The following is a 52,887-nucleotide window of genomic DNA, read 5'->3' as shown; positions in this document are numbered from 1 at the left end:
CGGTCGCCGCGATCGCGACCTCGAAACCTTCCTTGCGCAGCATGTAGGACAGGGCGTCGCTGAAGGATTCCTCATCCTCGACGACAAGCACTCGGGTCACGGAAGAGCCTCCGGGGCGGGGAAGGGGTCATAGGAGTCGGTCTCGAACGGGGGCTGGTCCTTGTCGCCGACGCCGTTGACGCCGTTGACGATAAGGGGTCCGCCGGTGGTGCGCTCCCTCACGGCGCCCGATTCGGGCAGCCGGAGGGTGAAGGTGGAGCCCTGTCCCTCGGAGCTCCAGACGGTGACCTCCCCGCCGTGCGAGGCGGCCACGTGTTTGACGATGGCGAGGCCGAGACCGGTGCCACCGGTGGCCCGTGAGCGGGCCGGGTCGACGCGGTAGAACCGCTCGAAGACCCGCTCGCGGTCCTTCTCCGAGATGCCGATGCCCTGGTCGGTCACGGCGATCTCGATCAGGTCCCCGCCCGGTCCGGTGGTGCGGCGGGCCGCGATACCGACCCGGGTGCGGGCGGGACTGTAGTTGACGGCGTTCTCGACGAGGTTGCCGAGCGCTCCGACGAGCTGGCCCCGGTTGCCCCAGACGGTGAGGCCCTCGGTGCCGCCGGAGGCCATGGTGATCTGCTTGGAGCCGGCCTGCTGGCGGCAGCGGTCGATCGCCTCGGCGACGAGCACCTCCACCTTGACCGGCTCGGCGTCCTCCAGCGGGTCGTCGTTCTGCACCCGCGAGAGGTCGATGAGCTCCTGGACCAGGTTGGTGAGCCGCGTCGCCTCGATCTGCATGCGTCCGGCGAACCGCTCCACCGCCTCCGGGTCGTCGGAGGCGTCCATGACCGCCTCGGAGAGCAGCGAGAGCGCTCCCGTGGGGGTCTTGAGCTCATGGCTGACGTTGGCGACGAAGTCGCGCCGGACCGCTTCGATCCGGCGGGCCTCGGTGAGGTCCTCGACGAGCAGCAGCACCAGCCGCGAGCCCAGCGGGGCGACCCGGGCGGAGACCGCGAGGGTGTCCCCCCGGCCGGTGCCGCGCCGGGGGAGGTCCAGCTCGCCCTGGCGTATCTCCCCGTCCCGCCGGGTGTCCCTGGCCATGTTGAGCATGGGCTCGACGGCCAGCCGGCCGCCCCTGACCAGGCCCAGGGCGTACGCCGCGGAGCTGGCCTTCACCACGCTGTCGCTCTCGTCGAGGACGACGGCGGAGGAGCTGAGAACGGAGAGGACGGTGTCCACTCCGGGGGGCAGGGCGGCGTTGCTGTCCGGCCGCAGCGACGTACGCGTGGGCCGTTTCAGGTCGCGCTCGCTCCAGCGGAACGCCAGCATGGCGATCACACCGGTCAACAGCCCGGCGATCGCTGCAGCTGCGGCGACCGCCGCGTTCACGTCCATGCTTCAAGGTTATGCGGGTGCGCCGACACTCTCCCAGCCGTCCGAGTGCCATCTCGAACACTCGTCGCCCAGAGTTCACCGAGGGGTAGGAGCCGGTTCACTTAGGGGGCCGGATACGGACGCGTTGCGGCCGCACCGTGTAACCGTGGGGGTCGGTCCGAGACCCCGGCCTCAGTTGGAACTGGAGAGGGACTTCCATGCGCGACGCTTACCACGAGGAACTCGACTCGATCGGAGAAGGCCTGGTCGAGATGGCCCGGCTGGTCGGATCGGCGATCGGCCGGGCGACCACGTCCATGCTCGACGCCGACCTGAAGCTCGCGGAGAGCGTGATCGCCGGCGACCAGAAGGTCGACGACCTCCAGCACGACCTGGAGGCGCGCGCGATCGCCCTCCTCGCCCGTCAGCAGCCGGTGGCGACCGATCTGCGGATCGTGGTGACCTCGCTGCGGATGAGCGCCGACCTGGAGCGCTCCGGCGACCTCGCCCAGCACGTGGCGAAGCTGGCCCGGCTGCGCTTCCCGCAGTCGGCGGTCCCGCACGACCTGCACGCCACCATCCTGGAGATGGGCCAGCTCGCCCAGCGGCTGATGGCCAAGGCCGCCGAGGTCATCATCACCAAGGACGTCGATCTGGCGCTCCAGCTGGAGCAGGACGACGACGAGATGGACCTGCTGCACCGCACGCTCTTCCAGCACCTGATGGACGACCGCTGGAAGCACGGCATCGAGACGGCCGTCGACGTGACGCTGCTGGGCCGCTACTACGAGCGTTTCGCGGACCACGCGGTGTCGGTGGCCAAGCGCGTCGTCTACCTGGTGACGGGTGAGCACGCGGACGAGATCCAGGCGGCGGCGACGCCGGCGGAGGGCTCGTAACGCTCATCAGGGGGCTCGTAACGCCCTTTACGGGAACGCGTACGCCATGGGGTCCCTGCCCGCGTGACGGGCGTACGCTCCCGGCGCACGCGAGTCGCACATGTGTTCCTGCACGTGTGCGCCGTTGATGCGCCGTGCGGGATGGGCATGCAATGGGGCGGGGACGGCGCCAGGGCCGTACGCGGTACGTACGGGCCCTGCCGTCACGTCCCCGGCGGCGGCGCAGCGGCGTCCGCCGCCCAGCCGTACGCCCTGAGGAGGGACCATGGCCGATTCCCCCACGACCGAACCCCAGCTGGAGACCCCGATCGAAGTGGTGCACCTGACCGTGCTCGGCGCCTGCGGCTGCGGCTCGGGCTGCGGGTGCGGCTGCCAGTCCGGTGCTCCGTGCCAGTGCGGCGGCTGCTCGGGCTGACGCGCGCCGCGCGTCCCGTACGGCGTTCGCACGTCCCGTACAGCGTGCACGGACGGCGGCGCCCGCCCGGAGAGTGATCCGGGCGGGCGCCGTCGTCCGTCGTTCTCGTCGTCGTTCTCACGGCCCGGGGCGGCTCAGCCCGCGCGCTCGATCACCGGCGCCGGGTCGGGCTCGGCCTGGTCCGGCCGGGCCTGGGCGGGTACGGGGGCGGGCTCGGGGACGGCCTCCTCCGCGACGATCTCCTCATGGGGCAGGTTGCGCATCAGCAGCCAGTAGCCGAGGCCGGCGACCGTGCCGATCACCGCACAGGCGCCCCAGAGCCAGGCGGCACCGTAGTGGTCGATCACGAAACCGGACATCAGGGGCGCGACGAGGGCCGCCACCGACCAGGACATCGTGTACATGCCCTGGTAGCGGCCCCGGCCCTGGGCCGGCGACAGCTGCACGACCAGACCCGTCTGGGTGGGCGCGTTGACGATCTCGGCGAGGGTCCAGACGCAGACCGTCAGGGCGTACACGGCGACGGACCCGGCGAAGGCGGTCAGCCCGAAGCCGTACCCGGCGAGCAGCGAGGAGATGATCAGCAGCCGGCGCGGGTCGCGGTGCTGGATGAAGCGGGTGACGGGGATCTGGAGGGCCACGATCAGGACGCCGTTGACGGCGATGGCGGTACCGAAGTCGGAGCTGGAGAGCCCGTCGGTTCCCATCGCCACCGGCAGTCCCACGTACCCCTGTTGGAAGATCAGTGCCACCAGGAACGACAGCCCCACGACCCCCATGAAGCGCCCGTCGCGCAGCACGGTGATGAGCCGCACCTCGTCCTTGGCCCGCTTGCCGCCGGCGGTCTTCACCGGGGCGGCCTGCTCGGGCCGCGACTCCGGCACCTTCAGGAAGACGACGACGGCGCAGGCCAGCACCATCGTCGCCTCGCCGAGGAAACCGGCGAGATAGCTGTACTCGGCGATGAACCCGGCCCCGGCGGAGGAGACGGCGAACCCGAGGTTGATGGCCCAGTAGTTCAAGGAGAAGGCCCGCACGCGGTCCTTCGGGGGCACGATGTCGGCCATCATCGCCTGGACGGCGGGCCGGGATGCGCTGCTCGCCGTGCCGACGAAGAACGCGACGGCGGCGATGGCGACCGGGTGCTCCATGAACCCGAGCACCGCCACGGAGACGGCCATCGACAGCTGCGCGATGAGCATGGTGGGCCGCCGCCCGAGGCGGTCGGTCATCACCCCGGCGCCGAGCGAGGAGATGACCCCGCCGAGCCCGTGGAGGGCGGCGACGAGACCGGCGTACGAGGCCGAGTAGCCCCGGTCCAGGGTCAGATACAGCGCCATGAAGGTGGCGACGAAGCCGCCGAGCCGGTTGACCAGCGTGCTGAGCCAGAGCCACCAGAACTCCCGGGGCAGCCCGGAGACGGTCTCACGGGCGGCGGTTCTGAGACCGGCGACGGACATGCGGTTCCCCCCACGGGACGTACGGACGAGGCGCACCGGGTAAGAGTCCCGATGGCAGTCCGAACATTACGAAGCCGGGCTTCCCGTCCGCCACCCGATTGACGCCGACCGTCAATCGTCCCCGCGCCGGGCGCTCCCGCGGGTGCCCCGTCCGGGTGCCCTGTCCGCTACGCGGGCGGGCGCGCGGAGGGTGTGCGGGTTCGATTACGCTCGGACTCATGGCCGACGCACCGTACAAGCTGATCCTCCTCCGCCACGGCGAGAGCGAATGGAACGCGAAGAACCTGTTCACCGGTTGGGTGGACGTCAACCTCACCGAAAAGGGCGAGAAGGAAGCAGTCCGCGGCGGTGAGCTGCTCAAGGACGCCGGTCTGCTCCCCGACGTCCTGCACACCTCCCTCCAGCGCCGCGCGATCCGCACCGCGCAGCTGGCCCTGGAGTCCGCCGACCGCCTCTGGATCCCGGTCCGCCGCTCCTGGCGCCTGAACGAGCGCCACTACGGCGCCCTCCAGGGCAAGGACAAGGCGCAGACCCTGGCCGAGTTCGGCGAGGAGCAGTTCATGCTCTGGCGCCGCTCGTACGACACCCCGCCGCCGCCGCTGGCCCGCGACGACGAGTACAGCCAGTTCGACGACGCGCGCTACGCGGACCTCCCGCCGGAGCTGCGCCCGGACACGGAGTGCCTGAAGGACGTCGTGGTCCGGATGCTCCCGTACTGGTTCGACAGCATCGTCCCCGACCTCCTCACCGGCCGCACGGTCCTGGTCGCCGCCCACGGCAACAGCCTCCGGGGCCTGGTGAAGCACCTGGACGGCATCTCGGACGAGGACATCTCGGGCCTCAACATCCCGACGGGCATCCCGCTCTCCTACGAGCTGGACGCCGACTTCAAGCCGCTGAAGCCGGGCGGCACGTACCTCGACCCGGACGCGGCGAAGGCGGCCATCGAGGCCGTGAAGAACCAGGGCAAGAAGAAGTAGCCCGTTCGATCATGCCCCCGAACTGCGCTTACGGCGCGGGGCGGGGGCATTTTCACGTGCGGGCGGGCTGGGAGGCCTGAGGTCGCCCTGGTCCGCGTGCGCGGCCGGCTCTGGCAGGTCATCCGCTGGCCATCGACAGAGCCCGACCGTCGGTTAGGTCCCGGACGATTCTCCGGGCCGCCCCCAGACAGGCCGGGGATGCAATCATTCCTTACAGAGCTGGAACCCCCGGGAAGCCGCCCGCGCGCTTGAGAGCCTAGAGGCAGGCACTGACAACGGAGCCGGTTCGTGGGCCAGGGCGATACCCGAGGGCGTGGATGCGGACGGGCGCATAAAGTTCCGGCATGGTGACAGCGACGGTTCGTGAGTGGAACGACGAGGAGGGGTGGGGCGTGCTCGACTCCGCCGAGACTCCCGGCGGTTGCTTCGGGCACTACTCCGACATCCGGGCGGCCGGCTTCCGTACGCTGTCGGCGGGGCAGCGGGTCGACCTCGCCTGGGAAGCCCCCGGGTTCCAGCAGGACGGGTACGACTACCGGGCCCTGAGCATCGTGCCCCGGGCTGCGTGACCTCGCTCGGTGTCCGGAGAGCAGGTGGGGCGGGCGCTACGTGGTCAGTTCGGGATCCTGGCGGCCACGAACCCCTCGCCGTCCTGGAACTCGATCAGTACGTGGCCGTCGGTGAAGTAGAGCCAGCACTCGTAGCAGCTGCCCACCACCATCTCCGCGTGAGCCGCCACGGCTTCGGCCTCCAGCGCGATCGAGGGCACTGCGTGGTTGCCCCAGAAGACGACGACGAGCTCGCCCTCGCCCCCGTAACGACGCACCATCTTGCGCAGCCCGTCCCCGTCGAACTCCTCGGAGCGTTCCAGGACTTCGGCGCCCCGCCAGTCCAGGCGCGTCGAGTTCACCGAGGCGAAGCGGTTGAGGCTGACGCCGGCGAAGGCCCGGTCCTCCGCGTACGTCAGCACCATGGCGGCCTCCCCCGCGGCGGCCAGCAGCGCGGCGATGGGCTCGGGGTGCAACCAGGAGCTGTTCGTCTTCACCGGGCGCCTTCCTCCGGACCGGGGCCGGAGTTCGGGACGAAGAGGCTCAGGCGGTACGTCGTCGGCTGCTTCAGGCGGCCGCAGAGCGTGTCCATCCGCACGGCGGACCAGTCGATCCGGGAGCCTTCCGCCCGCAAGCACCGGACGTAAGCGTGGCGTTCCGACGCGTCCTGTGTCTCGAAGAGCACGCTCCAACGGACCGCCTCGGGGGCGAAGCGCTCGGCGGACGGCCGTGGTTCGCCCGTCGGCTGTCGTCTTCTCTTTCGCTGACCTGGCATCGGACCAGCATCGTCACTTCGGGCCGGGGAGCCAAGCTCTGCCGGCACACGTGATGCCCCAGCGCGATCCGGTGGTGCACCCCTGGGCCGAACTCCGCGTCTCACGCACTACGGTGGCCCCAAGCGGCCCAGCGGCACCGGCATCAAGGGCAAGGAGATCGGGGAGAGCGATCATGGGCGAGTCTCTGAAGACCTTCGTCGGCGGCACCGAGGTGGAGGTGCCCAACAGCATCCCGGACATCCGCGCCGCCCTGCCCGAGGAGAGACGCGAGGAGTTCGACCTCGCCATCAACGAGGCCGGGGTCCACGAGATCTCCGCCGTCATGCGGCACTGGATGCTGGAGGCCGTTCCCGATCCCGAGGCCGAACGGATCCTGGACCGGCTGGCGCAGGACGAGGCCGAGAGGCGGAGCGTCGCTTGAGCTTCCGCATCTCCTACGCGCCGCCCGCCGACGACACCCTGGCCAAGATGCGCGACGGGCAGTCCTTCCGGGACGAGATGGCCCGCACGCTGGGCCGGGAGCCGTACGGGCACGCCTCCTCCGCCGTCAAGAGTGAGCGGGACCGGCGGGAGGCCACCGTCTCCGGGGCCATCGTCCTCTACTACGTCTCCCGGTCCGTGCTGACCGTCACCGTCGTCCGGCTCGTTCCCCTGCCCTGACGATGGGCCTGACGACGGCCCCGATGATGCCGGAGCCGCCGGGCAGGGGCACGTTCATCAGCCGAGCTTCTTCGCCTGCGCCGCCACGACCTCGGTCGGCACGGTGAACTTCGCGCCGCCGTCCTGGCCCGCCGCCAGGTTGAAGGAGAGGAACGTCGCCACGGTGCCCTCCTTGCGGAGCGCCACCAGCTTGAACGGGGCCTTCGCGCCCTCGTCCTCCTGGATGAGCGTCCAGGCCGCGGCCTCGTCGCCGCCGGTGACCTTCTCCTCGGTGATCGAGACGATCTTCTGCTTCGTGCCCGCGACCGTGGCGGTGAAGCCGCCCGCGCAGTCCACCGCGGCCTTCTTGAGCCCGGCGAACGCGTCCGGGCCCGCCGTCCCCTCGTACGCGTTCAGCGCGACGAGGGTGGACGTCAGGTCGAAGGCCGCCTTCAGGGCGCCCTCGGCCTCGCCGTCCGTCATGTCCTTGAGCGACTTCTTGGCGCCCGCCTTCGGGTCGGTGATCACCTTGCGCTTGGTGGTGGCCTTCGAACCGGCCTCCGCCGCGCCGTACATGGCGTGGACGACCGGCAGGCAGGTGGCCTTGTCGGCCTTCAGGCCGTCCGCCGGGACCTCGTCGTCCGGGCCCGCCTCGGCGACCTTGTGGCCCTCGACGTCACCCTGCTTCAGCGACGCGGTCTCCAGCTCGGCGGTGCTCAGCGCCTTGGCCGAGGTCTTCGGGGCCGAGCTGCTCCCGCTCGTGGCGGCGCCCTTGTCGTTCTTCCCGCCGCCCGCGTCTGTGTCGGCGTCGGACGAGCCGCCGCAGGCCGTGGCCAGCAGGGTCAGGGAGACCGCGCAGGCGGCGAGGGCGGTACGGCGTACGACAGTGGCGCGCATGGTTCTTCTCTCCGGTTCGGGGAGCAACCGCCCTTCCCCCGTGCGGCACTTCGCGGCCGTCTGGGACGGACCGTCGCAGTGATCCACACTTTACGATCGAACCTGTGAGCGATGATCGGTCCGGCGGCCCTCCGCCCGAGATCGTGATTCCGCTGTGATCATCCTGTGAACGCACGGTGCGGTGCCGACGTACCGCCGCACCACCCGGCCCCCGCCTCAGCGAGAAAGGGCGTCACCCGCGTGTCCCAGCAGACCCCCTCCGCACCCCTCCCCCTCCCCCTCATCCTGCGCGCTCTCGGAGTCGCCGACCGCGACCTCACCTCCTGCACGCCTCTCACCGGCGGCACGTACAACACCGTCACCCGCGTCACGCTCACCGACGGCCGCGACTGGGTGGTGAAGACGCCCCCGGCGCACTCCGCCGGCCTGCGGTACGAGCGTGACCTCCTCGTCAACGAGGTCGCCTTCTACACCGCGGCCGCGCGAGCGGGCGGCCCCGCCGTCCCCCGCGTCGTCCACAGCGAGCCGGACCCCACGGCCCCGACCGGCGCGTACGTCGTCATGACCGCCCGCCCCGGCCGCCCCTGGCACGAGGTGGACCGGTCGGAGGACCCGCACGCCGAGCCCCCGCTGCGTGCCGAACTCGGGCGCCTCGTCGGCCGGTTGCACACCGTGACCGGGCCCGGCGGCTTCGGCTACCCCGCCGCGCCGTTCGGGCCGCCCGCCGCCACCTGGCGTACCGCGTTCACGACGATGACCGAGGCCGTGCTCGCCGACGCCGAGACGTACCGGGCACCGCTTCCGTACCCCGTCGACCGCATCCGTACGGTGCTGGCGCGCGCCGCGCCCGTCCTGGACGACGTCACCCGGCCCGCGCTCGTCCACTTCGACCTGTGGGAGGGGAACCTGCTGGTGGCCGGGGAGCCCGGAGCCCGGTCAATCGGCGGGGTCATCGACGGGGAGCGGATGTTCTGGGGCGACCCGGTGGCCGACTTCGTCTCGCTCGCGCTCTTCGGGGAGCTGGAGGAGGACGGGGATTTTCTGGCCGGGCATGCCGAAGGGAGCGGGCAGACGCTGGAGTTCAGCGAGTCCGTGCGCCTTCGGCTTGCCCTGTACCGGAGTTACCTCTACCTCATCATGCTCGTCGAGACCGTGCCGCGGGGCCTCGGGCCCGAAGCGGCCGAGGAGACACGCCAGTTGGTGGCGCCCCACCTCGTCGCCGCGCTGGACGCCGTCAGTCGCCGGACGAGCGCTTGATCAGGTGGCTGAACGCGTCGAGGTTGCGCGTGGACTCTCCGCGCGAGACCCGCCAGGCGTACTCCTTGCGGATCGAGCTCGCGAAGCCCAGCTCCAGGAGGGTGTTGAACGAGTCGTCGGCCGCCTCCAGGACCGTGCCGAGCAGCCGGTCCAGCTCCTCGGGGGTGACCACGGCGAGCGGCAGCTTGCCGGCCAGGTAGACGTCACCGAGGGAGTCGATCGCGTAACTCAGTCCGAAGAGACGGAGGTTGCGCTCCAGGAGCCAGCGGTGGACCTCGGCCTCGTTCTCGTCCGGGTGGCGGACGACGAAGGCGTTGAGGGAGAGGGAGTGCTTGCCGACGATGAGCGAACACGTCGTCGACAGCTTGCGGGTGCCGGGCAGGGTCACCACGTAGTTGCCGGGGGCGGGGCTCTCCCATGCGAGCCCGGCCTCGTTCAGCGTCGCCTCGATGACCTGGGCCGCTGCTGTTTCATCGGGTACGTCAGCCATGCAGCGAGCGTACGACAGCCCCCTGCGCGGGGCAGGCGCGGGCAGCGCCTCAGCCGTGGTGTGTACGCGCCCGGCGGCGGTGGTCGGCCAGCGCCGCCGTATAGACGTCGGCCGTGCCGGAGGCCGCCGTGTCCCAGCCGAAGGACTGCGCGTGCGCCGCGGCCGCCGCCCCCATCCGCTCGACCAGCTCCGGCGCCTGAGCGAACCGCTCCAGCGCGCGGGCGTACGCCTCCGGGTCGTGGCCGGGTATGAGGAAGCCGCTGACCCCGTCCCGTACCGCCACCGGCAGCCCGCCCACCGCCGCCGCGACCACCGGCGTACCGGCCGCCTGGGCCTCGATGGCGACCAGGCCGAAGGACTCGCTGTACGACGGCATGACCAGCACGGACGCGGCCCGGAACCAGTCCGCCAGCCGGTCCTGGCCCACCGGCGGGTGGAACCGTACGACGTCGGCGATGCCGAGGCGAGCGGCCAGCTTCTGGAGCCCCTCGGGCTTCGCGAGACCGCTGCCGCTCGGGCCGCCGACGACGGGAACCACGATGCGGGAGCGCAGGGACGGGTCCCGGTCCAGGAGCACGGCGACCGCGCGCAGCAGCACGTCCGGGGCCTTCAGCGGCTGGATGCGGCCCGCGAAGAGCGGGATCAGGGCGTCCTGCGGCAGGCCGAGCCGGGCCCGCGCGGCGGCGCGGCCGTCGGCCGGGCGGAAGCGGTCCAGGTTGACGCCCGGGTGGACCACGGCGACGGAGGACGGGTCGGCGTCGTAGAAGCGGACCAGCTCGTCTGCCTCCTCGGCGGTGTTGGCGATCAGCCGGTCCGAGGCGTGGACGATCTGGGTCTCCCCGATGACGCGGGCGGCCGGCTCGGGGGTGTCGCCCTCGGCGAGCGCGGCGTTCTTGACCTTGGCCATGGTGTGCATGGCGTGCACGAGCGGGACGCCCCAGCGCTGGGCGGCGAGCCAGCCGACCTGGCCGGAGAGCCAGTAGTGGGAGTGGACCAGGTCGTAGTAGCCGGGGCGCTGGCCGGCCCAGGCCTGCATCACGCCGTGTGTGAAGGCGCAGAGCTGGGCGGGCAGGTCCTCCTTGGCGAGCCCCTCGTACGGCCCGGCGTCGACGTGCCGGACCAGGACGCCGGGGGCCAGCTCGACCTCGGGGGGCAGCGAGCCGGTGGTGGCCCGGGTGAAGATCTCGACCTCGATGTTGATCGCGGCGAGGCGCTTGGCCAGCTCGACGATGTAGACGTTCATCCCGCCCGCGTCGCCCGTGCCGGGCTGGTGCAGGGGCGAGGTGTGCACGGAGAGCATCGCGATGCGGCGCGGCTTGCGGGAGGAGCCGGGGAAGCTGCCGGGGAACCTGATGCGGGGGCCGGTCCGGGTGGAGCCGAGCCGGGAGACGTACTGGCTCACGTCGTCGGTCCTCCTCACTCAGGGCATGCCGCATCGGGGCGTGGGGCCCTCTGAAGGGCGAGAACAGCGGAATCCCGCCTTTCATTTCCGCTTTGCCAAATCATTACGGAGGTGAGGGGAGGCGGCATCCCCACCCGGGCCCCGCGCGCGCCATGGGCACCCGGGTACCCGCCCCTCCCCGTCGCATACGCTCACCGCATGCGCCAGCGCCCCATCGGCACCGCCACCCGCGGGACCACCAACCCGAACCGGCTGCGCCGCATGGACCGCTGGATCGCCGCCGCGCACGGCCCGGCCCTGCGCCGCGCGGAGACCCCCGTGGCCGTCGATCTGGGGTACGGGGCGGCGCCCTGGACCGCCGTGGAGCTCCTGGCCCGGCTGCGTACCGCCGAGCCCCGCACCGCCGTCGCGGGCATCGAGATCGATCCGGAGCGGGTCGCCGCCGCGAAGCCGTACGAGCGCGAGGGGCTCACCTTCGTCCACGGCGGCTTCGAGATCCCGCTGGCGGCGCGGCCCGTGCTCATCCGGGCGGCGAACGTGCTGCGCCAGTACGACGAGGACCAGGTCGCCGAGGTGTGGGCGCGGCTCCGCTCGCGGCTCGCCCCCGACGGGCTCCTGGTGGAGGGGACCTGCGACGAGATCGGGCGCCGGCATGTGTGGGTGGCGCTGGGGCCGGAGGGGCCGCGCACGGTCACCTTCGCGACCCGGCTCGGCTCGCTGGAGCGCCCCTCCGACCTCGCCGAGCGCCTGCCGAAGGCGCTGATCCACCGCAACGTTCCGGGGGAGCCGGTCCACGCGTTCCTGCGCGACTTCGACCGGGCGTGGGCCGCGGCCTCCCCGTACGCGTCGCTCGGCGCCCGGCAGCGCTGGATCGCGGCGGTGCGGGCGCTGTCGGCGGACTGGCCGGTGACGGACGGCGTACGGCGGTGGCGGCAGGGCGAGGTCACGGTGGCGTGGGACGCGCTGCGGCCCGACGACCACTGAACGACGACCTTTGAACGACGACTGCTGAACGACGGCCGGTGAACGACGACCGCTGAACGATCACCCGACCGGGCGAAAGTATGCTCTTCCGGGGAACGACGGGAACGCCGACCGCGTGTCGTTCGTCCTGGGGGTGGGGATCACGAGGCACCGGACACCGACTGCCTCTGTTGCTTTACGGGACGACATGGCACGATCGCGACGTCGCCTGAACGTTACTGATGGTAAGTCAGATGCACGCTATCCGGCTTCTGTTGCTTTTGTCTTGATTTCGTTCTTGCTGGGGGAGCTCGTGAACCGACGCCACTGCGCCGCCGCGGCCATCACACTGGTCTGCGCGATGGGCCTGCTGACCGTTCCGGTCCAGGCGATGGCCGCACCGACGCCGGACTCGTCGCCGTCCCCTTCCGCCTCCGCCTCCGCGCCCGACGTGCCCTCGCCCGCCGCGCCGTCGTCCGAGAAGGACCTCGAAAAGATCCGCGAGCAGATCGAGACGCTCTACCGGCAGGCCGGGGCGGCGACGGACGCGTACAACCTGGCCGAGGAACAGACCAAGAAGCAGTCCGGCGAGATCGTGAAACTGGCCAAGGCGATCGTCGACGGCCAGGCCCGGATAGCCGAGCTGAAGGACCGCGCCGGCGCCCAGGCGCGCGAGCAGTACCGCAACGGCGGTCTGCCGCCCGGTGCCCAGCTGGTCCTCAGCGACGACCCGCAGCTCTTCCTGGACGGCGTCAACAAGGTCCGCACCAGCCAGCAGGCGAGCAAGACGGTCCTGGCCGAGCTGACCCGGACCCAGGAGGACCTGGAGACGTATACCCAGGACGCCAGCAGCAACTGGCACAAGCTGGAGACGAACCGGGTCAAGCAGGCCGAGGCCAAGAAGAAGATCAACGCGCAGATAGCCGCGGCGGAGAAGCTCGAATCGCGGCTGGAGAAGAAGGAGCTGGCCCGGCTCCGCCAGCTGGAGCAGGACGCCGCGAACCGGGCGCAGTCCGCCTGGCTCGCCACCCGGCCCACGCCGAACATCGCCGTCAGCGGCGCGACGACCGCGGCCGGCAAGGCGGCGGTGGCCTTCGCGACCGCGCAGATCGGCAAGCCGTACGTCTGGGGGGCCACGGGCCCCGGCTCGTACGACTGCTCCGGGCTGACCTCGAAGGCCTGGGCCGCGGCGGGCCGGCCGATCCCGCGCACCTCGCAGGAGCAGTGGCGGCTGCTCCCGCGCATCGACATCCAGGACATGCGCCCCGGCGACCTGATCATCTACCACGCCGACGCCAGCCACGTCGGGATGTACGTCGGCGACGGCGCGATCGTCCACTCCCCGCGCCCCGGCCGCCACGTCACGCTGGCGGGCGCGGGCTCGATGAAGATCCTCGGAGTGGTCCGCCCGGACCGGTAGGAGCCTCCCCCTCCCCCGCCTTCTCCTCCCCCGCCTCCCCGCCCGCCGGCCACGCACACCTCAGGCCGTGTCGCGTCCGCGCACCGCCGCCTCGACGGTCTGGGCCAGGAGCACGGCGATGGTCATGGGCCCCACACCGCCCGGCACCGGGGTGATCAGCCCGGCCCGTTCGGCGGCGGACGCGAAGTCCACGTCGCCGACGTTGCCCGGGTTGTACCCCGCGTCGATCACCACCGCCCCGGGCTTGATGTCCTCACCGGTGATGAAGCGCGGCCGTCCGACGGCCGCGACCAGGACGTCGGCCTGCCGCACGATCGCGGACAGGTCGGACGTACGGGAGTGGCAGTAGGTGACCGTGGCGTTCCGTTCCAGGAGCAGCATGCCCGCGGGCTTGCCGAGGATGGGGCTGCGTCCCACCACGACCGCGTGCTTGCCGGTGAGCTCCACGTCGTACTCCGCCAGCAGCCGCATGATCCCGCCCGGGGTGCACGACACGAAGCCGGGCAGGCCGAAGCTCATCGCCGCGAAGGAGTGCGTGGTCACCCCGTCGACGTCCTTGTGCGGAGCGATCGCCTCGAAGGCGGCGCGTTCGTCGATGTGCGGGCCGACGGGGTGCTGGAGCAGGATGCCGTGCACGCCGGGGTCTTCCGAGAGCTCGGTGATCTTCTCGACCAGGCCGCCGGTGCTGATCGAGGCGGGCAGCGCCACATGCCGCGACTCGATGCCCGCCTTCGCGCACCGGGCCTGCTTCATCCGGACGTACGTCACCGACGCAGGATCCTCGCCGACGAGGACGGTCGCCAGGCACGGGGCCGCGCCCGTACGCCGGTGGAAGTCCGCGGCGGTCGCGGCAGCGCTCTCGATGATGCGGCGGGCGGGGCCGGTGCCGTCCATCAGCCGGGCCGTCTGTGCGCCGGACGCCGTATGTGTGCTGGATGCCGCCTGTGTGCCGGACGCCGTATGTGTGCTGGACATGGGGTGCTCCTGAGCCTCAGGTGAGTTGCCCAGGCGCACGGCGTCGACAGGAGTCAGGCCGCTCCCCGGTGGTACTCCACCTCAGCGCCAGTCACGGCCCACCGTCACTCTAGGGGAGCGGCGCGCCTTTCCACCGCCCTCGGGGCACGTGAGCGGCGCCACGCGTACGGAAGGGGGGACGGGCGTGCGCGGGTGATGTTTGTCATGGCCTCTCCGCCGCCCTCGCGCGCCCCATAGCGCCGGATCCGTGCCGGGAAGCGGCTTATGACGGCGCATATGACAGGGTCTGGTCCCCGCGCGCCATTCCGTTCCCCCGCCGGAGACCGCTATCGTCCCCGACTGGCGTTCGTCGATCGGCGTACCGCCGTGCCCTCGGGGGGAGGGGAGGACCCGAACCGATGCCCGTACCCGTACCCGTACCCGTACCGCAGCAACGTGGCGTTCCCGCTGCCGAGACCCCCCATGGCGCCGACCTCACCGTCCTGGTGATCGAGGACGACCCGGCGGGCAGCATCACGGGACCCGAGCTCTCGGCAGCGGCCGGCACCCGGGTCCGTATCCGTACCGCCCGCAACCTCACCGAGGCCGGGCGGCTGCTCACCGACGACGTCGACTGCATCCTGCTGGACCTCGCGCTTCCCGTACCGACCACCACCGCCACAGCGACCACAGCGACCACCACCGCGCCCGCAGCCCCCGACCACCGGCCCGAGCCCGCCCCCGGCCGCGCCGACGAACTGGCGGTCCTCACCCACGTACTGCGGATCGCCCCGCTCCACGCGGTCCTCGTGCTCACCGCGCAGGACGACACGGAGCTGGCGGCCGAGGCGGTACGGGTCGGGGCGCAGGACTACCTCTTCCGCGGCGAGCTGGACGCCCGGGTGCTGAGCCGCGCGATCCGGTACGCCGTCGAGCGGAAGCGCGCCGACCTCGCCCAGCACCAGCTGACCGAGTCCGGGCTGCGCGCCCAGGAGAACGCCCGCCTGGAACGCGGCCTGCTGCCCACCCCGCTCCTGGAGGGCTCCGACCTGAGCTTCGCGGCCCGCTACCGGCCGGGCCGCAGCCGCGCCCTCCTCGGCGGCGACTTCTACGACACCGTGCGCACCCCGGACGGCACGGTCCACGCGATGATCGGCGACGTCTGCGGGCACGGCCCGGACGAGGCGGCGCTCGGCGTGGAGCTGCGGATCGCGTGGCGGGCGCTGACCCTGGCCGGGCTCTGCGGGGACCAGCTGCTCTCCACGCTCCAGCAGGTGCTGGAGCACGAGCGGCAGAGCGAGGAGATCTTCGCGACGCTCTGCACCGTCGACATCGCCCCCGACGGCCGCCGCGCCGGTCTCTGCCTGGCCGGCCACCCCGCACCGCTACTGGCCCGCCACGGCCGGCCGGCGCGGCTGCTCCCGTACGAGGACGGCGGCCCGGCGCTCGGGCTGCTGCCGCGCGCCCGGTGGCCGCGCCGCCAGGTGGAGCTGGGCGCGGAGTGGAGCCTGATGATGTACACGGACGGGCTGATCGAGGGCCGCGTCGGGGCGGGCAGCAGCCAGCGGCTCGGCCAGGACGGCATGGTCGCGATGGTCAACAGCCGGCTGGAGCAGGGGCTGGCGGGCGAGGAACTGCTGGAGGCGGCGGTCGCCGAGGTGCGCGAGCTGAACGGCGGCGAGCTGACGGACGACGTGGCGGTGCTGCTGCTGGGCCGCGCCCCGGAGCGGGTACGCCGACGGGGCCGGAGCGCCTCGCGCCCCGGCCCCGTATCGACCGCTCCTCCGGCTACCGCTCCCGCTGCCGCGAGCGCTCAGCGGCCGCCGTTGTACGGCCCGTAGGGCCCGTCACTGCTGGAACCGCCGCGGCGCCCACCGCCGCTGCCACCCGAGACCTCCTTGAGCGCGGGCCGGACGTCGACCATGAACACGATCGACGCGACCACACCCGCGAGCTGAAGGAAGAGGAACGGGATGAGCAGGTTCACGGCGACGGCGACGCCGAGAATGATCAGCCAGAAGGACTTCTTCTTCTTGTCGGCGGCCCGGTAGGCGTCCTCCCGGGCGGTCGCCGCGAAGACGAAGGCGACCACGGCCAGCACCAGCATGCCCAGGTAGAGCAGCTGGAGGAGTGAGCCGAATGCGGAGAGCAACATGGTGTGAACCGCCTAGTGAGTCGATGAGCGCCCTGCGGCCGAGAAGGCCAAGGTACCGGGACAACGAACCGGCCACCGGTAAAGGTGCCCGCCCCGCGCCCCGGTCACTCTTCGTCCGTACGGAGGGGAGCCGTCGGGGTCACTTCCCGGCGGGCGGGGTGTTCTTCCGGGCGGCGGGCTTGCGCGGGGCGGGAGCCTTCTTGGCGGGCGCGGCCTTGGCCTCGGCGGGGGCGGCGCTCTTCGCGGCGGGGGTGGCGGGCTTCGCAGCCGGGGTGGCGGGCTTCACGGCAGCCGGCTTGGGCGCGCTCCTGGTCGTCGCGGCGGCCTTCGGCTCGCTCTGGGCAGCGGGCGCCGGAGCCGGAGCGGGCTTCGGGTCGGCCTCCACGACGGCGGCGATCTCGACGATCTCGTCGGCCGTCTCGCCGCGCCAGGTCCGCACGGCCTGCTCGCCGTGGACGGCGACCTTCTCGTACGTCTCCCGGGCCCGCACCGCGTACTCGGCGGCGATGCCCACGCCGCGCAGCGCCAGGTCCTGAGCGCTCTCGCCCAGCTTCTTCAGGTCGGCGGCGTCGAGCGCCCCGAACACCTCGGTGACCTTCGCCTGCACGGTGGCCTGGGCCTCCTTGGCCTGCGTGGTCACCATCTCCTGCACGACCTTGGGGTCGGTGTTGCGTACAGCCTCGAACCGCTCGGGCGCCTCGGCCCGCAGCTGCTCGATCAGCGCCGGGACCTTGAGCGCCTGCTGCACGGCCAGGTCGGCCGTACCGGCGGCGAAGTAGAGGGGGGTGCGGTCGGTGAGGGTCTTGCGCAGGTCATCGGTGATGGCCATGACTGTGGTCCTCCCGGATCATCAGAAGCAGCTGGTCACTGTGGCTAGCTGTGAGGGTTGTCGTCTTTAGCGGCATCGTCCTTGAGCGCGTCGTCCGCCTCGGGCGTCGCATCCGCCCCAGGCGTGTCGTCCGCCTCAGGCGTCTGCTCCGCTTTGTCGGTCTCCGGCACGAACCCGTTCTCGCGGCGGAAGGAGTCGTAGATCTGCAGCAGGACGTTCTTCTGCCGCTCGTTGATCGACGGATCGGCGAGAATCACCGCCCGCGTCTCCAGCTCCTCCCGCTCCCGCTCGTCGAGGATTCCCGCCCGTACGTAGAGGGTCTCGGCCGAGATCCGCAGCGCCTTGGCGACCTGCTGCAGCACTTCCGCACTGGGCTTGCGCAGGCCACGCTCGATCTGGCTGAGATACGGGTTCGACACCCCGGCGGCATCGGCGAGCTGCCGCAACGAGAGCTGCGCGGCGTTGCGCTGCTCCCGGAGGTACTCACCCAGATTGCCGACGTTGAGTGATGCCATGACTCGATACTGCAACACTCATGCTAACTATTGCAAGCAGGCGCTTGCAAAAGTGTCGCGCGCCACGTGTGGCTGAGCACGACACACGACAGGTGTCTGTCCGTTCCCCGGGCTTGTGAGAGTTCCCGCTCGATCTGCTCGGCGAAGTGATCGAGTCCCGCATCAATCTGCGCGGCGAGGTCTCTCGTGGGCTGAGCTACGGACGTCGCGCGACGAAGACGAACTCCTTGCCCGGCCTGTCGGGCGCATCGCGTACGTCCTCCACCACGTACCCCTGCGCGATCAGCTCCGTCTCGACCTCCTGCCGCTCGCGGAAGCGCAGGGTGGAGTCCGACGTCATTACCTTCCCATCGGCAGCGAACACATAGGTCCAGCGGAACGTCACCAGCGGCTCGCTCACCTCGATCACTTGGACCCAGCTTTCGACTGAGCCGACATCCGGGATCTCCGTCACGCGATATGAGGCTTCGCGGTTCCACTCCTCCCAGGCGCGTCTGGCCGGGTCCCGGGTCTCGAACACCAGACGGCCGCCGGGTCGTAGTGCTTCGTACGCACCACGCAGGGTCTCGCGCCATGCCTGCGGATCGAGGATCTGCTGGGCGGCATTCGCGGTCATGGTTGCCAGGTCGACCCGCATCGGCGGAAGTGTCGTGGCATCGCCACAGATCCAGCGCACTCGCTCGCCGCCCCGCTTGGCTCGGGCCACGTCGATGGACGCTTGAGCGGGATCGACACCCACGACTTCGATCTCGCGTTCAGCCAGCAGAAGCGCGAACACGCCTGTTCCACAGCCGATGTCCAGCACATGACGCGCACCGAACTCCTCCGTCATCTGGACGTACGCGTCGAGATCGCCGCGATCTGGGTCGAGTGGGTCGTAGATCGCGGCGAGCTGTGGATGACCAAAACATTCGTCTGTCATGCGGCCGAACGTAAGGGCCGCTGACGTCGGGCGCCTACTCAATTTCGTTACGTGCCAGCGGTGTTGCCTCCTGCCGCGAGAGATCTTCGGCCGATCACTCGGATGGGGGATTTGGTCCCCTTCCTTCTTCTGGTTCCCGCCGCTTCTGCACAGTGGGTCGCAGGGGCCCAAGGAACAGCACAGCAGGCGTTGCCAGCCGTGGACCAGTTTGAGGTCAGATGGCGGGATGCCGAGGGTGAGCACCGGCGACCGTTGACGGATGTGCTCTCCTCTTCAGGAAGTCCTCGCTGCAGTCAGGCGTCGGGGCCTTGGTCGTGGCGAGCGCCGCGGATGGGGGCGTTGAGGCGCTCAGGTCGCCCTTCGGTGACGACATGGCATTGGTTGGGATGAAGATCCTCGTTCTCTTGGAAGGGGGATCCGGCGTCCGCCCAGGTCCGGGCACTGCGTCCCGTACCTTTTCGGGCTGTGTGCTCTCTGCTGGACGACCCCGACTCCGCAGTCCGAGAAGCTGCCATCGCTGCGGCTGTCTCGCTTCTGGACGCCCCGGAGCTGGTCCGGCATCGGGCAACTCTTGTTCCGCTGGTGCGCGAAGTGCTGGGCGCCAGTGCCGAGCGGTCGTATCGCCGCGTCGCAGCCCGAGGACTGTGGGCCTGGTGAGAAGACACGGGATCCCTGCCAGCCGTGGCGAGCGAGGGTTCGCGGGCTGATGGCTGCCCGGCCTGCCCGCCTTCGCGTACAGTGCGCAGGCACCGTCCGGAGGCACGTGCGTACACGGGGAGAACGAGGTCGGCATTCCGATGCGGAGAGCGATCGCGCAAGCCGGTGTGCCGGACAGCGCACGCTTGACCGCCTACAGTGCCGTCTCCACCTTCCTCGCCCTGCACAGTGACCGCCGGCTGAGCGAGCTCGTCGACTCCGCCCTGCCCCTTGGCTCCGGTATCGGCGGCACGTCCGCGCTGCTGAAGGTCGACGGGAAGCCGGTCTTCGTGAAGCGGGTGCCGCTCACCGGGAGGGAGCGGCTGCCGGAGCACGCGCGGTCCACGGCCAACCTGTTCGGGATTCCTGCCTACTGCCAGTACGGCGTCGGTGGCGGGCCCGGTTTCGGGGCGTGGCGGGAGCTCGCCGTGCACACCATGACGACGAACTGGGTGCTCGGAGGGGAGTACCAGGGGTTCCCGCTGATGTACCACTGGCGCGTGCTGCCGGACACGGCCGCGCTTCCCGAGGAACTCGCCGACGTGGAGCGGGTCGTGGCCTATTGGGGAGGCAGCCCGGAGGTGCGCCGTCGGATCGAGGCCCTTCAGCGGTCCACTGCGAGCCTCGCGCTGTTCCTGGAGTACATCCCTCAGACGCTCGACGAGTGGCTCACCGAGCAGATAGAGGCTGGTGAGGAGGGAGCCGACCGGGCCTGTTCTCTGGTGGAGCGGGAGTTGGAGGCCGGCACGTCCTTCATGAACGCTCGCGGGCTTCTGCACTTCGACGCCCATTTTCAGAACGTCCTCGTCGACGGCCGACGCCTCTACTTCGCCGACTACGGCCTCGCCGTCTCGTCCCGGTTCGATCTGTCACCGTCCGAGACCAGTTTCTTCGAGCTGCACCGGACCTACGACCGCTGCTACACCCGCAGTTGGCTGGTGAACAGGCTGATCACGAAGGTCTACGGATACGAGCGGGAAGAGCGCGAGGCGCTCATCCGCGCCTGTGCGGAAGGGGAGGAGCCGCCGGACGGGCCGCAGGAGGCCAGGGCGACCCTCTCCCGCCATGCGCCGCTCGCCGCGGTGATGACGGACTTCTACGTCAAGGTCCAGGACGAGGACAGGGAGACCCCTTACCCGGCGGAGGCGCTCCGCCGGGCCCTGCGTGCGGACAGGTCACGGCGCAGCTGAGCAGACGCCTTGTTCTGAAGATCGTTCTGTTGGACGCTGAGGCATGCAGAATCTGCCGACCTTCGTTCTTGTTCATGGAGCCTTCGCGAACTCGTTCTCGTTCGCGCCGCTGCAGGCCGAACTCGCCCTGCTCGGGCACCGCTCGGCCGCGGTCGACCTTCCGGGGCACGGGTTCGAGGCGACCTTCCCCGCGGCCTACCAGGCACCCCAGGACCTGGCCGCCCTCGCCGCGGAACCCGGGAGCATCAAGGGAGTCACGCTCGCCGACAACGCCGCCCGCGTGATCGAGGTCCTCGAACGGGCCAAGCGGAACGGGCCCACCGTCCTCGTCTCGCACAGCAGGGGCGGCGCCACGGCCACCGCTGTCGCGAATGCCCGGCCCGAGCTGATCGACCGGATCGTCTACGTCTCCGCCTGGTGCCCCGTCGATCTGACCGTGGGCGACTACTACGCCGAGCCGGAGATGGCCGACGTCGACCCGGCGGCCTTCGTCGCCACGCTCGTCGGGAACCCGGCCGAACTCGGACTGCTCCGGACCAACTTCCGTACCGCCGATCCGACAGCGCTCGCCGCGTTCCAGCAGGCGTTCGCCGCCGATCTCACCGATGACGAGTTCCGGACCTTCCTCAACACCTTCCAGCCCGATGAGAACCTCGACGCCGGTACGTCCGCCGACCGGGCGCAGGCCGCGACCTGGGGCCGGATTCCCCGGACCTATGTGCGCCTGGCCGCCGATGCCAGCCTGCCGCTCGCGGTGCAGGACCGCATGATCCGCGAGGCGGACGCGCTCACCCCCGACAACCCCTTCGACGTCCGGACCCTGGAGGGAAGCCACCTGCGCTGGCTCGTCCACCCGAAGCCCGCCGCCGAGGTGCTCGCCAGCCTCGCGGGGAGCTGATCGCGGGCAGACCGTCGGCAGTACCGCAGGGGGAGGGTTCGGACTGTTGGTCAGTGCCTGTCCCGCCAAGCCGTGAGAGCGGCGAAGTCCGCGTCCGTCAGGCCGTGGCGGGGATCGACCCGGTGGAGAAGCGCTCGCCCCCTGTGGTGCCTCTCCACCCAGGCCCGGTCGGTCTCGGTGATCTCGTCGTCCACCCAGGCGAAGGCGCGGCCGGCCGCCCGGTCGACGAGGGTGCGGGTCTTCCAGTGGAGGCCGTCCCGCTCGGGCTCGGCGGGCGGCTCGTCCGGCCAGGACACCACGGGCAGGGGCGGCAGCCCCAGCCAGGGGGCGATGCACGCGTTGGCGTCGGCCATCCAGGTCGTCGCCCACACCAACTCGTAGCCCAGCGAGGCCAGTCGCGGCCCGTGTGCCGGATTGATCCTGGTCAGCAGGGGGTTCGCCTCTGCCGACCGGGGCCCGGAGGGTGAGCGGTATCTCGGGTATCCCTCCGGGTACTGCTGCGGCGTCCCTCCGAACGGGATGAGGGGGCCGTCGACGTCGAGAAAGAGCAGCGGACGCTGCCCGGTGCTGGTCACGGCCGCACGATAGCGGCCGAGGAACGGGCAGCCCTTCCCGTAGCCACCTTTTTGTGGGTACTGGGCAACGGGCGACGGCCGGACGATCCTGGTGGGGAGCGGTCGGAGGGGCGCCCGACCCGAGGAGCGAAGGGCGGGGAGGGAAGGTGTGGTGCCTCAGGAGGCCGACTGGAGTTCGGTGAGTCTCGCCAGGCGGCGCCGGCCCCAGTCGGAGAAGGTGTCGAGGAGTTCGGCGAGTTCTTGCCCGTCCTCGGTCAGCGAGTACGTCGTCTTCAGCGGCCGGACGTCGTGCACCTCCCGGCGCACCAGCCCGTCGGCCTCCATCTCGCGGAGCGCCTGAGTCAGTACCTTCTCGCTGAGTCCGGGCAGTTCGCGGCGTAGCTCGCCCGGGCGGCGGGGGCCGGATTCCAGGAGCCAGATCAGGCCCGACTTCCACTTTCCGTCGACCACGGCGATCGCGGCGGTCACTCCGCACACGTCCGGGTCCTGGGCACGGCCGCGCGTCATCTTCGCTCCGTTCGTCAAGAGAACATCCATTATTTCAGGGAGTTGAGCCATGTCTCCGCAGAGTGAGCCACGTGAACAGTCCGCCGTCACCGTGATCGGTCTGGGGCCGATGGGGCGGGCCCTCGCGGGTGCGTTCCTCGATGCCGGGCTGCGGACCACGGTCTGGAACCGGACTCCGGGGCGGGACCGGGAGCTGGTCGAGCGGGGTGCGGTCAGCGCCCCTTCGGCCGAGGAAGCCGTCGCCGCGAGCGCGTTGACCGTGGTCTGCGTCGTGAACTACGACGCGGTGGACGCGGTCCTGCGGCGCGACGCGGTCGCCGGTGCGCTCAAGGGGCGCACCGTGGTCAACCTGACGGCCGACACCCCGGGCCGGGCCCGGGACACGGCGGCGTGGGCGGCCGAGCACGGCGTCCGGTACCTGGACGGGGCGATCATGACGCCCACCGTGACCATCGGGACCCCGGGCGCGGTCCTCATCTACAGCGGGCCCGAGGATCTCTACCGCGAACACCGGCCCGCCCTCGCTGCGTTGGGCGGCACCCACACCCACCTCGGAGACAAGATCTGCCGGGCGGCGGCCTACGACATCGCGCTCCTCGACATCTTCTGGACCGCGATGGCCGGCTTCAACCACGCCCTCGCCGTGGCACGGGCGGAAGGCATCACCGCCCGGGAGCTGGCCCCCTTCGCCGCCGGGATCGGCGCCATCCTCCCGGCCATCTTCACCGAGGTCGCGGAGGAGGTCGACCAGGAGACGTTCTCCGCCGAGGGCACCCCGCTCACCTCGACGGCGTCGACCATGGCCCACGTCATCCACACCTCCGAGGCCCACGGCATCGACGCGGGCGTCATGCGCGCCGCCGAGGGCCTCGCCCGGCAGGCCATCGGGCTCGGGCACGGGGAGGAGGGCTTCCACCGGGTCGCCGAGCTGCTGGGGCGGCGGAGTTGAGCAAGCCCTCCCAGAGATAGATAAGTTGGTGCCCGGGTTTGGTAAGGCCCGTGCGGTGTAGCCGGGTTGATGCCGGTGCGAGGCCGTGGATCCGTTCATACGAATGACAAGCAGCCTTCACACCCGTACGGAATGCGGGTCCCGCCGAAGCCCGTTGGTATCCGTATGGCTATTGGAGTAGCACTCAACGCGCGCGAGGCCGACAACGAGATCGACTCCACCGTGGAGCTGGCCCGCGAGGCGGCGGCCGCCGGGCTGCGGTCGGCGTGGTTCGGGCAGCGCTTCGGCGTGGACTCGCCCGCGCTCGCGGGGATCGTCGGGCGGGAGGTGCCCGGCCTCCAGGTGGGGACGTCCGCCATCCCCATCTTCGGCCGCCACCCCCTGCTCGTGTCCAGCCAGGCCCAGACCGCGCAGGCCGCCACCCACGGCCGCTACCACCTCGGGCTCGCCCTCGGCGCCCGGCACCTGGTCGAGGGCGGCTTCGGGATCCCCTTCGAGCGGCCTATCGCCCGGCTGCGCGAATTCCTCACCGCGCTCAGGCAGTTGACCGAGACCGGCGCCGCCGACTTCCACGGCGAACTGCTCACCGCCACCACCCCGATCCCCGCGCGCGTCCCGGGCGCCGAGGCCGGGGTGCCGCTGCTCGTCGCCGCGATGGGGCCCCAGGCGCTCCGGGTCAGCGGCGAGCTGGCCGACGGGATCCTGCCCTACCTGGCCGGGCCCCGCGCCCTGGCCGAACACATCGTCCCGGCCGTCAACGCGGCGGCCGAGGCGGCCGGGCGGCCCGCGCCCCGGATCGTCGCGCTGGTGAACGGCGTGGTGACCGACGATGTCGACGCCGTACGGGAACGGGTCGCCGAGCAGCTCGCGTTCTACGAGAAGATCCCGTCCTATATCCGCGCCATCGAGCTCTCCGGCGGCAGGCAGGCCGTCGACGTGGCGGTGATCGGCGACGAGAAGGCCGTGGCCGCCGAGGTGCGGCGCTACCGGGATGCCGGGGCGACCGAGGTGGTCTTCGCGGGGACGGAGATCGCCGGGGACGCCGACCGGCGCCGTACCTGGGCGCTCCTCGGGGAGCTGGCCGGCTGACCCGTCACGGGTGACGGGGCGGCGTCGCCGCTGCCGCGTACCGGGCCGCCAACTGCGCGAAGGCCAACCTGAGTTCGGGAGGGCCGATCACCTCGATGTCCGCGTCGAACCTGCCGATCGCGGCGACCAGGCCGGGCCACGACCACGAACCCAGCACGAGGCGGCAGCGGTCCGGGCCGATCTCCTCGACGATCCCCTCGCGGGTGTGGCGCAGGACCTCGGCGGCGGGGAGGGAGAGGATCACCTCCCCTCGGCAGGGCCATCCGCCGACGCCGTCCCCGGTGGCGGTGGCGCCCCGGAACCGGGCGGTGATGAACTCCGCCACGCTCCCGCCGGGCAGCTCACGCGGGGTGAAGCGGGGGCCGGTCGGGGCGCGTGGGGCGATCCGGTCGGCCCGGAAGGTCCGCCAGTCACCGCGTTCGAGGTCCCAGGCGACGAGATACCAGCGCCGGCCCCAGGTGACGAGGTGGTGCGGCTCCACCCGGCGGGGCGGCGGCAGCACATCACGGCCGCCCTTCCCCTCGGCCGCCGCCTCCGGCCGTACGGGCCCGGGTGCGGACACCGGGCTGTAGTCGAAGCGCAGCACCTCGCGCGCGTGCACCGCGGCCCCGATCGCCATCAGCACCCCGCTGTCCACCTGAGGCCCCGGCCGGCTCTCCGGGCGGTCCACAGCGGTCACCCGGAGCGTGTCGACGCGGTGGCGCAGCCGGGCGGGCAGGACCTGGCGGACCGTGTTCAGCGCACGGGCAGCCGCCTCCTCGATGCCCGCACCGGAGGCAGTCGCGATCTGCAGGGCGACCGCCAGGGCCACGGCCTGCTCGTCGTCGAAGAGCAGCGGCGGCAGCTCCGTACCCGCGTCGAGGCGGTAGCCGCCGTCCGGGCCCTTCATCGCCGCGACCGGGTAGCCGAGCTCCCGCAGCCGGTCCACATCGCGGCGTACGGTACGCGGGCTGACGTCCAGCCGTTCGGCCAGCAGCGCCCCGGGCCAGTCCCGGCGCGCCTGGAGCAGGGAGAGCAGCGACAGCAGCCGCGCTGAAGTTTTCGGCATGACATCCATGGTGCACGCAGTAGCGGACACAACCTGACCGCTTCTCTTGGGATGGTGGATCCATGCCCGAGAACGCGGGAACGCGTACAAAGCGGGAACCCGTACAAAGCACTATGAAGCGGAAGGCCCGATGACCATGACCTCCTCCCCGTCCCCCATCCCCTCCCCCTCCCTCGACGGCGAGCGCGCCGACCTCCTCGCCGAGCTGGCCGACGCACGATCCGCACTGATCCGTACGGCACAGGGGTTGGACGACGAGCAGATCGCCGAGCGGCCGACCGTCAGCGCGCTCTGCCTGGGCGGGCTGATCAAGCACGTCACCTCCACCGAGGAGGGCTGGCTGAACTTCGTGGTCGAGGGCCCCTCCGCGATGGCCTTCGACCTGCCCGAGGGCGTGACCTGGGAGGACTTCGCGGCCGGGACCGCCCACACCTACCCGCAGTGGGCCATCGACCGGCAGAACGACTTCCAGGTGCTGCCCGGTGAGACCCTGGCCGGCATCCTCGCCCGGTACGAGGAGGTCGCCGCCCGCACCGAGAAGGTCGTCGCCGGCCTGCCGGACCTGTCCGTCACGCACCCGCTGCCCGACGTGCCGTGGAACGAGCCCGGAGCCGTACGCAGCGCCCGCCGCGTGCTGATCCACGTCATCGCCGAGACCACCCAGCACGCCGGGCACGCGGACATCCTGCGCGAGGCGATCGACGGGCAGACCTCGACGTGACCCGTACGCCCGCCAGCCGTAAGTCCACCAGCCGTGGGCCCGTACTCGACGGCCGCGCGCTCAACCGGGCCACCCTGGCACGGCAGTTGCTGCTCGACCGGGCCGACGTACCGCCCCTCGACGCCGTCGCGCACCTCTGCGGGTTGCAGGCCCAGGAGCCGCAGGAGCCGTTCACCGGGCTCTGGTCGCGGCTGCGCGGCTTCCGACCAGGGGCGCTGGACGACCTGTTGACCGGGCGGCAGGTCGTACGCACCCACCTCATGCGCCGCACCGTGCACCTCGTCACGGCAGAGGATGTCCTCGGTTGGCGGGCCCGGCACAACGCCATGCTGCGGCAGCGCGTGCTCGGCGTCTACCGCCGCGAGCTCGCCGGGGTCGACCTCGACGAACTGGCGGCGGCGGGGCGGGAGGTGCTGGCCGACGGCGAGCCCCGCTCCATGGCCCAGCTCGCCCACGCGGTCGCCGACCGCTGGCCGGAGCCGGGGACGCGGCCGCTCGGCGAGATGCTCGTCGCCGGTGTCCTGGCGATGGTGCAGCTGCCGCCGCGCGGGGTCTGGCGGACGAAGGCGGGGGTGCGCAACGCGCTGGTGTCGTCCTGGCTGGGGCGCGAGATCGACCCGCTGCCCACGGACGACGGCTCGGACCCGGTGGGGCAGGAGCTGGTACGCCGCTACCTCGCCGCGTACGGGCCCGCCGCCACCGCCGACGTACGCGCCTGGTCCGGTCTCGCCGGGCTGCCGGGCGCGGTCGCCGCCCTGCGCGGGGAGCTGGTCACCTTCCGCGACGAGCGCGGCCGGGAGCTGCTGGACCTGCCCGACGCACCGCGCCCGGACCCCGGGACCCCGGCGCCCGTACGGTTCCTGCCGGCCTTCGACAACGCGATCCTCGGGTACGACGACCGCACCCGGATCATCGACGACGCCGACCGGGGCCTCTCGGTCGCCGGGGCCCGGGTCGTCCTGGTCGACGGCCGGGTCTCCGCGACCTGGGACGTGGAGGCGGACACGGGTGCCGTCGTGGTCACGCCGCTGCGGGCGCTCTCCCGGGCCGAGCGGGACGAAGTCGGTGAGGAGGGGCGGGAGTTGGCGGGATTCCTCTCCGACGGGGAGAGCCGGCGGGTACGGGTCGCCTCGTCGGCGTGAGGAGGCGCGAGTGAGGCCGTCCGGTCCTCAGTCGCGCCTCGCGGTCGCGGTCGCCTCGGCGGCCCCCGGGTGCGCCGGTTCGAGGAGCCGGCCGAGCAGGGCACGCAGTTCGTCCTCGCCACCGGGGCCGAGCAGCTCCGCTGTCTCCGCCGCCAGCAGGCCCACGGCATGCGCGACCCTCTTCAGCTGGGTGTGCCCGAGCTCGGTGAGCTCCAGGGCGTGCCGGCGCCGGTCGTGCGGGTCGCGCCCCCGGTGGACCATCCCGCCCGCGACGAGCTCGTCCACCAGCTGGGAGGTCGCGGGGCCGGAGATGGCCAGCTCCTGGGCGAGGCGCTGCTGCGGGCAGGGGCCGGAGGTGGCGAGGAGGGAGAGCGGCCCGTAGTGGCGGACCCGCAGGCCGGTCCCGGCCAGCTTCTCGTCGCCCAGCCTGCGCAGCCGGTGGTGGGCCTGCGCCACCAGGTGTCCGGTGCCCCGCACGAGGTCCTGGGCGCCCGGGGGGAGCAGCCGCGCGAGCAGGGTGTTGAGGCGGGGTACCTGCTCGGGGGTGAGGGCGGCGGTGAGCCGCGCGTCCCGCTCGGCGACCGCGCGGCGGCCGGCCTCCACGGCGGAGCGGCCCTCGTCGGTGAGGGAGAGGATGTACTGGCGGCGGTTGTCCGGATTACGGGTGCGGAGCACCTGGCCGCGCCCCTCCAGGCGGTCGACGACACCGACCATGAGGGTCCGGTTGATGCCGAGGCGTTCGGCCAGGTCCAGCTGGGAGGCCCAGTCGCCCCCCGTGAGGGCGTCGAGGACGAGGAAGTCCCGGGAGCCGTCCTCCGGGCCGTCCGAGCAGGCGGCGAACCGGGCGAACACCCGGCGCAGGAGATAGCCGACGAAGCCGGTGAGCGCTTCCGGCAGCGCGCCGGGGACCTCGGCCGTCTCCTCGGCCTGGGTCTGGGGCCCGGTCTCCACGTGAGGGCCCCGCGTCCAGCCGCCGGGTTCGACTCGCACGATCGTCATCTCCCCTTCGGAACCGGAAGGCCGATTCTACGGGGGGGGACAGGCCCGGTGGATCAGGCGGTCAGGGCCGCGAGCTCCGCGTCGGCACGCTCGGTGACCAGCGCGAGGACGCGGCCGGCGGCGGCCAGATCCTCCGCCGGAATCCCGCCCCAGACGCGGGCGGAGATGGGGGCGGTCTCCGCGGCGACGGCTGCGAAGAGCTCGCGCCCCGCCTCCGTGGGCCGAAGGTGCTCACCGTCGGCGACGAGCAGCTCCTTGGCCAGGAGCTCATCGAGTACGGCGCGGATACCGGCCGGATCCGCCTTGAGGGCCCCCTGGACCTGGGCGACGAGTTCGTCCGGCGTCTGCGGGGCGTCGGCGTTGATGGCGGCGCGCAGGGCGATCTGCTGTGCGAACGTGGCACCGTGCCGGGCCAGGACGTACTCCAGGACGCCGCGGGCGGCGTAGTGGGCCAGGCCGAGTTCGCGGGCGGTGGCCGCGGGTGCGGGCGCGGGCGCGGGCGCGGCGGTTGATGCGGCCTTGGTGGATCCGGTGGTGGTCATGGTTGTCTCCCTCTCCCAGCACACGTCCGGCCGTCTGCACGCGACCGGCTCCGGAGAAAGCTATCGTCAACTTGCTTAACCATCAAGAAGATAACCATCAACATTCCAAGCATGACCGTTTATTTGCGGATGATCCATCACGGATCGAACCGTTACGCTGGCTGCCATGACCGCCATGGCACCCGCCCGCACCGCACCCGACCTGTCCTTCCTCCTGGACCACACCAGCCACGTCCTGCGCACCCGGATGTCGGCCGCACTCGGCGAGATCGGGCTGACCGCCCGGATGCACTGCGTGCTGGTCCACGCCCTGGAGGAGGAGCGCACCCAGATCCAGCTCGCCGAGATCGGCGACATGGACAAGACCACGATGGTGGTGACGGTGGACGCCCTGGAGAGCGCCGGGCTCGCCGAGCGCCGCCCCTCCAGCCGGGACCGGCGGGCACGGATCATCTCGGTCACCGAGAAGGGCGCGGCGCTCGCCGGGCAGAGCCAGGAGATCGTCGACCGGGTCCACGAGGAGGCCCTGGGATCGCTGCCCGCGCGCGACCGCGAGGCGCTGCTCCGGGCGCTGACCTCCCTGGCCGGGGGGCACCTGGCCACGCCCGTGGAGAGCGCCGGGCCGGTCCGCCGGGCGCGCCAGTCCAAGAAGTAGCGGCAGGGAGGAGCCGGGACTACGGAGGAAAGAAGGACCGAAAGAAATAGTCCGCAACAAAACCATCTGCTACGGTCACTCCTGTCGCATCGACCGACAGGAGAAGGCCCATGCCCAGCACCGTGCCGCACACCCCCTCCAGCCCCGGAGCACTCCACCCCCCGTCGCCTCAACTCACCTCCCGGGCAAGGCTGTCGGCCCTCGGAGTGATCGCCACGAGCATGCTGATGATCGTGCTCGACGGCTCGATCGTGACCGTCGCGATGCCGGCGATCCAGGACGACCTCGGCTTCACCCCCGCCGGGCTCAGCTGGGTGGTCAACGCCTACCTGATCGCCTTCGGCAGCCTGCTCCTGCTCGCCGGGCGCCTCGGCGACCTGGTCGGCCGTAGGCCGGTGTTCCTGTCCGGGATCGGCCTGTTCACCGCGGCCTCACTGGTGGCCGGGGCGGCCGGCTCGCCCGCCGTGCTGATCGCCGCCCGGTTCGTGCAGGGCGTCGGCAGCGCGATGAGCGCCGCCGTGGCCCTCGGCATCCTGGTCACCCTGTTCACCGAGCCGGCCGAACGCGCCCGCGCCATCGCCGTGTTCTCCTTCACGGGCGCGGCCGGGGCCTCGATCGGCCAGGTCCTCGGCGGCGTCCTCACCGACGCCCTGAGCTGGCACTGGATCTTCTTCATCAACCTGCCGATCGGCCTCGCCGTCCTGCTGGTCGCCGTACGCGTGCTGCCCGCCGACCGGGGCCAGGGGCTCGCCGGAGCGGACGTGGCGGGCGCCCTGCTCGTCACCGCCGGTCTGATGCTCGGGATCTCCACCGTCGTCGGGGTGGAGACGTCACGCTGGGCCTCGGCGCGCACGCTGGGTCTCGGCGCGCTCGCGCTTGCCCTGCTGGCCGGGTTCGTCCTGCGCCAGGCCACCGCCCGGACCCCGCTGATGCCGCTGCGCATCCTGCGCTCGCGCAACGTGTCCGGGGCCAACGTGGTCCAGATGCTGATGGTGGCCGCGCTGTTCTCGTTCCAGGTCATCGTCGCCCTGCACCTGCAGAAGGTCCTCGGTTACGGGGCCGCCGCGACCGGTCTCGCGATGCTTCCGGCCGCCGTCGTCATCGGAGCCGTATCGCTCGGCCTCTCGGCCCGGCTCGTCGCCCGCTTCGGTGAGCGGGTCGTCCTGCTGACCGGGATCGGGCTGCTGATCGCGGCCCTCGGCCTCCTCGCCCGGGTGCCGGTGCGGCCGGAGTACGTGACCGACCTGCTGCCGGTGATGCTGCTGGCCTCCGGGTTCGGGCTCGCGCTCCCGGCGCTGACCTCGCTCGGTATGTCGGGCGCGGGCGAGGACGATGCCGGACTGGCGTCGGGGCTCTTCAACACCACCCAGCAGATCGGCATGGCGCTCGGCGTCGCCGTCCTATCCACCCTGGCCGCCGGACGGACGGAGGCACTCACCGCCGCCGGCCACCCCTCCGCCGAGGCGCTGACGGGCGGCTACCGGCTGGCGTTCACCGTCGGCGCGGCGCTCCTCGTCGCGGCCTTCGCCGTCGCGTTCCTGGTGCTGCGCCGGAAGCCGGCCGACGCGCAGGGCCCGGCCGACGCGCAGGGCCCGCCCAACACGCAGGGCCCGGCCGACACGCAGGGCCCGGCCGACGCGGTAGCCACGTAACCCGGCCACCCGGCTCACCCCGCGACGCGACGGCTACGGGGTACCTCGCCCCTCCGCCTCCAGCCCCCTCCGCAGCTGGACGAACGCCTCCTCGGCCGCCTGCACCGCGCCCGCGTACACCGCGTCCGCGCTCTCCCCCGCGTCGATCCGGCGCCAGTTCTCCTCGGCCAGGATGCGCAGGACAGCGACCACCTGCCCGGCCGCGAGCCGCGCGGTCACCCCGCCGCCGAGGGCGCGGGCGAGGGCGGCCTCGGAGCGGCCCTGGTAGGCGTAGAGACGGGCCACCAGCGCCGGGGTCCCATACAACAGGCGGTGGAACGCCAGCACTTGGGGCGCGTCACAGAGGCCGGTCACCGGGTCGCGGCGGTCGAGTCCGGCCAGGAAGTGGCGGCGCAGCGCGTCCAGCGGGCTCTCGCCGGGTTCCCGGCCGCCGACCACCCGGGCCGCCTCGTCCTCGTGGTCGGCGAACCGGTGCAGCGCGAGGTCCTCCTTGGCGGGGAAGTACCGGAACAGCGTCGGCTTGGAGATGTCCGCCGCGGCCGCCACCTCCGCCACGGAGACCTTGTCGAAGCCGCGCTCCAGGAACATCGCGATCGCGGCGTCGGAGATCGCCCGGTACGTCAGCTGCTTCTTCCGCTCCCGCAGGCTGACCCGGGGCGGAGCCGCCGGTTCCCCCTGCCCCGACTCCTGCCCCCGCACCCCTTCTCCCACCGCCCCGGCGACGCTTCCGCTTCCGTTCCCGCCGCCGGCCTTCTCTCCGCTCATGACCATGAAGCGTACGCCCTTGACCTCGGCCGGACTTGATGCCGTGAGCACGACAGCACGACCCCGTCAGCCCTCTGCGGCCGTGCTCCGGATCAGCGCCTCGACCCCGTCCAGCAGGGTCGCCAGACCGAAGGTGAACTCGTAGTCGGGGTCGTCCGGTTCACTCATCACGCCGGAGTCCAGCAGGCGGTGGATCGCGGGGTGGCGCACCGGGTCGACCAGCCGCCGCAGGGTGCGCTCATGGCCCGCGACCACCTCCTCGGGGGAGACGCCGCGCGCGGTGACGGCGGCGGCGAGGTCGCTCATCAACAGCGCCTCGCTCCGTACGAAGTTGGAGATCAGCAGGATCACCGAGATCTTGTCGCCCTCGCTGAGCCCGCTGCCCTCCAGTGCCTGGAGCCCCTGCTCCCACCAGGCGAGCGAGTTCGGGGTGGCGGGCGGGCCGCCGATCGGGATGCGGAGCACCCAGAGGTTGGCGAGGAACTGCTCGCGCTGCCCGGCCGCCCACTCGGTGAGCGCCTCGCGCCAGCCCGCCCCGGCCGCCAGGGCGGCGAGCGGGTCCGGCGGTCCGATGGCCGCCTCCTGCATCAGGACGTAGAGCTCGTCCTTGGCGGAGACGTACCGGTAGAGCGACATCGTGGAGGCGCCGACCTCCTTGGCGACCCGGCCCATCGACACGGCGGCGATCCCCTCGGACGCGGCCACGGCCACCGCCGCCGCGACGATCCGCTCCAGGCTCAGGCCGGGTTTCGGGCCCTTGACCGGGCGCTCCCGCAGCCCCCAGGCGGCCTCGATGGAGGGCGGGAGGTCGCCTGCGCCCGCACTGTCCTTCTCGGCCATCGCATCCCCTTGCCCGCGTTCCGCGCCCCCGTGCGCCTTGACCCCATCCTAGGTATGCGTAATGCTCACGCAATAACGCGTATGCCATACGCAGAAGGGGGCCGCACAGCCATGCCCAGTCCGAGCACGCAGGAGAAACCTCCGTACGCCATCGAGGCGCACGGCCTCACCAAGTCCTACGGAAACCACGGGAAGCCCGCCGTACGCGTCCTGGACCACCTCGACCTCCGCGTCGCCCACGGCAGCGTCTTCGCCCTGCTCGGCCCCAACGGAGCGGGCAAGACCACCGCCGTCCGCATCCTCGCCACGCTCACCACCGCCGACTCGGGCACCGCCCGCGTCGCCGGGTACGACGTGGTCGCCGACCGGAGCGCGGTGCGCCGGGCGATCAGCCTCACCGGCCAGTTCGCCGCCGTCGACGAGACCCAGACCGGCGAGGAGAACCTGCGGATGATGGCCCGGCTCACCGGGCTCTCCCGCCCCGCCGCCCGCCGCCGGGCCGAGGAGCTGCTGGAGCGCTTCCGGCTCACCGACGCCGCCCGGCGGCCCGCCCGTACGTACTCCGGGGGCATGCGCCGCCGCCTGGACCTGGCCGCCGGGCTCACCGGCTCACCGGAGCCCGGCGTCTTCTTCCTGGACGAGCCGACGACCGGCCTCGACCCGCGCAGCCGCCAGGAGCTGTGGGAGGTGGTCCGGGGGCTGGCCGAGCGCGGGGCGAGCGTCCTGCTCACCACGCAGTACCTGGAGGAGGCCGACCGCCTCGCCGACCGGATCGCCCTGCTGGACAAGGGGAGCATCGCCGCCGAGGGCAGCGCCGCCGACCTCAAGGGCCGGGTCGCCGGACACCGCCTCGACCTGGTCCTCACCAGCCGCGACGCCTACCTCCGGCTCACCGGGCGGGCCGTCCACCACTCCCCCGAGACGTTGACCGTCGGCCTGCCCACGGACGGCAGCGCCGCCCACGTACGGGCCCTGCTCGACGAGATCGACCCGGCGGGCACCGAGATCGACCGCTTCACCCTGCACAGCGCGACCCTCGACGACGTCTTCCTGGCCCTCACCTCGGAGGTACCCGCCCATGCCTGAGACCGCCGCCCCCCTGGTCCCCCTGGGGAGAGCACCGGGGCCCCTCACCCACGCGAGCGTCATGGCGGGCCGGAGCCTGCGCGTCAGCCTCCGCAACTCCGACGCCCTGATCATGTCGCTGGCCCTGCCGATCATGCTGATGCTGATCTTCGTCTACTTCTTCGGCGGCGCGATCGAGACCGGGGCGGGCTACGACTCGTACGTCATGTACGTCGTCCCGGGCGTCCTGCTCCTGTGCGCCGGGTTCGGCGCCGCGACCACCGCCACCGCCGTCAGCGAGGACATGAAGGGCGGCATCATCGACCGCTTCCGCTCTCTGGACGTCGGCGGTACGCCGGTGCTCGCCGGCCATGTGGCGGCGAGCACCGTCCGCAACCTCTTCGCCACCGTCCTGGTCTTCGGCGTCGCCGTGCTGATCGGCTTCCGCCCCGCGGCCTCCTGGAGCGGCTGGCTCCTGGTCGCCACCGTGCTGATCGCCTACATCGTGGCGCTGTCCTGGATCTCGGCGGCGATCGGACTGCTGGCCCGCTCCCCGGAGGCGGCGAGCGGGTTCACGTTCTTCATGTCGTTCCTGCCCTACCCGAGCAGCGCGTTCGCCCCGATCGAGAAGATGCCCGACTGGCTGCACGGCTTCGCCGAGAACCAGCCGATCACCCCGGCCATCGAGTCCCTGCGGGGGCTGCTGCTGGGCGAGCCGGTGGGCAACGCGCCCTGGATCGCGCTCGCCTGGGCCGGGGGGATGCTGGCGGTGGCGATCGCCGCGTCAGGAGTGCTGTTCCGGATCAGGACGCGCTGACCACCGCCGTAAAAGGGCCGGGCAGGGAAAGCCCGGGCTCAGAAGATGTCCGGGCACCAAGGGCGCCGCCCCGTACGGAAGACGGCGTCCGCCGTGCCCGACGCCCCGGTCCGCAGCTCCTCGGCCCGCCCCAGGTCCGCCAGCCGCCGCGCCGACTCGTCGCCCAGATACAGCGCCGCCAACTCCCCGGCCCCCAGGGCCAGATCGGCGCTCCGGGTGGTCGGGGTGCAACGCGCCCCGTCGGGTGAGACGTCCAGCAGGAAGCGCCCCTGCGCCACGCCCCCGCCGTCCCGGACGTCCAGCACGAGCGACGCCTCACGCTCGTACGTACGGGCCTCCAGCGCGCGCTCCACGTCCAGCAGCCGCAGCCAGAGCCAGTCCGCGTGCGAGACCGTCCGGGCCGCCCGGGGGTCCGGGAGCAGCAGGGGGAGCAGGTCGTCGGGGGCCCGGTAGCCCGAGCGGACGGTGGTGACCCAGTCGACCGAGCAGAGGAAGAGCCACAGCGCCCGCTCGGCCGCCGGGTTCAGCGCGATCAGGTCCCGTACGGTCGCGGTGTTCAGGGGCTGCTTGGCGTCGCCCCACTTGTCGTCGGTGCCGTAGACCATCAGGCCGTCGACCTCGCCGGACGCGTCGCGGTGGATGACGTAGAACGGCTCGGTCCACTTCTCGTGGGCCGGGAGGGCGACCGCGCCCGTGTGCCGCTTCCACCAGCGCTCGCTGCGGCTGACGACACCGGGCCGGAGTTCCGCCAGCCGGGTGTGCAGCTCGGGGCCGTACTTGCGGACGTCGGCGCCGTCCACCATCTCGATCCGGCCGCCGTCCGCCGGCTGCCCCGAGCGGCGCGGGTCGAGGCCGGCGCGGTGGACGGAGACCTCCCACTCGGTGGTCCAGGTGGCCGGGCCGAAGCCGAACCGCCCGTAGATCGGGTACTCGGCGGCGATCAGCGTGGCGACCACCTCGCCGCGCTCCCGGGCCGCCGCCAGGTCGGTCGCCATCATCCGGCTGAGCAGCCCGCGCCGGCGGTGCGTCGGCGCCACCGTCACCCCGCTGATCGCGTCGGCCGGGACGGTGGCGCCGCCCACCACGGTGAGCCGCTGGGCGAACGAGCGGAACGTCGCCACGCACCGCCCGGCCTCGAACGCGCCCTGGAGACGGGAGAGATCGGTGTCCGCCAGCCGCTCCGCAACATCGTCCTCGCTCGGTGAACCGGCCGTCAGGAAACCGTTCTGCACCGCCCGCAGCCAGTCGGGGTAGTCGGACGCGGTGACGGTACGGACATCGAGGCTCATCCCCCCACGCTAGGCAGGCGTGCCTCAGAATGTCGCGCGAATTTCCCCGACCTCCGCCGCCCCGCCGAGCAGCGGCGAACGCCCGATCCGGGCGACCACCGGGGCGTCCACGCCGAGCAGTTCCAGGGCGCGGGCCAGCACCGGGCCGAGCGCCCGGGTGGCCCCGTCGTCGATCTTGAAGGCGAGGGCCCGCCCGTCGGCCAGCGCGACCGCCTGCACGGCCTCGGCGCCCATCTTGGAGAGCGTCCCCGGGACCTCGCTCATCAGCCAGGTGTCGGGGCGCCGGGTGCCCGCGACGTACTCCGGGTGGGCGCGCATGGCGTCCGCGACCCGGCGCTCGGCGCTGCCCGGCTCCGCCAGCACGAACGACCGGAAGGCGCGGGCCAGACCGGTCAGCCCGATCGCCATCAGCGGGGCCCCGCAGCCGTCGGTGCCGAGCGAGGCGACCGGCTCGCCCGCCGCCTCGGCCACGACCTGGCCGACGAGGAGCTGGAGCGGGTGGGCGGGGTCGAGGTAGCTCGCGGTGTCCCAGCCGTTGCGGACGCAGGCGGCGAGCATGGCGGCGTGCTTGCCGGAGCAGTTCATGGTGATCCGCTCGCGTACGTTCCCGGCGGCGAGGTAGGCCTCGGCGGCGACCGGGTCCAGCGGCAGGTCGGGCGGGGTCTGGAGGTCGTCGGCGCTCAGCCCGTGCTCGGCGAGCATCTTCGCCACGAGCTCCAGGTGGAACGGCTCCCCCGAGTGGCTCGCGGCCGCCAGCGCCAGCCGCTCCCCCGACAGCTCCAGGCCCGCCCGGAGGATCGCGGCGGCCTGCATCGGCTTGTTGGAGGACCGGGGGAAGACCGGGGCGGCCGGGTCGCCGAGCGCGTACTCCACGCTCCCGTCGGCGGCGAGCAGGACCAGCGAACCGCGGTGGTGGCCCTCGGTGAACCCGGACCGCACGACCTCGGCCAGCACGGGCGGGGCGGGGGCTATCGCGGCAGGGGCGTCGGTGGACGTCATGGTGGCCTTCCGGAGACGGTCGGGACGGGTCGGTACGGTCGGTACAGACAGTGTGCGGAGACCCGGCGCCCGGAAAAACCCGGAGAGATCGGAAGGATCGGCCGGACGGGCGGGGTGCGGGACCCGCCGTCCGGAAGGGTCGCTTCAGGCGAGCAGGTCGTCCACTTGGGCTTCCCCGTCACGGTACCTGCGGGCGATCTCCGCGCTGCAATCGTCGGTCGTGCGCTGGAGCTCGTGACGGCGCCGGGAGACCTGCCGCTCGTAGCGGACCAGGCGGCCCATCGCGTCGTGCAGCTCCTCGTCCGTCCGGGCGGCCAGGTCCGAGAGCTCGACCTCCGCCAGGTTCTCGGCGGCGAGCCGCCGGAACTCGTCCCCGCGCGGCGTCGTCAGCGTGACGTGCCGGGCGGAGGTGCGGTGCCGGGACGGGGCGTCGGCCAGGATCTCCGAGAGCCGGTCCACCACCGGGGCCTCGGGCACCGGCGCCTGCGGGTCCCGCCTGCGGGCCAGCTCGGCGCGGAGGATGTCGATCCGGCCCTGGACCAGCCGGCGTACGTAACTGAGATCGGCCTCGTCCCGCTGCGCGTCCCGGCGCAGCGTCCGCAGCTCCGGCAGCCGCAGCCCGCCGACCCCGACTCCGGCCCCGGCCTCGCCGCCGCCCTGCTCCGGCACGGACGCGAGCCCGGGCAGCAGAGGCCGTACGGATGGGTGCAGGGTGCTGGTCCTCGTACGGGCGCCCGGTACGGGCCCGGGAGATTGTCCGGCTCCATAGGTACTCATGCTGTTCCGTCCCCTCGACCGGTGCGTCGGCACACCGACATCGTGCATCGTGCCACCCTGCAAGGTGCCCCCGCCCACACTCTGTACCCGTTCAGCCCAAGATAGGTTGGTCTGTATGCGTGCAGTGGTACAGCGAGTGGACGGCGCGAGCGTCTCGGTGGCCGGGACGGGCGACGATCCGTCGGCGGCCGGGGTGGTCGGCGAGATCATCGGCGAAGGCCTGTGTGTACTGGTCGGAGTCACCCATGGGGACACCCCGGAGAAGGCGGCCCAGCTGGCCCGCAAGCTCTGGTCCGTCCGCATTCTGGAGGGCGAGAAGTCCTGTTCGGATGTGAATGCCCCCCTCCTGGTGATTTCGCAGTTCACTCTCTACGGGGACGCCCGCAAGGGCCGCCGCCCCACCTGGAACGCCGCGGCACCCGGCGAGGTCGCCGAGCCGCTGGTGGACGAGGTGGTGGCGCAGCTGCGAGCGCTGGGCGCGGAGGTGGCGACGGGCCGGTTCGGAGCGGACATGCGGGTCTCGCTCACGAACCACGGCCCGTTCACGGTGATCATCGAGGTGTGAAACCTCAGGGGCTCCGCGGACCCCTACGGCTCCACGACCGTCTCCTGGGCCGCCGCCGTGTCCCCGGCGATCAGCTCCGCGTCCACCGCCACGTTCCGCTTGACCAGCGCCAGGGCGATCGGGCCCAGCTCGTGGTGGCGGGCCGAGGTGGTGATGAAGCCGAGCTGCCGGCCCTCCTCGCCGTCGGCGGCCAGCCGTACGGGCGTGCCGTGGCCGGGCAGGTGCACCTCGCTGCCGTCCAGGTGCAGGAAGACCAGCCGGCGCGGCGGCTTCCCCAGGTTGTGGACGCGGGCGACGGTCTCCTGGCCCCGGTAGCACCCCTTCTGGAGGTGGACGGCGGTGCCGATCCAGCCCAGCTCGTGCGGGATGGTGCGGTGGTCGGTCTCGAAGCCGACGCGCGGCCGGTGCGCCTCGATGCGCAGCGCCTCGTACGCCAGGATCCCGACGGCCGGGCCGTTGGCGGCCGCGTACGTCTCCAGGTCGGCGCGGGGCAGGAACAGGTCCCGGCCCTGCGCGGTCTCGCGTACGGCGACCCCGTCCGGGGCCTCCGCGATGGAACCGGCGGGGAGGTGGACGACCGCGGTGTCCTCGGTGCGGTCGGCGACCTCGACCCGGTAGAAGAACTTCATCGACTCCAGGTAGGCGATGAGATCGCCCTGGGTGTCGGGTTCGACGTGCATCCACACCGTCGTCCCGTCGTCGACGAGATACATGGCGTGCTCGATGTGACCGTTGGCGGAGAGGATCAGGGCCTCGGTGGCCTGGTGCGGGGCGAGGTCGCTGACGTGCTGGGTGAGCAGCAGGTGCAGCCAGCTCAGCCGGTCGTCGCCGGTGACGGTGACGACACCGCGGTGGGAGAGGTCGACGAGGCCGTTGCCGTCGGCGAGGGCGCGTTGCTCGCGGAACAGGTCGCCGTAGTGTCCGGCGACTCCTTCGTCGCGGCCCTCGGCGGCGACGGCGCCGGGCAGGGACAGCAGGGGGCTCTTCATGAGCCCAGCCTACGACTTGGGCTCGCCGGGGCCCGCGCCGTCCCTCGCGGCCGTGCACGCCGCGCACCGGCCGAAGATCGCGAAGTGCTTCATATCGGTCGCGAAGCCGAAGTCGGCGCGGAGCTTCTCGGTGAACTCGGTGACGACGGAGACGTCCGCCTCGATGACGCCCTCGCAGTCCCGGCAGACCAGGTGGATGTGGTGGTGCCGGTCGGCGAGGTGGTAGGTCGGAGCGCCGTGCCCGAGGTGCGCGTGGCTGACCAGCCCGAGCTCCTCCAGGAGCTCCAGGGTCCGGTAGACGGTGGAGATGTTCACGCCGGAGGCGGTTTTGCGCACCTCGCAGAGGATGGAGTCCGGGGTCGCGTGCTCCAGGGCGTCCACGGCCTCCAGCACGAGCTGGCGCTGGGGCGTCAGCCGGTAGCCACGCTGCCGAAGATCGGTCTTCCAGTCGGTGCTCACCACAGGCCCAGTGTAGGCGGGGTGAGCACCGGCCAGCAGGCCTCGCTCCGTGCGGGCTTCCCTACCTGAAGAACGCGATGCCGTCGTCGGGCATGTCCTCGAGGTTCCGCGCCATCTCGGCGACCTCTTCCGGGGTGACGACCTTCTTCAGGTGCGCCGACATGTAGGGGCGCAGCTCGACCTCGGGGGTCGCCTTCTCGCCGACCCACATGAGGTCGCTCTTCACATACCCGTAGAGGCGCTTCCCGCCGGTGTACGGGCCGGAGGCCGCGGTGCGGGCCACGGCGTCGGTGACCAGGTCGATCTGCGGCTTCTGGTCGGCCAGCTCGCCGTACCAGATCTCGACGACGCCCTGGTCGCGGACCATGACGACCTCGACCTTGCGGTCCTTGTCGATGCGCCAGTAGCCGGACTCCGACTCCAGCGGGCGGACCTGGTCGCCGTCGGCGTCCAGGACCCAGGTGTGGGAGACGTACTCCAGGAAGTCACGGCCGTCGTGGCTGAACGTGACCTCCTGTCCGAAGTTGCACTTCTCGGCGCCGGGGAAGTCGGAAACGCCCGCGCCCGCCCACTTGCCGATGAGGAAGGCCAGCGGGACGAGGTCCGGGTGGAGGTCGGACGGAATCTCGATCATGAGCGCTCAGACGATCTGTGAGGGAGGGGCGGAACGATCGGGTGCGCCGAGGGTCAGCGCTGGCCCTGGTACAGCTTCTTCACGGCGACGACCGTGAAGGCGAGCACGCCGACGCAGACCAGGATGAGCAGGGCGGAGAAGAATGCCTCAAGCACGAAGGGCTCCTCGGTATGAGCGGTATGGCGGCAGTACAGGGCCGGGTCCCAGCCTAATGGGTGGGGGCCCGGCCTTCTCGTCCAGGTGGCGGCCACGGGGGCGGGCGGGGGGCGGGCGGGGGCGGGCGGGGAGGGCCGGGGCAGGAGGAGCGGGACGCGAAGCTCGGCCATGAGGCCGAGGCCGCCGTGGGCGCGACCGCCGACGGGCCGGAGCTCGGAACCGGGGCGGGACGTCTCGCCGAGGGCATCCACACCCAGCCGCTGCTGACGCCGGGAGAGTCGTACAAGGTGAGCTTCGCCTGTGCGGGCAGCGGCGCGGCCGAGGCGACCGTGCAGAGCAAGGGCGCCACAGAGGTGAAGAAAGTGGAATGCGGCGGGGCGCCCGTCCATATGCGCGTCCATGACGCACCGAGCAGGGTCACGATCGATGTGACCGCCGTCGGCGAGGCTTCCGGGATGGCCGCCTATCGCATCGCCGAGTTCACCCCGTAAGAGAATCCGGTGCGGACCGGGCCCTGCGGAGCCGATTACAGTTCGGCCCATGCCGAAGAAGCTCGTGATCAAGGTGACCGCCGGGCCCGAAGCCGCCGAGCGGTGTTCGCAGGCCTTCACCGTGGCGGCGGTGGCCGTGGCCAGTGGCGTGGAGGTCTCGCTCTGGCTGACCGGGGAGTCGTCGTGGTTCGCGCTGCCGGGCCGGGCCGCCGAGTTCGAGCTGCCGCACGCCGCGCCGCTGCCCGATCTGCTCGACTCGATCCTGGCGGGCGGCCGGGTCACCCTCTGCACGCAGTGCGCGGCCCGGCGTGAGATCACGGAGAAGGACGTGCTGGAGGGCGTACGGATCGCGGGGGCGCAGGTCTTCGTGCAGGAGGCCATGGCGGACGGCACGCAGGCGCTCGTCTACTGACCCTCGCCCACCGGCCCTCACCCGGGCCTCAGTACCGCTTCCTGCCGTCCAGCTCGTCCCACCACTCGTCGGACTTCGGGTCGCCGGAGGGATCGTCCCACCACCGGTCCTCCGGCCCCCGCCGGTTGGCGAGCACCGCGGCGACGGGCGGGATCACCATGGCGACCAGGCACATCGCGACGGCGGCCGGCATCGACCACAGGCGCACGACCGCCCAGGCGGAGACGAAGAGGGCGACGCATCCGCCCATCATCCAGAAGTAGCCGCGCCGGCGTCGGGCGTACATGTCTCCAGCGTAGAACCGCGGGACGGTTTCCGGACGGCGCGAAGGGCCGCACCCCGCGTCAGGTGGCGTCCAACCCCCTGGGGTGCGGCCCTCCGGCCGTTCTGTTGCCGTCGACCGGCCATGCCGTGGAATCAGACGAATCAGACGGCGATCGCGACCTCGGAGAGTCCACCGGTCTGCGCGACGACCGTGCGGTCGGCGCTGCCGCCCGGGACCAGGGCGCGGAGCGTCCAGGTGCCCTCGGCCGCGTAGAAGCGGAACTGTCCGGTCGCCGAGGTCGGGACCTCGGCGGTGAACTCGCCGGTCGAGTCCAGCAGACGCACGTAACCGGTGACGGGCTCGCCGTCGCGGGTCACGCTGCCCTGGATGGTGGTCTCACCGGGCTTGATCGTCGAAGCGTCGGGGCCGCCGGCCTGTGCTCCACACATGAGGTTCTGTCCTTCTGGTCGAAGTGGTGCTGGTCGGTCGGTTACTTGTTGGCGCCGAGCTCGATCGGCACGCCGACGAGGGAGCCGTACTCGGTCCACGAGCCGTCGTAGTTCTTGACGTTCTCCTGGCCGAGCAGCTCGTGCAGGACGAACCAGGTGAGCGCGGAGCGCTCACCGATGCGGCAGTAGGCGATGGTGTCCTTCGACAGGTCGACCTGCTCGTCCTCGTAGAGGGCCTTGAGCTCGTCGTCCGACTTGAAGGTGCCGTCGTCGTTGGCGTTCTTCGACCACGGGATGTTGCGGGCGCTCGGCACGTGGCCGGGGCGCTGCGACTGCTCCTGCGGGAGGTGCGCCGGGGCGAGCAGCTTGCCGCTGAACTCGTCGGGCGAGCGCACGTCGACCAGGTTCTGGCTGCCGATGGCCTTCACGACGTCGTCGCGGTAGGCGCGGATCGACTCGTCCTGCGGCTTGGCCTTGTACTCGGTGGCCGGGCGCGTCGGAACGGCGTCGGTCAGGTCGCGGGAGTCCAGCTCCCACTTCTTGCGGCCGCCGTCGAGGAGCTTGACGTTCTCGTGGCCGTACAGCTTGAAGTACCAGTAGGCGTAGGACGCGAACCAGTTGTTGTTGCCGCCGTAGAGGACGACCAGCGTGTCGTTGCCGATGCCCTTCTCGCTGAGCAGCTTCTCGAAGCCGGCCTGGTCCACGAAGTCACGGCGGACCGGGTCCTGGAGGTCCTTCGTCCAGTCGATCCGGATCGCGTTCTTGATGTGGTTCTTCTCGTACGCCGAGGTGTCCTCGTCGACCTCGACGATGGCGACCTGCGGGTCGTCGATGTGGGCCTCGACCCAGTCGGCGTCTACCAGGACGTCGCTGCGGCTCATGTTGTTCTCCTCCGGGGCAGTCTGCGGCGGGTGGTGCGAGATGCGGAGTGATCGTGCGGGGGTGCGGGTATACACGCGGACGGACGGAGCGCGGCGCGTACGGGGCACGGGGCCGGCCCTGACAGTGGTCGAAGGGCCGAGGGGGTGGCGGGACGGACGAACGCCCCGCTCAGGAGGTGCGACAGAGCATGGCGGCGACGCGGCACAGGTCTACTGCCCGCCGCTTCGTGAGATCCGCCTGTCGCTTCATGGGTCCGATCGTAGGGAGGTACGGGCGGAGATGTCACCGTCGTGTCGCATGATGAGACGCGATCATCCATGATGCGAGACGAGAACCGAGGAGGCGCGCCCCGGAGCCGGTTTCCCGCCGCTCCTCGTCCGCCGCGCATCTACGGACCGGACACCGGCGTCTCACTATCCGGATCGGCGGGCCGTGGGCGGGGAATCAGCCCGTCAGCGAGACGTCCGAGCCGTTCAGCGCGATCTCCAGGCCGTTCTCCGTCACCTGGATCTTCTGGAGTTCGAGGCCCTTCGGCAGACCGTCGATGTCCCCTTCGAAGTCCGTCCTCGTCCGCACCAGCTGCTCCACGCCCGGGATGCCCTCGCCCGGCACCTCGTCCGCCCGCACCTTGATCGTGTGGCCGTCGACCCGGGTCACGGTGGAGACCACGCTGCGGGAGATCGGGCGGCCGAGGATCTCGACCGTGCCGGTGACCTTCACCTTGCCGTCGCCGCCGTACGCGACGGTGACACCGTCCTCCGCGGCCGCCGTCAGGTCCGCGTACGAGACGACGGCGGTGCCGGTGGCGCGGGCCGCCGTGGCGCTGGAGTACCCGGAGCCGAGCTTCACGTCGTGGAGCTGCGCCCGCACCTCGCCGACCCGTATCGCACGGCCCGCGGCCTCGGTCTTCATGTCCTTCAGCACCACGTCGACCCGGTCGAACTCCGAGGCGGCGAGCTGGGTCAGGAACGGGAAGCCCTTGACCGAGACCTCGGTCGTCCCGGCGCTGCCACCGCTGATCCTGACCCGGTCCTCGGCCTCCGACTCGGCGAAGTGGAGCGCCAGCCGGTCGGCCGCGACGAAGAGGGCGCCGACCACCACCAGCAGGACCAGCAGTATTCGCAGTGCGCGCATGTGTGTGGTTCCCCCACCTCGGCCGTACGGTCAGTGCCCCCAGGTGATCGACGAGTGGCGCCACCCGATCGGTTCCCGTGGTTCCCGGTGCGCGTACCCCCGTTGAGGGCACGTCAGGCCCGCGCGGCCCGTACGGCCCCGGTGAGTACGCGTCAGGCCAGCGCGCGGCCGATCAGATAGACCACCGGGGCCGCCGCGGCGAGCGGCAGCGCCACCCCCGCCGTCATGTGGACGAAGCGGGACGGATAGTCGTAGCTCGCCACCCGCAGCCCGATCAGGGCGCTGACGCCCGCCGCGAGGCCGAGGAGCGCCCCCTGGCCGCCGTACTCCGTGAAGCCGCCCACCGCGATGCCGGCGCCCGCGCCCGCGAGCAGCGCCACCACGACCGACGCGGCACCCGGCAGCGGCAGCGCCCTGGCGAGGACGGCGGCCGCGACCGCCACCCCGCCGACCGTCACCGCGTCCGGGATCGCCGCCAGGTGCCCGGCGGCGAGGACCGCGAGGGCCGCCGAGACGACCGTGGCCATCAGGCCGTACATCCGCTCCTCGCCGGTCGCGGGCGAGCGGAGCTGGAGGACGACGGCGAGCAGCACCCAGACCCCCAGGGTGCCCAGGAGTGCGGTGGGCCCGTGCTCCCGGCCCGCCGCGAGGAGCGCGGCGTCGGCGACGAGGCCGCCGGCGAAGGCGAGCGCGATGCCCTGGCGGGCCGGCCACATGCCGTTGAGCCGGAACCAGCCGGCGGCGGTCACCGCCTGGAGGAGGACGAGCGGGACGAGCAGGGCGTACGAGCCGATGGCCGCGCCGCCCGCGAGGAGCAGGCCGAGCCCGGCGGTGATCGCGGCGGGCTGCATCCCGGGCGCGATGATCGGCGAGCGCCCCTCGGCCCGGGCCCGCTGGGCGTCGGTGATCCGGGCGTTGCCGAGGGTGGTGGGGGCGCTGTAGCCGGAGGCGTCGGGCGCCTGGGCCACTACCGGGGGTACGGGGGCGGCCGGAGAGGCGGCCGGGACCTCGGGCGGGAGCGGGAGGGACCCGGAGGCGCCCTGCGGGGGCAGGTAGGCGGCGTCGGTGACGGGCCGGTACGGCTGCTGGGGCTCCTGGTACGGCTGGTGGTACTGCGGCTCCTGATACAGCGGCTGGGGCTGCGGCTCCTGGTACTGCGGCTGCGGTGTCCCGTACGGGTCGGGCTGCCCGGTTCCGTACGCGTCCGGCTGCCCGTAACCCTGCGCGTCCGCCGGCCCCTGGTACGGCCCCTGATCCCGCCGGATCGTCGGCTGGTACTGCGTGTCCCAGGTCGGCGCCTGCCACGTCTGCGTCCCGCCCTGGTCGTAGCCGCCCGGCTCCTGGGGCAGCGCGGACTGCCCGGCCGTCCCGTCGGGCCAGTCCTGCGGCGCCTGGGGCTGCTCGGACTGGTAGGCCTGCGGGGGCTGCTGCTGGGGGTCGTACGGGTACGGGTACTGCTGATCGCTGCTGCTCATGGCCTGCGGTTCACCCTCCTGCGAACGGCGGGAGCACCTCGACCGTGCCGCCCTCGGCAAGGCGTACGGTCTCATGCCCACGGGTACCGACGGGGTTGCCGTCGATGAGGAACGAGCACCGCTGGAGCACCCGGCTCAGCTCGCCGGGGTGCCGTTCGCGTACGGCGTCGAGCGCCTCGGCGAGGGTCTCCGCCGCGTACGGCTCCTCCCCGGTGCCCGCGGCGGCCTTGGCCGCGGCCCAGTAGCGGATCGTCCCCGCTGCCATGGCGCCACTCCTTCGGTCGGTTCGTCGGACGCGTGTGCGTCAGCTCTCCATGATGGGTCACGCGGACAGCGCGCCCGTCGCCCAGTCGGCGATCCGGCCGAGGAGGGCGTCGTCCGCCGCGTTCTCCGCGTGCCCCATCCCCCGCTCCAGCCACAGCTCGGCGCCGCCCTCCCCCGCCGCCCCGGCCAGCATGCGCGGGTGGTCCAGCGGGAAGTACGGGTCCCGGTCGCCGTGCACGAGCAGCAGCGGGGCCGGGGCGATGAGCGGGACCGCGGCGACCGGGGAGAGCGGGACGGGGTCCCAGTCCTCGGTGGCGATCCGGGTACGGAATCCGTACCGCCCGACGAGGCGCCCCGAGGGCCGGGTGACCACCCAGTGCAGGCGGCGCATCGGGGCCGTACCCCGGTAGTACCAGCGGGCGGGAGAGCTGACCGCCACCACCGCGTCCGAGTGCGCCACTCCCGCGCCCGAGTGCGCCCCTGAGTGCGCCTCCGTGCGCCGTTCGCGCACCGGTACACGAACGGCCGCATCGCGTGCCTCGGATCCGTCCGTATACAGAGCGCCGTGCCGGAGCACCACCGAGCCGCCCATGGAGAACCCGACCGTAACCACCCGGCGGTGCCCCAGGGTCCGCGCCCACGCCACCGCGGCCGCCAGATCCAGCACCTCGCGGTCGCCCACCGTGGAGCGCCCGCCGGACCGCCCGTGGCCCCGGAACGAGAACGTGATCACGGCCGCACGCTGGGAGAACACCCGCGCGGCCCGGCGTACGGCGGGGCGGTCGACCGAGCCCGTGAACCCGTGCGCCACCACGATCACGGGGGTGTCGGCGGCCGGTTCCGCCCGCGCCCCCGCAGATGCGCCGAAACCCGCCGTACACGGCTCGTACACCGCCTCGACCGTGACCCCGTCATCGGTCAGCAATGTGGCGAATCGTGGGACCCGCGTGAGCAAGGGAACAGAAGAACTCAGGAATCGACCCTCGGACGCGGAACTCATGTGGGCTATTCTGCTGCGAAGAGGATCCGGGCAATGCAGCCCCCGGGTCCTTTTGTGCTTCCCGGGCGTTGTTACGGAGACGTTTCAACAAGCTCAGCGGTCCCAGGGCGCGGGACCGTGACGTAAAAACCGCATGACGCATGACGTACGAAGCAGTGCCGCATACTCCCCCGGGTCCGACCCGGGAGTGCCCCTCTCGCAGGGAACGAGGAGGACCGACGTAATGGGCGAGCGAACCGTGCAACACGATCGACCGAACCAGGCAGGTGGGCGGCGATGAGTTCACTGCTGCTGTTGACGAACGCACTCCAGCCCTCGACGGAGGTGCTCCCCGCCCTCGGCCTCCTGCTGCACAGCGTGCGGGTCGCCCCGGCCGAGGGACCGGCCCTGGTGGACACCCCGGGCGCCGATGTGATCCTCATCGACGGGCGCCGCGACCTCCCGCAGGTCCGCTCGCTCTGTCAGCTGCTGCGGTCCACCGGGCCGGGCTGTCCGCTGATCCTCGTCGTCACCGAGGGCGGCCTCGCGGCTGTCACCGCCGACTGGGGCATCGACGACGTCCTGCTGGACACCGCGGGACCGGCCGAGGTCGAGGCGCGGCTGCGGCTGGCCACCGGCCGGCAGCAGATCACCTCCGACGACTCCCCGATGGAGATCCGCAACGGCGATCTCTCCGTCGACGAGGCCACGTACAGCGCGAAACTCAAGGGCCGGGTCCTGGACCTGACCTTCAAGGAATTCGAACTGCTGAAATACCTCGCCCAGCACCCGGGCCGGGTGTTCACCCGCGCCCAGCTCCTCCAGGAGGTCTGGGGGTACGACTACTTCGGCGGTACGCGGACGGTCGACGTCCACGTCCGGCGGCTGCGCGCCAAGCTCGGCCCCGAGCACGAGTCGCTGATCGGGACCGTCCGCAACGTCGGCTACCGCTTCGTCACGCCGGAGAAGGTGGAGCGCGCCGCCGAGGAGGCGAAGGAACGGCAGGCCGCCCAGCAGAAGCAGCAGAGGGCCGACGAACCCGTCGCCCGTTCGGAGCAGTCGTCTTCGGCCACGGCGACGGAAGAAGCCCCGGTAGAGGCTGCCAAGAGGTAGGTCCATCCGCGTAGACTGCCGCGCGTGGCCAAGGTGACGCGGGACGATGTGGCGAGACTGGCGGGGACGTCGACCGCGGTCGTCAGTTACGTCATCAACAACGGACCCCGGCCGGTCGCCCCGGCCACGCGCGAGCGGGTGCTCGCCGCGATCAAGCAGCTGGGCTACCGGCCCGACCGGGTCGCCCAGGCCATGGCCTCGCGGCGGACCGACCTCATAGGGATGATCGTCCCCGACGCCCGGCAGCCCTTCTTCGCGGAGATGGCGCACGCGGTCGAACAGGCCGCCGCCGAGCGCGGGAAAATGGTGCTCGTCGGCAACTCCGACTACCGCGACGAGCGCGAGGTCCACTATCTGCGGGCCTTCCTCGGCATGCGCGTCTCAGGGCTGATCCTGGTCAGCCAGGGCCCCAGCGAACGGGCGGCTGCGGAGATAGAGGCGTGGGACGCCCGGGTCGTGCTGCTGCACGAGCGCCCCGAGGCGATCGACGACGTGGCGGTCGTCACGGACGACGTCGGCGGCGCCCAGCTCGCCACCCGCCACCTCCTGGAGCACGGCAACGCGTACGTGGCCTGCCTCGGCGGTACGGAGGAGACCCCGGCCGTCGGTGACCCGGTCGCCGACCACGTCGAGGGGTGGCGCCGGGCGATGCACGAGTCCGGCCGCTCGACGGAGGGCCGGCTGTTCCAGGCCCCGTACAACCGGTACGACGCCTATCAGGTGGCCCTCGGACTGCTCGCAGGACCGGACCGGCCCCCGGCGATCTTCTGCGCCACCGACGACCAGGCCATCGGGGTGCTGCGGGCGGCGCGGGAGCTGCGCATCGACGTGCCGGGGGAGCTGGCGGTCGCGGGCTTCGACGACGTGAAGGAGGCCGGGCTCACCGATCCGCCGCTGACCACGGTCTTCTCCGACCGCCCGGCGATGGCGCGGGCGGCGGTGGACCTGGTGCTGGACGACTCGCTCCGGGTCGTCGGCTCGCGGCGGGAGCGGCTGAAGCAGTTCCCCTCGGCGCTGGTGATCCGGCGCTCGTGCGGCTGCGGGGAGCCGACGGCGTAGGGCCGGGGCCCTCAGGCCTTTACAGCGGGCATACGCGCTTCTTCCGGGCTTCTCAGGACGTACTCAGGCTGCTCTCATGTTCGCTGGCCAGCCTGATGGACATGACGGAGAACCTTCGCCCGAGCGGCGCGCACCCGACGGACCAGGACCGGACCTCGTACGCCTACGGCAACGCGGCGTACGACGGCAGCACGGCGTACGACGGCGTGGCGGGCGGCTACCCGCCCCCGCCCCCGTACGCCCCGACCAACAACCACCGCCGGGCCAAGCGGCCGGTGGCGCTGCTGGCGGCGGTCGCGCTCGCGGCGGCGGTGGTCGGCGGCGGTACGGCGACCCTCGTCGGCCAGCTGAACAACGGCTCCGCCCAGGCGACCGGCTCCACCGGCACCGTCCAGGGCACCACCGTCTCGCAGAGCAGCAAGGGCACGGTCTCCGGCGTCGCGGAGGCGGTCTCCCCGGCCATCGTCGAGATCGGCGCGGCCTCCTCGGCGGGCAAGTCCACCGGGTCCGGGGTCGTGATCACCGAGGACGGCGAGATCGTCACCAACAACCACGTCATCTCGGGCGCCCAGCAGATCGAGGTCACGCTCTCCACCGGCAAGACCTACACCGCCGACGTCGTGGGCACCGACCCCGACAAGGACCTCGCGCTCATCAAGCTGCGCGGCGCGAGCGGGCTGAAGACGGCCGCGCTCGGCGACTCCTCGCAGGTCAAGGTGGGCGACCAGGTGGTGGCGATCGGCTCGCCCGAGGGCCTGACCGGCACGGTCACCAGCGGGATCATCTCGGCGCTGGACCGGGACGTGACGGTGGCGAAGGACGACTCCGGCAGCTCGGATCAGGGTCAGGGTCAGGGTCAGGGCGGTGGCGGCCAGCAGTGGCCGTTCGAGTTCGGCGGCCAGCAGTTCAACGGCGACACGGGCGAGAAGACGACCACGTACAAGGCGCTCCAGACCGACGCATCGCTCAACCCCGGCAACTCCGGCGGCGCGCTGATCAACATGGACGGCGAGATCATCGGCATCAACTCCGCGATGTACGCGCCCAGTTCCTCGGCGGCGGGCAGCGGTTCGTCGGCGGGCAGCGTGGGCCTCGGCTTCGCGATCCCGGTGAACACGCTCAAGGCCGACCTGGACACCCTGCGCGCGGGGAACAACTCCTGACCGTGCGAGGCTGAGACACTCCCGCAGACCGCCCCCATCGGCCGGAACGAGAAGAGGACCACACAGCGATGAGCCCCGCCGAAGACGATCCCCAGCGCATCCTGATCGTCGACGACGAACCGGCCGTACGCGAGGCGCTCCAGCGCAGCCTCGCCTTCGAGGGGTACGGCACCCAGGTGGCGGTCGACGGGTACGACGCCCTGGCGATGGCCGAGGCGTACGCCCCCGACCTCATCGTCCTGGACATCCAGATGCCGCGGATGGACGGCCTCACCGCCGCCCGCCGCATCCGCGCCACCGGCTCCACCACGCCCATCCTCATGCTCACCGCCCGCGACACCGTAGGGGACCGGGTCACCGGCCTCGACGCGGGCGCGGACGACTACCTGGTGAAGCCGTTCGAGCTGGACGAGCTGTTCGCCCGGATCCGGGCCCTGCTGCGCCGCAGCTCGTACGCGGCGTCGGCGGCGGGCGCGGAGGCCCCCGACGACGACGTGCTGTCCTTCGCCGACCTGCGGATGGACCTGGCGACCCGCGAGGTCACCCGGGGCGAGCGCCGGGTGGAGCTGACCCGCACCGAGTTCACGCTGCTGGAGATGTTCCTGGCCCACCCGCGCCAGGTGCTGACCCGGGAGCAGATCCTCAAGGCCGTCTGGGGCTTCGACTTCGAGCCGAGCTCCAACTCCCTGGACGTGTACGTGATGTACCTGCGCCGCAAGACGGAGGCGGGCGGCGAGCCGCGCCTGGTCCACACCGTGCGCGGGGTGGGCTACGCGCTCCGTACGGGCGGGGGCGGCGAGGCGTGAGCGAGGCGGCACCTCCCGTGAGCGAGGCGGCACCTCCGAGGAGGGCTCTGGTACGGCGCTTCCGCGCGCTGCCGCTGCGCTCCCGGCTCGCGCTCCTGGTGGCGACGGCGGTCGCGGTGGCGGTCGCGGCGGTGGCGGTGGCGTGCTGGTTCGTGACCCGGATCCAGCTGGAGGACCAGCTCGACGACTCGCTGCGCAACGCGAAGATGGACAACGAGCCGATGCGCGACCTGCTGAGCTCGTGCCTGAGCGGCGGGCAGCTGCCGGCCCAGGAGTTCCCGGGCCAGTACACCGTGCAGATCGTCGCGGCGAACGGCAGCTACTGCACCGCCCCGAACACGACCCCCGTCCCCGCCCAGCCGAGTGACGTCGACGTGGCGGCGGGTCGGAAGACCGACGCCCTGCACACGACGGAGAACAACGCCGGGAAGGACATGCGGGTCTACACCCGCAAGCTGCCGCCGGTCGTCAGCTCCGGCCAGGCCAACAACCAGCTGGCCGTCTCGGTGGCCCGCCCGCTCAGCGAGATCGACGCACCGCTCTCCACCCTCGCCTGGGTCCTCGCCCTGGTCGGCGGCATCGGTGTCGTCGGCGCGGGCGCGGCCGGGCTCTGGGTGGCGCGGGCGGGCCTGCGCCCGGTGGACGAACTCACGGAGGCGGTGGAGCACGTGGCGCGTACGGAGGACCTGACCGTCCGCATCCCGGTGGACGGCGAGGACGAGATCGCCCGCCTGTCCCACTCCTTCAACTCCATGGCGGCCCAGCTGGCCTCGTCCCGCGACCGCCAGGCCCAGCTGATCGCGGACGCGGGCCATGAGCTGCGCACGCCCCTCACCTCGCTCCGGACGAACGTGGAGCTGCTGGCGCGCAGCGACGAGACGGGCCGGGTGATCCCGCCGGACGACCGGAAGGCGCTGATGGCCTCGGTGAAGGCCCAGATGACGGAGCTGGCGGCGCTGATCGGCGACCTCCAGGAACTCGCCCGCCCCGACGCCGCCCAGCCCGGCCCGCTCCAGGTGGTGGGCCTGCACGACATCACCCGTACCGCCCTGCAACGCGCCCGCCTGCGCGGCCCCGAGCTGACGATCACGGCCGACCTGGCCCCCTGGTACGTACGGGCGGAGCCGGCCGCCCTGGAGCGGGCGATCGTCAACGTCCTGGACAACGCGGTGAAGTTCAGCCCGCCCCGCGCCACGATCGACGTGCGCCTGCACCGGGGCGAGCTGACGGTACGGGACCGGGGCCCCGGCATCCCCGCCGAGGAGCTCCCGCACGTCTTCGAACGCTTCTGGCGCTCCCCCTCGGCCCGCCAGCTCCCCGGCTCGGGCCTGGGCCTGTCCATCGTGGCCCGCACGGTCCAGCAGGCGGGCGGCGAGATCACGCTGCGCCCGGCCCCGGAGGGCACCGGCCCCGGCACGGTCGCGACGATCACCCTGCCGGGGGCGCCTACGCCGCCGCCGGGGATGTGAGGGGCGGGTCGGGCACCTCAGAGACGGCGCC

General features: G+C 72.0%; 62 protein-coding genes and 1 riboswitch (1 of these 63 cut by a window edge). Of the genes, 28 read left to right on the top strand and 34 right to left on the bottom strand.

Annotated elements, in window-relative coordinates:
- Together phoP and phoR are read right to left on the bottom strand one after the other, a co-directional pair.
- Positions 1-91, bottom strand: partial view of a two-component system response regulator PhoP gene (gene phoP / locus IF17_RS0116935; RefSeq protein WP_483316155.1) — the beginning only. Its footprint begins 581 nt before the window's first position; 91 of the gene's 672 nt are visible here — the first part of the coding sequence; the start codon lies at positions 89-91; its stop codon lies beyond the left edge, outside the window.
- A gap of 5 nt (positions 92-96) precedes the next feature.
- Positions 97-1,377 carry a two-component system sensor histidine kinase PhoR gene (gene phoR / locus IF17_RS0116930; RefSeq protein WP_030566757.1) on the bottom strand — a complete coding sequence of 427 codons (1,281 nt, stop codon included), beginning with the start codon at positions 1,375-1,377 and terminating at the stop codon, positions 97-99.
- A 197-nt stretch (positions 1,378-1,574) separates the two neighbouring features.
- Between phoR and phoU the strand changes: the two genes are divergently transcribed.
- Together phoU and IF17_RS1000000139280 are read left to right on the top strand one after the other, a co-directional pair.
- A complete protein-coding gene (phoU, locus tag IF17_RS0116925) occupies positions 1,575-2,255 on the top strand; it encodes a phosphate signaling complex protein PhoU (protein WP_030566755.1) in 681 nt (226 codons plus the stop codon).
- A 265-nt stretch (positions 2,256-2,520) separates the two neighbouring features.
- Positions 2,521-2,670, top strand: coding sequence for a hypothetical protein (locus IF17_RS1000000139280; protein WP_167344520.1), 150 nt, complete (start codon positions 2,521-2,523; stop codon positions 2,668-2,670).
- A gap of 134 nt (positions 2,671-2,804) precedes the next feature.
- Here the strand turns inward: IF17_RS1000000139280 and IF17_RS0116915 are convergent, their stop codons facing one another.
- Complete coding sequence (locus IF17_RS0116915; protein ID WP_030566753.1) at positions 2,805-4,130, bottom strand: MDR family MFS transporter; 1,326 nt, start codon at positions 4,128-4,130, stop codon at positions 2,805-2,807.
- A 218-nt stretch (positions 4,131-4,348) separates the two neighbouring features.
- Between IF17_RS0116915 and IF17_RS0116910 the strand changes: the two genes are divergently transcribed.
- Both IF17_RS0116910 and IF17_RS0116905 read left to right on the top strand, forming a co-directional pair.
- Positions 4,349-5,110: a phosphoglyceromutase gene (locus IF17_RS0116910; RefSeq protein ID WP_030566751.1), complete on the top strand. Its 762-nt coding sequence runs from the start codon at positions 4,349-4,351 to the stop codon at positions 5,108-5,110.
- Positions 5,111-5,454: 344 nt separating this feature from the next.
- Positions 5,455-5,679 (top strand): cold-shock protein, encoded by a 225-nt coding sequence (locus tag IF17_RS0116905; RefSeq protein ID WP_030566748.1) that lies wholly within the window; start codon positions 5,455-5,457, stop codon positions 5,677-5,679.
- Between the two features lie 44 nt (positions 5,680-5,723).
- On the opposite strand, the gene IF17_RS0116900 is transcribed toward IF17_RS0116905, so the two are convergent.
- Together IF17_RS0116900 and IF17_RS0116895 are read right to left on the bottom strand one after the other, a co-directional pair.
- Positions 5,724-6,155, bottom strand: a complete 432-nt coding sequence (locus IF17_RS0116900; RefSeq protein WP_030566746.1) for a hypothetical protein — start codon at positions 6,153-6,155, stop codon at positions 5,724-5,726.
- Entirely contained in the window at positions 6,152-6,433 is a 282-nt protein-coding gene (locus IF17_RS0116895; protein ID WP_030566745.1) for a hypothetical protein, read from the bottom strand. The genes IF17_RS0116900 and IF17_RS0116895 overlap by 4 nt, the downstream gene beginning before the upstream one ends.
- 173 nt (positions 6,434-6,606) lie before the next feature.
- Here IF17_RS0116895 and IF17_RS0116890 point away from each other — a divergent pair, with 173 nt between their 5' ends.
- The gene (locus IF17_RS0116890; RefSeq protein ID WP_018511076.1) at positions 6,607-6,855 is read left to right on the top strand and encodes a hypothetical protein; all 249 of its coding nucleotides are present in this window, start codon (positions 6,607-6,609) and stop codon (positions 6,853-6,855) included.
- Complete coding sequence (locus IF17_RS0116885) at positions 6,852-7,094, top strand: hypothetical protein (RefSeq protein WP_018511077.1); 243 nt, start codon at positions 6,852-6,854, stop codon at positions 7,092-7,094. Before IF17_RS0116890 ends, IF17_RS0116885 begins: the two co-directional genes overlap by 4 nt.
- A 57-nt stretch (positions 7,095-7,151) precedes the next feature.
- Here the strand turns inward: IF17_RS0116885 and IF17_RS0116880 are convergent, their stop codons facing one another.
- Positions 7,152-7,970, bottom strand: a complete 819-nt coding sequence (locus IF17_RS0116880; RefSeq protein ID WP_030566742.1) for a hypothetical protein — start codon at positions 7,968-7,970, stop codon at positions 7,152-7,154.
- Between the two features lie 240 nt (positions 7,971-8,210).
- Here IF17_RS0116880 and IF17_RS0116875 point away from each other — a divergent pair, with 240 nt between their 5' ends.
- Positions 8,211-9,227 (top strand): phosphotransferase family protein, encoded by a 1,017-nt coding sequence (locus IF17_RS0116875; RefSeq protein WP_030566741.1) that lies wholly within the window; start codon positions 8,211-8,213, stop codon positions 9,225-9,227.
- Here the strand turns inward: IF17_RS0116875 and IF17_RS0116870 are convergent.
- Positions 9,205-9,717 (bottom strand): type III secretion system chaperone family protein, encoded by a 513-nt coding sequence (locus tag IF17_RS0116870; RefSeq protein ID WP_018511080.1) that lies wholly within the window; start codon positions 9,715-9,717, stop codon positions 9,205-9,207. The two genes, IF17_RS0116875 and IF17_RS0116870, sit on opposite strands and share 23 nt — an antisense overlap.
- 49 nt (positions 9,718-9,766) lie before the next feature.
- Positions 9,767-11,119, bottom strand: coding sequence for a D-inositol-3-phosphate glycosyltransferase (mshA, locus tag IF17_RS0116865; RefSeq protein ID WP_030566739.1), 1,353 nt, complete (start codon positions 11,117-11,119; stop codon positions 9,767-9,769).
- A gap of 198 nt (positions 11,120-11,317) precedes the next feature.
- Here mshA and IF17_RS0116860 point away from each other — a divergent pair, with 198 nt between their 5' ends.
- Together IF17_RS0116860 and IF17_RS0116855 are read left to right on the top strand one after the other, a co-directional pair.
- Positions 11,318-12,103 (top strand): class I SAM-dependent methyltransferase, encoded by a 786-nt coding sequence (locus tag IF17_RS0116860; RefSeq protein WP_030566737.1) that lies wholly within the window; start codon positions 11,318-11,320, stop codon positions 12,101-12,103.
- Positions 12,104-12,395: 292 nt separating this feature from the next.
- Positions 12,396-13,502 carry a C40 family peptidase gene (locus IF17_RS0116855; protein WP_030566735.1) on the top strand — a complete coding sequence of 369 codons (1,107 nt, stop codon included), beginning with the start codon at positions 12,396-12,398 and terminating at the stop codon, positions 13,500-13,502.
- Positions 13,503-13,562: 60 nt separating this feature from the next.
- Here IF17_RS0116855 and IF17_RS0116850 read toward each other — a convergent pair whose 3' ends face one another.
- On the bottom strand, positions 13,563-14,396 hold the full coding sequence (locus IF17_RS0116850) for a bifunctional 5,10-methylenetetrahydrofolate dehydrogenase/5,10-methenyltetrahydrofolate cyclohydrolase (protein WP_030566733.1): 834 nt from the start codon (positions 14,394-14,396) through the stop codon (positions 13,563-13,565).
- Between the two features lie 101 nt (positions 14,397-14,497).
- A riboswitch (ZMP/ZTP riboswitch) is annotated at positions 14,498-14,582 on the bottom strand.
- 293 nt (positions 14,583-14,875) lie between these two features.
- On the opposite strand from IF17_RS0116850, the gene IF17_RS0116845 reads away from it, so the two are divergent.
- On the top strand, positions 14,876-16,297 hold the full coding sequence (locus IF17_RS0116845; RefSeq protein WP_030566731.1) for a PP2C family protein-serine/threonine phosphatase: 1,422 nt from the start codon (positions 14,876-14,878) through the stop codon (positions 16,295-16,297).
- Here the strand turns inward: IF17_RS0116845 and IF17_RS0116840 are convergent.
- The 4 genes from IF17_RS0116840 to IF17_RS0116825 form a co-directional block, all read right to left on the bottom strand.
- Entirely contained in the window at positions 16,270-16,611 is a 342-nt protein-coding gene (locus IF17_RS0116840; RefSeq protein WP_030566729.1) for a DUF2516 family protein, read from the bottom strand. The two genes, IF17_RS0116845 and IF17_RS0116840, sit on opposite strands and share 28 nt — an antisense overlap.
- Before the next feature lie 139 nt (positions 16,612-16,750).
- A complete protein-coding gene (locus IF17_RS0116835; RefSeq protein WP_030566727.1) occupies positions 16,751-17,440 on the bottom strand; it encodes a hypothetical protein in 690 nt (229 codons plus the stop codon).
- A gap of 44 nt (positions 17,441-17,484) precedes the next feature.
- Positions 17,485-17,955 carry a helix-turn-helix domain-containing protein gene (locus tag IF17_RS0116830; RefSeq protein ID WP_030566724.1) on the bottom strand — a complete coding sequence of 157 codons (471 nt, stop codon included), beginning with the start codon at positions 17,953-17,955 and terminating at the stop codon, positions 17,485-17,487.
- A gap of 196 nt (positions 17,956-18,151) precedes the next feature.
- The gene (locus IF17_RS0116825; protein WP_030566722.1) at positions 18,152-18,877 is read right to left on the bottom strand and encodes a class I SAM-dependent methyltransferase; all 726 of its coding nucleotides are present in this window, start codon (positions 18,875-18,877) and stop codon (positions 18,152-18,154) included.
- A 797-nt stretch (positions 18,878-19,674) separates the two neighbouring features.
- On the opposite strand from IF17_RS0116825, the gene IF17_RS0116820 reads away from it, so the two are divergent.
- Together IF17_RS0116820 and IF17_RS0116815 are read left to right on the top strand one after the other, a co-directional pair.
- Positions 19,675-20,763, top strand: coding sequence for a BUD32 family EKC/KEOPS complex subunit (locus tag IF17_RS0116820; RefSeq protein WP_030566720.1), 1,089 nt, complete (start codon positions 19,675-19,677; stop codon positions 20,761-20,763).
- A 43-nt stretch (positions 20,764-20,806) separates the two neighbouring features.
- On the top strand, positions 20,807-21,661 hold the full coding sequence (locus tag IF17_RS0116815) for an alpha/beta fold hydrolase (protein ID WP_030566718.1): 855 nt from the start codon (positions 20,807-20,809) through the stop codon (positions 21,659-21,661).
- Between the two features lie 50 nt (positions 21,662-21,711).
- On the opposite strand, the gene IF17_RS0116810 is transcribed toward IF17_RS0116815, so the two are convergent.
- A complete protein-coding gene (locus tag IF17_RS0116810; protein WP_030566715.1) occupies positions 21,712-22,236 on the bottom strand; it encodes an HAD domain-containing protein in 525 nt (174 codons plus the stop codon).
- Positions 22,237-22,392: 156 nt separating this feature from the next.
- Complete coding sequence (locus tag IF17_RS0116805; RefSeq protein ID WP_030566713.1) at positions 22,393-22,743, bottom strand: winged helix-turn-helix transcriptional regulator; 351 nt, start codon at positions 22,741-22,743, stop codon at positions 22,393-22,395.
- A gap of 49 nt (positions 22,744-22,792) precedes the next feature.
- On the opposite strand from IF17_RS0116805, the gene IF17_RS0116800 reads away from it, so the two are divergent.
- Together IF17_RS0116800 and IF17_RS0116795 are read left to right on the top strand one after the other, a co-directional pair.
- The gene (locus IF17_RS0116800; protein WP_030566711.1) at positions 22,793-23,692 is read left to right on the top strand and encodes an NAD(P)-dependent oxidoreductase; all 900 of its coding nucleotides are present in this window, start codon (positions 22,793-22,795) and stop codon (positions 23,690-23,692) included.
- A gap of 165 nt (positions 23,693-23,857) precedes the next feature.
- Positions 23,858-24,781 carry an LLM class F420-dependent oxidoreductase gene (locus IF17_RS0116795; RefSeq protein ID WP_030566709.1) on the top strand — a complete coding sequence of 308 codons (924 nt, stop codon included), beginning with the start codon at positions 23,858-23,860 and terminating at the stop codon, positions 24,779-24,781.
- 4 nt (positions 24,782-24,785) lie between these two features.
- Here IF17_RS0116795 and IF17_RS0116790 read toward each other — a convergent pair whose 3' ends face one another.
- Positions 24,786-25,829 carry a helix-turn-helix transcriptional regulator gene (locus IF17_RS0116790; RefSeq protein ID WP_030566707.1) on the bottom strand — a complete coding sequence of 348 codons (1,044 nt, stop codon included), beginning with the start codon at positions 25,827-25,829 and terminating at the stop codon, positions 24,786-24,788.
- A gap of 130 nt (positions 25,830-25,959) precedes the next feature.
- Between IF17_RS0116790 and IF17_RS0116785 the strand changes: the two genes are divergently transcribed.
- Both IF17_RS0116785 and IF17_RS0116780 read left to right on the top strand, forming a co-directional pair.
- Positions 25,960-26,550, top strand: coding sequence for a DinB family protein (locus IF17_RS0116785; RefSeq protein ID WP_030566705.1), 591 nt, complete (start codon positions 25,960-25,962; stop codon positions 26,548-26,550).
- Positions 26,547-27,692: a winged helix DNA-binding domain-containing protein gene (locus IF17_RS0116780; RefSeq protein ID WP_030566703.1), complete on the top strand. Its 1,146-nt coding sequence runs from the start codon at positions 26,547-26,549 to the stop codon at positions 27,690-27,692. The genes IF17_RS0116785 and IF17_RS0116780 overlap by 4 nt, the downstream gene beginning before the upstream one ends.
- Before the next feature lie 27 nt (positions 27,693-27,719).
- Here IF17_RS0116780 and IF17_RS0116775 read toward each other — a convergent pair whose 3' ends face one another.
- Positions 27,720-28,691, bottom strand: a complete 972-nt coding sequence (locus tag IF17_RS0116775; RefSeq protein ID WP_030566701.1) for a MarR family winged helix-turn-helix transcriptional regulator — start codon at positions 28,689-28,691, stop codon at positions 27,720-27,722.
- 53 nt (positions 28,692-28,744) lie between these two features.
- Entirely contained in the window at positions 28,745-29,233 is a 489-nt protein-coding gene (locus IF17_RS0116770; protein ID WP_030566699.1) for a hypothetical protein, read from the bottom strand.
- Positions 29,234-29,399: 166 nt separating this feature from the next.
- On the opposite strand from IF17_RS0116770, the gene IF17_RS0116765 reads away from it, so the two are divergent.
- Together IF17_RS0116765 and IF17_RS0116760 are read left to right on the top strand one after the other, a co-directional pair.
- Positions 29,400-29,888, top strand: a complete 489-nt coding sequence (locus IF17_RS0116765) for a MarR family winged helix-turn-helix transcriptional regulator (RefSeq protein WP_030566698.1) — start codon at positions 29,400-29,402, stop codon at positions 29,886-29,888.
- A gap of 110 nt (positions 29,889-29,998) precedes the next feature.
- Entirely contained in the window at positions 29,999-31,540 is a 1,542-nt protein-coding gene (locus IF17_RS0116760; RefSeq protein WP_244890503.1) for an MFS transporter, read from the top strand.
- 33 nt (positions 31,541-31,573) lie between these two features.
- On the opposite strand, the gene IF17_RS0116755 is transcribed toward IF17_RS0116760, so the two are convergent.
- Positions 31,574-32,311, bottom strand: a complete 738-nt coding sequence (locus IF17_RS0116755; protein ID WP_076965936.1) for a TetR/AcrR family transcriptional regulator — start codon at positions 32,309-32,311, stop codon at positions 31,574-31,576.
- A gap of 60 nt (positions 32,312-32,371) precedes the next feature.
- A complete protein-coding gene (locus IF17_RS0116750; protein ID WP_030566695.1) occupies positions 32,372-33,145 on the bottom strand; it encodes a TetR/AcrR family transcriptional regulator in 774 nt (257 codons plus the stop codon).
- Between the two features lie 111 nt (positions 33,146-33,256).
- Here IF17_RS0116750 and IF17_RS0116745 point away from each other — a divergent pair, with 111 nt between their 5' ends.
- On the top strand, positions 33,257-34,231 hold the full coding sequence (locus IF17_RS0116745) for an ATP-binding cassette domain-containing protein (RefSeq protein ID WP_030566694.1): 975 nt from the start codon (positions 33,257-33,259) through the stop codon (positions 34,229-34,231).
- Positions 34,224-35,027, top strand: a complete 804-nt coding sequence (locus IF17_RS0116740; protein WP_030566693.1) for an ABC transporter permease — start codon at positions 34,224-34,226, stop codon at positions 35,025-35,027. The genes IF17_RS0116745 and IF17_RS0116740 overlap by 8 nt, the downstream gene beginning before the upstream one ends.
- A gap of 38 nt (positions 35,028-35,065) precedes the next feature.
- Here IF17_RS0116740 and IF17_RS0116735 read toward each other — a convergent pair whose 3' ends face one another.
- The 3 genes from IF17_RS0116735 to IF17_RS0116725 form a co-directional block, all read right to left on the bottom strand.
- A complete protein-coding gene (locus IF17_RS0116735; RefSeq protein WP_030566690.1) occupies positions 35,066-36,316 on the bottom strand; it encodes a GNAT family N-acetyltransferase in 1,251 nt (416 codons plus the stop codon).
- Between the two features lie 24 nt (positions 36,317-36,340).
- Positions 36,341-37,315 (bottom strand): asparaginase, encoded by a 975-nt coding sequence (locus IF17_RS0116730; protein WP_030566687.1) that lies wholly within the window; start codon positions 37,313-37,315, stop codon positions 36,341-36,343.
- Between the two features lie 144 nt (positions 37,316-37,459).
- Entirely contained in the window at positions 37,460-37,984 is a 525-nt protein-coding gene (locus IF17_RS0116725; RefSeq protein ID WP_032772074.1) for an RsiG family protein, read from the bottom strand.
- Positions 37,985-38,207: 223 nt separating this feature from the next.
- Here IF17_RS0116725 and dtd point away from each other — a divergent pair, with 223 nt between their 5' ends.
- Positions 38,208-38,657: a D-aminoacyl-tRNA deacylase gene (gene dtd, locus IF17_RS0116720; RefSeq protein WP_026241305.1), complete on the top strand. Its 450-nt coding sequence runs from the start codon at positions 38,208-38,210 to the stop codon at positions 38,655-38,657.
- A 23-nt stretch (positions 38,658-38,680) separates the two neighbouring features.
- Here the strand turns inward: dtd and ygfZ are convergent, their stop codons facing one another.
- From ygfZ to IF17_RS0116705, 3 genes are read right to left on the bottom strand one after another with little or no spacing between them, the layout of a single operon-like run.
- On the bottom strand, positions 38,681-39,646 hold the full coding sequence (gene ygfZ, locus IF17_RS0116715) for a CAF17-like 4Fe-4S cluster assembly/insertion protein YgfZ (protein ID WP_030566683.1): 966 nt from the start codon (positions 39,644-39,646) through the stop codon (positions 38,681-38,683).
- A 9-nt stretch (positions 39,647-39,655) separates the two neighbouring features.
- Positions 39,656-40,108: a Fur family transcriptional regulator gene (locus tag IF17_RS0116710; protein ID WP_030566682.1), complete on the bottom strand. Its 453-nt coding sequence runs from the start codon at positions 40,106-40,108 to the stop codon at positions 39,656-39,658.
- Between the two features lie 58 nt (positions 40,109-40,166).
- Positions 40,167-40,739: a heme-binding beta-barrel domain-containing protein gene (locus IF17_RS0116705; protein ID WP_030566681.1), complete on the bottom strand. Its 573-nt coding sequence runs from the start codon at positions 40,737-40,739 to the stop codon at positions 40,167-40,169.
- Between the two features lie 341 nt (positions 40,740-41,080).
- On the opposite strand from IF17_RS0116705, the gene IF17_RS1000000138965 reads away from it, so the two are divergent.
- On the top strand, positions 41,081-41,386 hold the full coding sequence (locus tag IF17_RS1000000138965) for a hypothetical protein (protein WP_030566680.1): 306 nt from the start codon (positions 41,081-41,083) through the stop codon (positions 41,384-41,386).
- Positions 41,387-41,435: 49 nt separating this feature from the next.
- Positions 41,436-41,798, top strand: coding sequence for a DsrE family protein (locus IF17_RS0116690; protein ID WP_030566679.1), 363 nt, complete (start codon positions 41,436-41,438; stop codon positions 41,796-41,798).
- 28 nt (positions 41,799-41,826) lie between these two features.
- Here the strand turns inward: IF17_RS0116690 and IF17_RS0116685 are convergent, their stop codons facing one another.
- The 8 genes from IF17_RS0116685 to IF17_RS0116655 all read right to left on the bottom strand — a co-directional run bounded on the left by IF17_RS0116685 (position 41,827) and on the right by IF17_RS0116655 (position 47,192).
- A complete protein-coding gene (locus IF17_RS0116685) occupies positions 41,827-42,084 on the bottom strand; it encodes a DUF3099 domain-containing protein (protein WP_030566678.1) in 258 nt (85 codons plus the stop codon).
- A 140-nt stretch (positions 42,085-42,224) separates the two neighbouring features.
- Positions 42,225-42,512 carry a DUF1416 domain-containing protein gene (locus IF17_RS0116680; protein WP_003968135.1) on the bottom strand — a complete coding sequence of 96 codons (288 nt, stop codon included), beginning with the start codon at positions 42,510-42,512 and terminating at the stop codon, positions 42,225-42,227.
- 41 nt (positions 42,513-42,553) lie between these two features.
- Positions 42,554-43,393, bottom strand: coding sequence for a sulfurtransferase (locus IF17_RS0116675; RefSeq protein WP_030566677.1), 840 nt, complete (start codon positions 43,391-43,393; stop codon positions 42,554-42,556).
- Between the two features lie 169 nt (positions 43,394-43,562).
- Positions 43,563-43,643, bottom strand: coding sequence for a putative leader peptide (locus IF17_RS1000000140400; protein WP_350240574.1), 81 nt, complete (start codon positions 43,641-43,643; stop codon positions 43,563-43,565).
- 195 nt (positions 43,644-43,838) lie between these two features.
- Positions 43,839-44,528: an LmeA family phospholipid-binding protein gene (locus IF17_RS0116670; protein ID WP_030566675.1), complete on the bottom strand. Its 690-nt coding sequence runs from the start codon at positions 44,526-44,528 to the stop codon at positions 43,839-43,841.
- A gap of 152 nt (positions 44,529-44,680) precedes the next feature.
- The gene (locus tag IF17_RS0116665; RefSeq protein ID WP_030566673.1) at positions 44,681-46,003 is read right to left on the bottom strand and encodes a hypothetical protein; all 1,323 of its coding nucleotides are present in this window, start codon (positions 46,001-46,003) and stop codon (positions 44,681-44,683) included.
- Positions 46,004-46,013: 10 nt separating this feature from the next.
- A complete protein-coding gene (locus tag IF17_RS0116660; protein WP_030566671.1) occupies positions 46,014-46,268 on the bottom strand; it encodes a MoaD/ThiS family protein in 255 nt (84 codons plus the stop codon).
- A 57-nt stretch (positions 46,269-46,325) separates the two neighbouring features.
- Entirely contained in the window at positions 46,326-47,192 is an 867-nt protein-coding gene (locus IF17_RS0116655) for an alpha/beta hydrolase (RefSeq protein WP_030566670.1), read from the bottom strand.
- A gap of 351 nt (positions 47,193-47,543) precedes the next feature.
- On the opposite strand from IF17_RS0116655, the gene IF17_RS0116650 reads away from it, so the two are divergent.
- From IF17_RS0116650 to IF17_RS0116630, 5 genes are all read left to right on the top strand, one after another.
- A complete protein-coding gene (locus IF17_RS0116650; RefSeq protein ID WP_030566668.1) occupies positions 47,544-48,359 on the top strand; it encodes a response regulator transcription factor in 816 nt (271 codons plus the stop codon).
- A gap of 24 nt (positions 48,360-48,383) precedes the next feature.
- The gene (locus tag IF17_RS0116645) at positions 48,384-49,418 is read left to right on the top strand and encodes a LacI family DNA-binding transcriptional regulator (RefSeq protein ID WP_030566665.1); all 1,035 of its coding nucleotides are present in this window, start codon (positions 48,384-48,386) and stop codon (positions 49,416-49,418) included.
- A 95-nt stretch (positions 49,419-49,513) separates the two neighbouring features.
- Positions 49,514-50,581 (top strand): S1C family serine protease, encoded by a 1,068-nt coding sequence (locus tag IF17_RS0116640; protein WP_030566663.1) that lies wholly within the window; start codon positions 49,514-49,516, stop codon positions 50,579-50,581.
- Between the two features lie 68 nt (positions 50,582-50,649).
- Entirely contained in the window at positions 50,650-51,387 is a 738-nt protein-coding gene (locus tag IF17_RS0116635) for a response regulator transcription factor (protein ID WP_030566661.1), read from the top strand.
- Complete coding sequence (locus IF17_RS0116630) at positions 51,384-52,856, top strand: HAMP domain-containing sensor histidine kinase (protein ID WP_051884031.1); 1,473 nt, start codon at positions 51,384-51,386, stop codon at positions 52,854-52,856. The genes IF17_RS0116635 and IF17_RS0116630 overlap by 4 nt, the downstream gene beginning before the upstream one ends.
- Positions 52,857-52,887: the final 31 nt, after the last annotated feature.

It is taken from the genome of Streptomyces cyaneofuscatus (genome assembly GCF_000718135.1).
In the GTDB taxonomy this organism is placed as follows: domain Bacteria; phylum Actinomycetota; class Actinomycetes; order Streptomycetales; family Streptomycetaceae; genus Streptomyces; species Streptomyces cyaneofuscatus.
The sequence above is the reverse complement of the archived record's forward strand: the minus strand, read 5'-3'. Positions and strand labels throughout refer to the sequence as shown.

What these genes read in the sequence shown, in the direction of transcription:
- phoR (WP_030566757.1), bottom strand. Translation starts at nt 1,377, where the DNA reads ATGGACGTGAACGCGGCGGTCGCCGCAGCTGCAGCGATCGCCGGGCTG.
- phoU (WP_030566755.1), top strand. Translation starts at nt 1,575, where the DNA reads ATGCGCGACGCTTACCACGAGGAACTCGACTCGATCGGAGAAGGCCTG.
- IF17_RS1000000139280 (WP_167344520.1), top strand. Translation starts at nt 2,521, where the DNA reads ATGGCCGATTCCCCCACGACCGAACCCCAGCTGGAGACCCCGATCGAA.
- IF17_RS0116915 (WP_030566753.1), bottom strand. Translation starts at nt 4,130, where the DNA reads ATGTCCGTCGCCGGTCTCAGAACCGCCGCCCGTGAGACCGTCTCCGGG.
- IF17_RS0116910 (WP_030566751.1), top strand. Translation starts at nt 4,349, where the DNA reads ATGGCCGACGCACCGTACAAGCTGATCCTCCTCCGCCACGGCGAGAGC.
- IF17_RS0116905 (WP_030566748.1), top strand. Translation starts at nt 5,455, where the DNA reads ATGGTGACAGCGACGGTTCGTGAGTGGAACGACGAGGAGGGGTGGGGC.
- IF17_RS0116895 (WP_030566745.1), bottom strand. Translation starts at nt 6,433, where the DNA reads ATGCCAGGTCAGCGAAAGAGAAGACGACAGCCGACGGGCGAACCACGG.
- IF17_RS0116890 (WP_018511076.1), top strand. Translation starts at nt 6,607, where the DNA reads ATGGGCGAGTCTCTGAAGACCTTCGTCGGCGGCACCGAGGTGGAGGTG.
- IF17_RS0116880 (WP_030566742.1), bottom strand. Translation starts at nt 7,970, where the DNA reads ATGCGCGCCACTGTCGTACGCCGTACCGCCCTCGCCGCCTGCGCGGTC.
- IF17_RS0116870 (WP_018511080.1), bottom strand. Translation starts at nt 9,717, where the DNA reads ATGGCTGACGTACCCGATGAAACAGCAGCGGCCCAGGTCATCGAGGCG.
- IF17_RS0116860 (WP_030566737.1), top strand. Translation starts at nt 11,318, where the DNA reads ATGCGCCAGCGCCCCATCGGCACCGCCACCCGCGGGACCACCAACCCG.
- IF17_RS0116850 (WP_030566733.1), bottom strand. Translation starts at nt 14,396, where the DNA reads ATGGACGGCACCGGCCCCGCCCGCCGCATCATCGAGAGCGCTGCCGCG.
- IF17_RS0116845 (WP_030566731.1), top strand. Translation starts at nt 14,876, where the DNA reads ATGCCCGTACCCGTACCCGTACCCGTACCGCAGCAACGTGGCGTTCCC.
- IF17_RS0116840 (WP_030566729.1), bottom strand. Translation starts at nt 16,611, where the DNA reads ATGTTGCTCTCCGCATTCGGCTCACTCCTCCAGCTGCTCTACCTGGGC.
- IF17_RS0116835 (WP_030566727.1), bottom strand. Translation starts at nt 17,440, where the DNA reads ATGGCCATCACCGATGACCTGCGCAAGACCCTCACCGACCGCACCCCC.
- IF17_RS0116830 (WP_030566724.1), bottom strand. Translation starts at nt 17,955, where the DNA reads ATGGCATCACTCAACGTCGGCAATCTGGGTGAGTACCTCCGGGAGCAG.
- IF17_RS0116825 (WP_030566722.1), bottom strand. Translation starts at nt 18,877, where the DNA reads ATGACAGACGAATGTTTTGGTCATCCACAGCTCGCCGCGATCTACGAC.
- IF17_RS0116820 (WP_030566720.1), top strand. Translation starts at nt 19,675, where the DNA reads ATGCGGAGAGCGATCGCGCAAGCCGGTGTGCCGGACAGCGCACGCTTG.
- IF17_RS0116815 (WP_030566718.1), top strand. Translation starts at nt 20,807, where the DNA reads ATGCAGAATCTGCCGACCTTCGTTCTTGTTCATGGAGCCTTCGCGAAC.
- IF17_RS0116805 (WP_030566713.1), bottom strand. Translation starts at nt 22,743, where the DNA reads ATGACGCGCGGCCGTGCCCAGGACCCGGACGTGTGCGGAGTGACCGCC.
- IF17_RS0116800 (WP_030566711.1), top strand. Translation starts at nt 22,793, where the DNA reads ATGTCTCCGCAGAGTGAGCCACGTGAACAGTCCGCCGTCACCGTGATC.
- IF17_RS0116795 (WP_030566709.1), top strand. Translation starts at nt 23,858, where the DNA reads ATGGCTATTGGAGTAGCACTCAACGCGCGCGAGGCCGACAACGAGATC.
- IF17_RS0116790 (WP_030566707.1), bottom strand. Translation starts at nt 25,829, where the DNA reads ATGCCGAAAACTTCAGCGCGGCTGCTGTCGCTGCTCTCCCTGCTCCAG.
- IF17_RS0116785 (WP_030566705.1), top strand. Translation starts at nt 25,960, where the DNA reads ATGACCATGACCTCCTCCCCGTCCCCCATCCCCTCCCCCTCCCTCGAC.
- IF17_RS0116775 (WP_030566701.1), bottom strand. Translation starts at nt 28,691, where the DNA reads ATGACGATCGTGCGAGTCGAACCCGGCGGCTGGACGCGGGGCCCTCAC.
- IF17_RS0116770 (WP_030566699.1), bottom strand. Translation starts at nt 29,233, where the DNA reads ATGACCACCACCGGATCCACCAAGGCCGCATCAACCGCCGCGCCCGCG.
- IF17_RS0116765 (WP_030566698.1), top strand. Translation starts at nt 29,400, where the DNA reads ATGACCGCCATGGCACCCGCCCGCACCGCACCCGACCTGTCCTTCCTC.
- IF17_RS0116760 (WP_244890503.1), top strand. Translation starts at nt 29,999, where the DNA reads ATGCCCAGCACCGTGCCGCACACCCCCTCCAGCCCCGGAGCACTCCAC.
- IF17_RS0116755 (WP_076965936.1), bottom strand. Translation starts at nt 32,311, where the DNA reads ATGGTCATGAGCGGAGAGAAGGCCGGCGGCGGGAACGGAAGCGGAAGC.
- IF17_RS0116750 (WP_030566695.1), bottom strand. Translation starts at nt 33,145, where the DNA reads ATGGCCGAGAAGGACAGTGCGGGCGCAGGCGACCTCCCGCCCTCCATC.
- IF17_RS0116745 (WP_030566694.1), top strand. Translation starts at nt 33,257, where the DNA reads ATGCCCAGTCCGAGCACGCAGGAGAAACCTCCGTACGCCATCGAGGCG.
- IF17_RS0116740 (WP_030566693.1), top strand. Translation starts at nt 34,224, where the DNA reads ATGCCTGAGACCGCCGCCCCCCTGGTCCCCCTGGGGAGAGCACCGGGG.
- IF17_RS0116735 (WP_030566690.1), bottom strand. Translation starts at nt 36,316, where the DNA reads ATGAGCCTCGATGTCCGTACCGTCACCGCGTCCGACTACCCCGACTGG.
- IF17_RS0116730 (WP_030566687.1), bottom strand. Translation starts at nt 37,315, where the DNA reads ATGACGTCCACCGACGCCCCTGCCGCGATAGCCCCCGCCCCGCCCGTG.
- dtd (WP_026241305.1), top strand. Translation starts at nt 38,208, where the DNA reads ATGCGTGCAGTGGTACAGCGAGTGGACGGCGCGAGCGTCTCGGTGGCC.
- ygfZ (WP_030566683.1), bottom strand. Translation starts at nt 39,646, where the DNA reads ATGAAGAGCCCCCTGCTGTCCCTGCCCGGCGCCGTCGCCGCCGAGGGC.
- IF17_RS0116705 (WP_030566681.1), bottom strand. Translation starts at nt 40,739, where the DNA reads ATGATCGAGATTCCGTCCGACCTCCACCCGGACCTCGTCCCGCTGGCC.
- IF17_RS0116690 (WP_030566679.1), top strand. Translation starts at nt 41,436, where the DNA reads ATGCCGAAGAAGCTCGTGATCAAGGTGACCGCCGGGCCCGAAGCCGCC.
- IF17_RS0116685 (WP_030566678.1), bottom strand. Translation starts at nt 42,084, where the DNA reads ATGTACGCCCGACGCCGGCGCGGCTACTTCTGGATGATGGGCGGATGC.
- IF17_RS0116680 (WP_003968135.1), bottom strand. Translation starts at nt 42,512, where the DNA reads ATGTGTGGAGCACAGGCCGGCGGCCCCGACGCTTCGACGATCAAGCCC.
- IF17_RS0116675 (WP_030566677.1), bottom strand. Translation starts at nt 43,393, where the DNA reads ATGAGCCGCAGCGACGTCCTGGTAGACGCCGACTGGGTCGAGGCCCAC.
- IF17_RS1000000140400 (WP_350240574.1), bottom strand. Translation starts at nt 43,643, where the DNA reads ATGAAGCGACAGGCGGATCTCACGAAGCGGCGGGCAGTAGACCTGTGC.
- IF17_RS0116670 (WP_030566675.1), bottom strand. Translation starts at nt 44,528, where the DNA reads ATGCGCGCACTGCGAATACTGCTGGTCCTGCTGGTGGTGGTCGGCGCC.
- IF17_RS0116665 (WP_030566673.1), bottom strand. Translation starts at nt 46,003, where the DNA reads ATGAGCAGCAGCGATCAGCAGTACCCGTACCCGTACGACCCCCAGCAG.
- IF17_RS0116660 (WP_030566671.1), bottom strand. Translation starts at nt 46,268, where the DNA reads ATGGCAGCGGGGACGATCCGCTACTGGGCCGCGGCCAAGGCCGCCGCG.
- IF17_RS0116650 (WP_030566668.1), top strand. Translation starts at nt 47,544, where the DNA reads ATGAGTTCACTGCTGCTGTTGACGAACGCACTCCAGCCCTCGACGGAG.
- IF17_RS0116640 (WP_030566663.1), top strand. Translation starts at nt 49,514, where the DNA reads ATGGACATGACGGAGAACCTTCGCCCGAGCGGCGCGCACCCGACGGAC.
- IF17_RS0116635 (WP_030566661.1), top strand. Translation starts at nt 50,650, where the DNA reads ATGAGCCCCGCCGAAGACGATCCCCAGCGCATCCTGATCGTCGACGAC.